At 33.6% G+C, this 57,671-nt stretch carries 51 protein-coding genes and 1 other annotated feature (1 of these 52 running past the window's edge); of the genes, 13 read left to right on the forward strand and 38 right to left on the reverse strand.

From position 1 onward, the window contains the following. Together ACZ267_RS11225 and nagB are read right to left on the reverse strand one after the other, a co-directional pair. A partial coding sequence (locus tag ACZ267_RS11225) for an orotidine 5'-phosphate decarboxylase / HUMPS family protein (RefSeq protein WP_463680320.1) occupies positions 1 to 416 on the reverse strand: 416 nt, incomplete at its 3' end. 99 nt (positions 417 to 515) lie between these two features. Continuing rightward, positions 516 to 1,253 (reverse strand): glucosamine-6-phosphate deaminase, encoded by a 738-nt coding sequence (gene nagB, locus ACZ267_RS11230; protein WP_002465879.1) that lies wholly within the window; start codon positions 1,251 to 1,253, stop codon positions 516 to 518. Positions 1,254 to 1,490: 237 nt separating this feature from the next. On the opposite strand from nagB, the gene ACZ267_RS11235 reads away from it, so the two are divergent. Genes ACZ267_RS11235 through folE2 form a run of 3 tightly spaced genes read left to right on the forward strand, consistent with a single transcriptional unit; the run spans position 1,491 to position 3,424 of the window. After that, positions 1,491 to 1,853 (forward strand): YojF family protein, encoded by a 363-nt coding sequence (locus tag ACZ267_RS11235; protein WP_171001930.1) that lies wholly within the window; start codon positions 1,491 to 1,493, stop codon positions 1,851 to 1,853. 14 nt (positions 1,854 to 1,867) lie between these two features. After that, positions 1,868 to 2,533, forward strand: a complete 666-nt coding sequence (gene bshB2, locus ACZ267_RS11240) for a bacillithiol biosynthesis deacetylase BshB2 (RefSeq protein ID WP_002465886.1) — start codon at positions 1,868 to 1,870, stop codon at positions 2,531 to 2,533. Between the two features lie 12 nt (positions 2,534 to 2,545). Beyond that, positions 2,546 to 3,424, forward strand: coding sequence for a GTP cyclohydrolase FolE2 (folE2, locus tag ACZ267_RS11245; protein ID WP_002465869.1), 879 nt, complete (start codon positions 2,546 to 2,548; stop codon positions 3,422 to 3,424). 52 nt (positions 3,425 to 3,476) lie between these two features. Here folE2 and ACZ267_RS11250 read toward each other — a convergent pair whose 3' ends face one another. Next, positions 3,477 to 4,778: an MFS transporter gene (locus tag ACZ267_RS11250; RefSeq protein WP_002465862.1), complete on the reverse strand. Its 1,302-nt coding sequence runs from the start codon at positions 4,776 to 4,778 to the stop codon at positions 3,477 to 3,479. Positions 4,779 to 5,015: 237 nt separating this feature from the next. Here ACZ267_RS11250 and ACZ267_RS11255 point away from each other — a divergent pair, with 237 nt between their 5' ends. Further along, positions 5,016 to 7,076 carry a Mur ligase family protein gene (locus ACZ267_RS11255; RefSeq protein WP_050969348.1) on the forward strand — a complete coding sequence of 687 codons (2,061 nt, stop codon included), beginning with the start codon at positions 5,016 to 5,018 and terminating at the stop codon, positions 7,074 to 7,076. A gap of 1 nt (position 7,077) precedes the next feature. Beyond that, complete coding sequence (locus ACZ267_RS11260) at positions 7,078 to 8,028, forward strand: glycosyltransferase family 2 protein (RefSeq protein WP_002451102.1); 951 nt, start codon at positions 7,078 to 7,080, stop codon at positions 8,026 to 8,028. Between the two features lie 125 nt (positions 8,029 to 8,153). Here the strand turns inward: ACZ267_RS11260 and ACZ267_RS11265 are convergent, their stop codons facing one another. The 5 genes from ACZ267_RS11265 to tadA all read right to left on the reverse strand — a co-directional run bounded on the left by ACZ267_RS11265 (position 8,154) and on the right by tadA (position 15,703). Further along, positions 8,154 to 9,767, reverse strand: coding sequence for a poly(glycerol-phosphate) alpha-glucosyltransferase (locus ACZ267_RS11265; protein WP_079449070.1), 1,614 nt, complete (start codon positions 9,765 to 9,767; stop codon positions 8,154 to 8,156). 132 nt (positions 9,768 to 9,899) lie between these two features. Next, positions 9,900 to 12,983 (reverse strand): SdrD B-like domain-containing protein, encoded by a 3,084-nt coding sequence (locus ACZ267_RS11270; RefSeq protein ID WP_259973208.1) that lies wholly within the window; start codon positions 12,981 to 12,983, stop codon positions 9,900 to 9,902. Between the two features lie 676 nt (positions 12,984 to 13,659). Next, complete coding sequence (locus ACZ267_RS11275) at positions 13,660 to 14,226, reverse strand: NADPH-dependent FMN reductase (protein ID WP_015365345.1); 567 nt, start codon at positions 14,224 to 14,226, stop codon at positions 13,660 to 13,662. Between the two features lie 26 nt (positions 14,227 to 14,252). Continuing rightward, positions 14,253 to 15,119 carry a Cof-type HAD-IIB family hydrolase gene (locus tag ACZ267_RS11280; RefSeq protein WP_463680321.1) on the reverse strand — a complete coding sequence of 289 codons (867 nt, stop codon included), beginning with the start codon at positions 15,117 to 15,119 and terminating at the stop codon, positions 14,253 to 14,255. A gap of 77 nt (positions 15,120 to 15,196) precedes the next feature. Then, positions 15,197 to 15,703 carry a tRNA adenosine(34) deaminase TadA gene (gene tadA / locus ACZ267_RS11285; protein ID WP_002465558.1) on the reverse strand — a complete coding sequence of 169 codons (507 nt, stop codon included), beginning with the start codon at positions 15,701 to 15,703 and terminating at the stop codon, positions 15,197 to 15,199. A 66-nt stretch (positions 15,704 to 15,769) separates the two neighbouring features. Here tadA and ACZ267_RS11290 point away from each other — a divergent pair, with 66 nt between their 5' ends. Both ACZ267_RS11290 and ACZ267_RS11295 read left to right on the forward strand, forming a co-directional pair. Then, positions 15,770 to 16,378 carry a deoxynucleoside kinase gene (locus ACZ267_RS11290; RefSeq protein ID WP_002465565.1) on the forward strand — a complete coding sequence of 203 codons (609 nt, stop codon included), beginning with the start codon at positions 15,770 to 15,772 and terminating at the stop codon, positions 16,376 to 16,378. Between the two features lies 1 nt (position 16,379). After that, entirely contained in the window at positions 16,380 to 17,042 is a 663-nt protein-coding gene (locus ACZ267_RS11295; protein ID WP_002465571.1) for a deoxynucleoside kinase, read from the forward strand. 93 nt (positions 17,043 to 17,135) lie between these two features. Here the strand turns inward: ACZ267_RS11295 and ACZ267_RS11300 are convergent, their stop codons facing one another. The 3 genes from ACZ267_RS11300 to ACZ267_RS11310 all read right to left on the reverse strand — a co-directional run bounded on the left by ACZ267_RS11300 (position 17,136) and on the right by ACZ267_RS11310 (position 20,343). Next, positions 17,136 to 17,825 (reverse strand): HAD family hydrolase, encoded by a 690-nt coding sequence (locus ACZ267_RS11300; RefSeq protein ID WP_079449072.1) that lies wholly within the window; start codon positions 17,823 to 17,825, stop codon positions 17,136 to 17,138. A gap of 228 nt (positions 17,826 to 18,053) precedes the next feature. Further along, positions 18,054 to 19,130: a branched-chain amino acid aminotransferase gene (locus ACZ267_RS11305; RefSeq protein WP_015365347.1), complete on the reverse strand. Its 1,077-nt coding sequence runs from the start codon at positions 19,128 to 19,130 to the stop codon at positions 18,054 to 18,056. A gap of 253 nt (positions 19,131 to 19,383) precedes the next feature. Beyond that, positions 19,384 to 20,343: an NAD-dependent epimerase/dehydratase family protein gene (locus tag ACZ267_RS11310; RefSeq protein WP_002465556.1), complete on the reverse strand. Its 960-nt coding sequence runs from the start codon at positions 20,341 to 20,343 to the stop codon at positions 19,384 to 19,386. Between the two features lie 311 nt (positions 20,344 to 20,654). On the opposite strand from ACZ267_RS11310, the gene ACZ267_RS11315 reads away from it, so the two are divergent. Further along, the gene (locus ACZ267_RS11315; protein ID WP_079449074.1) at positions 20,655 to 23,318 is read left to right on the forward strand and encodes a 5'-nucleotidase C-terminal domain-containing protein; all 2,664 of its coding nucleotides are present in this window, start codon (positions 20,655 to 20,657) and stop codon (positions 23,316 to 23,318) included. 56 nt (positions 23,319 to 23,374) lie between these two features. Here the strand turns inward: ACZ267_RS11315 and ACZ267_RS11320 are convergent, their stop codons facing one another. Together ACZ267_RS11320 and ACZ267_RS11325 are read right to left on the reverse strand one after the other, a co-directional pair. Further along, entirely contained in the window at positions 23,375 to 24,214 is an 840-nt protein-coding gene (locus ACZ267_RS11320; protein WP_002465581.1) for an SDR family oxidoreductase, read from the reverse strand. A 116-nt stretch (positions 24,215 to 24,330) separates the two neighbouring features. Then, positions 24,331 to 25,965 carry a ribulokinase gene (locus ACZ267_RS11325; protein ID WP_047210653.1) on the reverse strand — a complete coding sequence of 545 codons (1,635 nt, stop codon included), beginning with the start codon at positions 25,963 to 25,965 and terminating at the stop codon, positions 24,331 to 24,333. 208 nt (positions 25,966 to 26,173) lie between these two features. On the opposite strand from ACZ267_RS11325, the gene ACZ267_RS11330 reads away from it, so the two are divergent. From ACZ267_RS11330 to ACZ267_RS11345, 4 genes are all read left to right on the forward strand, one after another. Next, positions 26,174 to 27,241 carry an alcohol dehydrogenase catalytic domain-containing protein gene (locus ACZ267_RS11330; RefSeq protein ID WP_015365351.1) on the forward strand — a complete coding sequence of 356 codons (1,068 nt, stop codon included), beginning with the start codon at positions 26,174 to 26,176 and terminating at the stop codon, positions 27,239 to 27,241. 28 nt (positions 27,242 to 27,269) lie between these two features. Beyond that, complete coding sequence (locus ACZ267_RS11335; RefSeq protein WP_124747937.1) at positions 27,270 to 28,505, forward strand: MFS transporter; 1,236 nt, start codon at positions 27,270 to 27,272, stop codon at positions 28,503 to 28,505. Positions 28,506 to 28,668: 163 nt separating this feature from the next. Next, positions 28,669 to 29,439, forward strand: a complete 771-nt coding sequence (locus tag ACZ267_RS11340) for a DeoR/GlpR family DNA-binding transcription regulator (RefSeq protein WP_047210652.1) — start codon at positions 28,669 to 28,671, stop codon at positions 29,437 to 29,439. A gap of 159 nt (positions 29,440 to 29,598) precedes the next feature. Beyond that, positions 29,599 to 29,823 (forward strand): hypothetical protein, encoded by a 225-nt coding sequence (locus tag ACZ267_RS11345; RefSeq protein WP_002452002.1) that lies wholly within the window; start codon positions 29,599 to 29,601, stop codon positions 29,821 to 29,823. A 496-nt stretch (positions 29,824 to 30,319) separates the two neighbouring features. On the opposite strand, the gene ACZ267_RS11350 is transcribed toward ACZ267_RS11345, so the two are convergent. From ACZ267_RS11350 to ACZ267_RS11360, 3 genes are all read right to left on the reverse strand, one after another. Then, on the reverse strand, positions 30,320 to 31,267 hold the full coding sequence (locus tag ACZ267_RS11350; protein WP_002465545.1) for an ornithine cyclodeaminase family protein: 948 nt from the start codon (positions 31,265 to 31,267) through the stop codon (positions 30,320 to 30,322). Between the two features lie 264 nt (positions 31,268 to 31,531). Further along, positions 31,532 to 32,038 (reverse strand): GNAT family N-acetyltransferase, encoded by a 507-nt coding sequence (locus tag ACZ267_RS11355; RefSeq protein WP_002465582.1) that lies wholly within the window; start codon positions 32,036 to 32,038, stop codon positions 31,532 to 31,534. A gap of 68 nt (positions 32,039 to 32,106) precedes the next feature. After that, positions 32,107 to 33,294, reverse strand: coding sequence for a glycine C-acetyltransferase (locus ACZ267_RS11360; RefSeq protein WP_002465576.1), 1,188 nt, complete (start codon positions 33,292 to 33,294; stop codon positions 32,107 to 32,109). 170 nt (positions 33,295 to 33,464) lie between these two features. Here ACZ267_RS11360 and ACZ267_RS11365 point away from each other — a divergent pair, with 170 nt between their 5' ends. After that, complete coding sequence (locus ACZ267_RS11365; RefSeq protein ID WP_002465550.1) at positions 33,465 to 34,631, forward strand: M20 family metallopeptidase; 1,167 nt, start codon at positions 33,465 to 33,467, stop codon at positions 34,629 to 34,631. 171 nt (positions 34,632 to 34,802) lie between these two features. Here the strand turns inward: ACZ267_RS11365 and tuf are convergent, their stop codons facing one another. The 22 genes from tuf to gltX all read right to left on the reverse strand — a co-directional run. Next, positions 34,803 to 35,987 (reverse strand): elongation factor Tu, encoded by a 1,185-nt coding sequence (gene tuf, locus ACZ267_RS11370; protein WP_002451225.1) that lies wholly within the window; start codon positions 35,985 to 35,987, stop codon positions 34,803 to 34,805. 231 nt (positions 35,988 to 36,218) lie between these two features. Then, positions 36,219 to 38,300, reverse strand: coding sequence for an elongation factor G (fusA, locus tag ACZ267_RS11375; protein ID WP_002465568.1), 2,082 nt, complete (start codon positions 38,298 to 38,300; stop codon positions 36,219 to 36,221). A 119-nt stretch (positions 38,301 to 38,419) separates the two neighbouring features. Beyond that, complete coding sequence (rpsG, locus tag ACZ267_RS11380) at positions 38,420 to 38,890, reverse strand: 30S ribosomal protein S7 (RefSeq protein WP_002451223.1); 471 nt, start codon at positions 38,888 to 38,890, stop codon at positions 38,420 to 38,422. A gap of 71 nt (positions 38,891 to 38,961) precedes the next feature. Next, positions 38,962 to 39,375, reverse strand: coding sequence for a 30S ribosomal protein S12 (gene rpsL, locus ACZ267_RS11385; protein ID WP_002451222.1), 414 nt, complete (start codon positions 39,373 to 39,375; stop codon positions 38,962 to 38,964). 89 nt (positions 39,376 to 39,464) lie between these two features. Next, a complete protein-coding gene (locus ACZ267_RS11390; RefSeq protein ID WP_002451221.1) occupies positions 39,465 to 39,725 on the reverse strand; it encodes a ribosomal L7Ae/L30e/S12e/Gadd45 family protein in 261 nt (86 codons plus the stop codon). A 148-nt stretch (positions 39,726 to 39,873) separates the two neighbouring features. Beyond that, positions 39,874 to 43,470, reverse strand: a complete 3,597-nt coding sequence (gene rpoC / locus ACZ267_RS11395; protein ID WP_161767509.1) for a DNA-directed RNA polymerase subunit beta' — start codon at positions 43,468 to 43,470, stop codon at positions 39,874 to 39,876. Positions 43,471 to 43,632: 162 nt separating this feature from the next. Further along, positions 43,633 to 47,184 carry a DNA-directed RNA polymerase subunit beta gene (gene rpoB / locus ACZ267_RS11400; RefSeq protein WP_463680322.1) on the reverse strand — a complete coding sequence of 1,184 codons (3,552 nt, stop codon included), beginning with the start codon at positions 47,182 to 47,184 and terminating at the stop codon, positions 43,633 to 43,635. A gap of 217 nt (positions 47,185 to 47,401) precedes the next feature. Continuing rightward, the gene (locus ACZ267_RS11405) at positions 47,402 to 48,010 is read right to left on the reverse strand and encodes a class I SAM-dependent methyltransferase (protein WP_002465553.1); all 609 of its coding nucleotides are present in this window, start codon (positions 48,008 to 48,010) and stop codon (positions 47,402 to 47,404) included. 159 nt (positions 48,011 to 48,169) lie between these two features. Continuing rightward, entirely contained in the window at positions 48,170 to 48,538 is a 369-nt protein-coding gene (rplL, locus tag ACZ267_RS11410; protein ID WP_002451217.1) for a 50S ribosomal protein L7/L12, read from the reverse strand. 39 nt (positions 48,539 to 48,577) lie between these two features. Further along, positions 48,578 to 49,078 carry a 50S ribosomal protein L10 gene (rplJ, locus tag ACZ267_RS11415; RefSeq protein WP_002451216.1) on the reverse strand — a complete coding sequence of 167 codons (501 nt, stop codon included), beginning with the start codon at positions 49,076 to 49,078 and terminating at the stop codon, positions 48,578 to 48,580. A 39-nt stretch (positions 49,079 to 49,117) separates the two neighbouring features. Beyond that, positions 49,118 to 49,263 (reverse strand) — a sequence feature (ribosomal protein L10 leader region). 280 nt (positions 49,264 to 49,543) lie between these two features. Beyond that, complete coding sequence (gene rplA, locus ACZ267_RS11420) at positions 49,544 to 50,239, reverse strand: 50S ribosomal protein L1 (protein ID WP_002451215.1); 696 nt, start codon at positions 50,237 to 50,239, stop codon at positions 49,544 to 49,546. Positions 50,240 to 50,455: 216 nt separating this feature from the next. Next, the gene (gene rplK / locus ACZ267_RS11425; protein WP_002451214.1) at positions 50,456 to 50,878 is read right to left on the reverse strand and encodes a 50S ribosomal protein L11; all 423 of its coding nucleotides are present in this window, start codon (positions 50,876 to 50,878) and stop codon (positions 50,456 to 50,458) included. Between the two features lie 180 nt (positions 50,879 to 51,058). Continuing rightward, entirely contained in the window at positions 51,059 to 51,607 is a 549-nt protein-coding gene (nusG, locus tag ACZ267_RS11430) for a transcription termination/antitermination protein NusG (RefSeq protein ID WP_002451213.1), read from the reverse strand. 10 nt (positions 51,608 to 51,617) lie between these two features. Then, positions 51,618 to 51,800, reverse strand: a complete 183-nt coding sequence (gene secE / locus ACZ267_RS11435; protein WP_002451212.1) for a preprotein translocase subunit SecE — start codon at positions 51,798 to 51,800, stop codon at positions 51,618 to 51,620. A gap of 51 nt (positions 51,801 to 51,851) precedes the next feature. Then, positions 51,852 to 51,995, reverse strand: coding sequence for a 50S ribosomal protein L33 (gene rpmG, locus ACZ267_RS11440; RefSeq protein WP_079449076.1), 144 nt, complete (start codon positions 51,993 to 51,995; stop codon positions 51,852 to 51,854). A 124-nt stretch (positions 51,996 to 52,119) separates the two neighbouring features. Beyond that, positions 52,120 to 52,701: a sigma-70 family RNA polymerase sigma factor gene (locus ACZ267_RS11445; protein ID WP_079449077.1), complete on the reverse strand. Its 582-nt coding sequence runs from the start codon at positions 52,699 to 52,701 to the stop codon at positions 52,120 to 52,122. Between the two features lie 70 nt (positions 52,702 to 52,771). Further along, a complete protein-coding gene (locus ACZ267_RS11450) occupies positions 52,772 to 53,299 on the reverse strand; it encodes an NYN domain-containing protein (protein ID WP_002465578.1) in 528 nt (175 codons plus the stop codon). Further along, positions 53,299 to 54,045 carry a 23S rRNA (guanosine(2251)-2'-O)-methyltransferase RlmB gene (gene rlmB, locus ACZ267_RS11455; RefSeq protein WP_002465583.1) on the reverse strand — a complete coding sequence of 249 codons (747 nt, stop codon included), beginning with the start codon at positions 54,043 to 54,045 and terminating at the stop codon, positions 53,299 to 53,301. The genes ACZ267_RS11450 and rlmB overlap by 1 nt, the downstream gene beginning before the upstream one ends. 4 nt (positions 54,046 to 54,049) lie before the next feature. After that, entirely contained in the window at positions 54,050 to 54,439 is a 390-nt protein-coding gene (locus ACZ267_RS11460; RefSeq protein WP_031463892.1) for a Mini-ribonuclease 3, read from the reverse strand. Position 54,440: 1 nt separating this feature from the next. Further along, positions 54,441 to 55,841, reverse strand: a complete 1,401-nt coding sequence (gene cysS, locus ACZ267_RS11465; RefSeq protein WP_015365358.1) for a cysteine--tRNA ligase — start codon at positions 55,839 to 55,841, stop codon at positions 54,441 to 54,443. Beyond that, on the reverse strand, positions 55,825 to 56,454 hold the full coding sequence (cysE, locus tag ACZ267_RS11470; protein ID WP_171001928.1) for a serine O-acetyltransferase: 630 nt from the start codon (positions 56,452 to 56,454) through the stop codon (positions 55,825 to 55,827). Before cysE ends, cysS begins: the two co-directional genes overlap by 17 nt. 394 nt (positions 56,455 to 56,848) lie before the next feature. Beyond that, on the reverse strand, positions 56,849 to 57,671 hold the 3' portion of the coding sequence (gltX, locus tag ACZ267_RS11475; RefSeq protein ID WP_015365360.1) for a glutamate--tRNA ligase. 632 nt of this gene lie beyond the right edge of the window; 823 of the gene's 1,455 nt are visible here — the last part of the coding sequence; its start codon lies off the right edge, out of view; it ends in the stop codon at positions 56,849 to 56,851.

A 57,671-nucleotide genomic window follows, 5' to 3' on the forward strand; every position in this document is an offset into this window, starting at 1 on the left:
AAATCATAACCAGTGTGCACTGCAATATAGTCAGCACCCATTTCATCTAATTCTTTCGCACGTTTTTCTAAATCTTGAACAGCAATCATATCTACTAATAATTGTTTGTCATTTTTATGCGCTTCTTCAACTGCTGCTTTAATTGACGCATCTTCAGCTACACCTAAAATTGTTACAACATCAGCGCCGAATTTAACAGCTTGGCTTACTTCATAGTCTGCTGCATCCATGATTTTTAAGTCTGCTAATACTTTAGCATTGCTTATATTTTCATTTAAATGTTGAACGGCAGGTAAACCTTCATTAATCACAATTGGTGTACCAATTTCAACAATATCGACATATTCTTCTACTTTTTTCGCTAATTCTGCTGCTTCTTCTTTATTTAATAAATCAATAGCTAATTGTAATTCCACTATAATTCATCCTTTCAAATTTATCTGTATTTATCTATCTCATTGAATGAATTACCCTGTACACTTTTATTTTAAACGAAATATAATTTTCAAAATAGCTTAGCTATTCTTTAAGTCTGGCGCAGCCGCGTCATCTACATAGATTTCTACATTTGGATGTGTCTTTAATATTGTAGATGGGATATCTTTGCTTACCGGTTGATTCAACAAGTCATTTATCGCTTGTTTCTTTTTCTCTCCAAACGCTAATAAAATGATTCTTTTAGCTTTAATAATTGATTGAAGACCCATTGATATGGCTTGCTTTGGTACTTCTGACTCATCGTTAAAGTATCTACTGTTTGCTTTAATTGTACTTTCTGTTAAATCCACGACATGTGTTTCACTTTCCAAAGATGTTCCTGGCTCATTAAATCCGATATGTCCATTTTCGCCAATGCCTAACAATTGAATATCGATTGGCCCTTCAGATTCAATTAATTGATTATAGCGTCTTGCTTCTTGTTCAAAATCAACCGCGTCTCCATTAGGGATATGAATCCGTTGGCGATTAAAATATGGATATTGATTAAATAATATGTCATCCATATAATAATGATAACTTTGTTCATGCTCAGGTTCTAAACCAACATATTCATCTAAATTGAACGTAGTCACTTGTGAGACATCTATTTGATTTTTCTTTAATAGTGTAACTAGACTTTGATAGACATCTGTCATAGTGCCTCCTGTAGCTAAACCTAATTTACTATCTGGGCTATAGTCCATTTGTTTAAATAACTCACAGGCAACATAAAATGATGCTAATTCTTTAGAACCTAAATTAATAATTTTCATAATTAATCACCTCAAAAATTTGCTATCAACCAACATAAAAACAAACCCCTTAATTACATTTGGATTATAACACGATACAACATTTTTTTAGTACTAAAGTGATATGCCATCTTTAAAATGCTAATATATAGAAATAATTTTAAATTTCATAAAAGAAATTGAGCAGAGATGTACATTTATTGCGTTGTTTTTAGTAAAATAGACTGATAAACACATTGAATGGTGTAAGGAGTGAACGTGTTGGAACCTATCAAATATGAAGAAGTGATGAAATTACTCACATCTTATGAAAATAAACCCGTTTACCTACATGTTGAGACGACAAATGGTGCATATGCTAACCATTTTGATGAACGTGTATTTAATGCAGGTACTTTTTTAAGAAATATACAAGTGGCTTATGAACACGCACAACTAAAAGGCGGAGATAAAGATCCATACCGTATCGGTTTAAAACTTCGCGATGGTGGTTGGGTTTATGTTCAGGGACTAACACATTACGAAGTCAACCAAGATAACGAATGTCTCATAGCAGGATTTAATTATGAAGGGCAATTAGCTGCTACATTAGAAATTAGCGAAAAGCCATTTACTATATAGAGGAGGTCAAAATCATGACAGATGAAAGACATGTACTCGTGATATTCCCTCATCCAGATGATGAAACCTTCTCATCTGCGGGAACCATTGCAAGCTATATTGAAGCAGGCATTCCTGTAACTTACGCTTGTTTAACACTCGGTCAAATGGGCAGAAATTTAGGTAATCCCCCATTTGCCACAAGAGAATCATTACCTGATTTTCGCGAAAAAGAATTAGAAAATGCTGCTAAGGCTATTGGAATTACAGATTTACGTAAAATGGGATTGCGAGATAAAACAGTAGAATTTGAACCACATGATCAAATGGATGACATGATTAAAAATTTAATTGATGAAACTAATCCTTCATTAATTATTTCGTTCTATCCTAAATTCGCTGTTCACCCTGATCACGAAGCAACTGGCGAAGCTGTAGTAAGAACCGTTGGACGCATGCCTGAAAATGAACGTCCAAGATTGACTTTAGTTGCATTCAGTAATGATGCCCCAGATATTTTAGGCGAACCAGACATCCAAAACGATATTTCTAAATATAAAGATATAAAAATCAAAGCTTTTGAAGCACATGCATCACAAACTGGGCCTTTCTTAAAAGAATTAGCGAGTCCACAAGTAGATGGACAAGTTCATAGCTTTTTAGAAATCGAACCATTTTGGACATATCATTTCGAATCTTAATGGAGGTTAACAATGACAGAATTTGATTTATCTACACGAGAAGGCCGATGGAAACATTTTGGTTCTGTTGACCCTATCGAAGGTACGAAACCAACTACCAAAAATGAAATGACTGATCTACAAAGCACACACAAAAACTTCTTATTTGAAATAGAAGAAGTAGGTATTAAAAATTTAACCTATCCTGTATTGATTGATCAATTTCAAACAGCAGGTACATTTAGCTTTTCAACAAGTTTAAATAAAGATGAAAAAGGTATTAATATGAGCCGCATCTTAGAAAGTGTTGAAAAGCACTATCATAATGGTATTGAATTAGAATTTAATACACTCTATCAAGTATTGAGAACATTACAAGAAAAGATGAACCAAAACGCAGCAGGTGTGGATGTTAGTGGCAAATGGTTCTTTGACCGCTTTAGTCCAGTAACCCAAATTAAAGCCATTGGAAATGCTGATGTCACTTATGGTTTAGCAATTGAAGGTACTAACGTAACGCGCAAAGAATTAACGATTCAAGCTGCCGTTACGACGTTATGTCCATGTTCAAAAGAAATCAGTGAATACTCAGCACATAATCAACGTGGTATCGTTACAGTGAAAACTTATTTAAATAAAGATGACATTGTCATTGATGATTATAAAGATAAAATTTTAGATGCGATGGAGGCAAATGCAAGCTCCGTACTTTATCCAATTTTAAAACGACCTGACGAAAAACGTGTCACGGAACGTGCTTATGAAAATCCACGTTTTGTTGAAGACTTAATCCGATTAATAGCAGCTGATTTAGTTGAATTTGATTGGATAGAAGGCTTTGATATCGAATGTCGTAACGAAGAATCCATACATCAACATGATGCTTTTGCGCGTTTAAAATATAGAAAATAATAAAAGAAATGCAGTACTTCCAAAATTGATATATTAGGAAGCACTGCATTTTTTATTTTGTCATATGCATTTTCTTTTCACCTGGTCTAACAAAGCACATTGCAATGATACTAATTAATGATGCAACCACTGCAGATACAAACATTGAAGAGTAGCCATAAGATGCTACTAAATAGCCTGTTAATGTTGGCGCAATGACCGTTGCAGTATTAACAAAGAAATGTGTAATACCACCATATGTACCTGTATTGTTAGGTGTTGTATCAATGATTACAGCCCAATAAACGGCATTAGGTAAGAAAATAAATGCGTTTCCAATCATCATTAAAATCATGACCGCTACAATACTATGTGTAAACGGAATAATTAAAAAGCATGTAGCAGCGCAAATCATACCTACTATTGAAAGTCCAGATCTCGCAATACGTAGACTTCCTGTCTTTTTTCTAAGCCAATCTGATAATTGACCACCGAAGTACGCTGTGAAAACTGCCCCAATCCATGGAATCATACCTAAATACCATAATGAATGGATTTCAAAATGATATTCATCCTGTAAATATTTAGGCGTCCAAGTTAAAATAAGAAAGTTAACATATTGGAAACCAAAGTAACCTAACATATTACAAATTAACGTTGTACTTGTAAAAAAATGATACCATTTTTCTTTAGATTGTTCTGTATCAACTGTCTTTTCGACATTTAAACTATCTTCAGTAGAACGAATAGATTGTAATTCTTCTTCAGAAATTCTTTTATTATCTTCAGGATAATCCGTAAATACCATAGACCAAATAACTACCCAAATTAGGCCTAATATACCTAGCAAGATAAATAGTAAACGCCAGTTAGAAATTGTTAAAAAACCTGAAACAATGGGTGCTGTAATTAATGCACCTAATGGCACCCCAATTAATCCTAATGCCGATAATAAACCTCTTTCTTTAGGTGCAGCCCAATTGGCATTGGTTTTACTAATTGTAGAAAAAATAGGCCCCTCAGCCACGCCAAACATGACACGCAACATGCCGAATCCTGCTAAAGCAGAACCTCCAAATACGGCTATACCTAGTTCACCGGCAAATGCCATAGCAATTTCTACTAATGACCAAGCAGTTCCTGCTACAATCCATACAAATTTCGGTCCTTTTTTATCCGCTGTAATACCCCCTAACAGCGAACCAAACATATAACCATAACCAAAATACCCTAGAATAGAGCCCCAAGCAATCGTATCAAAACCAAATTCTTTGATAATATCCTCTTGAGCGTATGAAATAGCACCCCTATCAATATAATTAATCATTGTCATGATGACAATCATCGTAATAATAAAATAGCGATAACGCTTCATTATGTCCCACCCCTTCATGAACTTTTACACTCGTTAGTAGTGTAGCACAGTTATAATTGGAAGCGCTACCATAAATAGTTAGAATTTTAAAATAATTAGAAAATATATGTACTATAAATCAAAAATTATTTGGAGGCATGGTATAATTAAGTAAGAATGGTTTAAAATATTACCTTGTCTGACAAACAATAAATATTAATAAAAAATAAAGTTCAAGTTACCTGTAGGAGGATATTTATGCTAACGATTAAAGATATATCAAATATTATAGGAGGAACATTATATGATATAGAAAATAATATCGATAGAGAAATCAATGATTTTGAAACAATATATGGCTTTGTAAAGTCAAAACATACTGCTTATTTTTCACCGAAAAAAGATACATGGTGGAGAGAATTAGGTAGAAGTAAAAACGCACCTGAAGGCAATGATTTAATAGATAAATCAAATCCTAATGTCGGATTAATTATTACTGAAACCTATGTTGAGGGCTTGGAATATAAAATACCGCAACTTATTGTACAAGATTCAATTAAAGCTTTTAAAACACTTGCAATATACATAAGAAATCAATATAAAAATCCAGTTATTGCTATTACCGGATCAATGGGAAAAAGTTCAACAAGAATGTTAACTGCATCGCTTTTAAAAGATTACCCTATTCAAGAAAATAGAGGTAATAATAATATCAGAGCTGCAATATATGCAAATATGTTAAAGTTAATCAAAAATCCAGATTTTGCTGTAATTGAAACATCCTTAAATGCGATAAATCATAGAGAGAACACATCTTTATATCTTAAACCTGATATAGCTGTGATAACAGGTATTGGTGCTGCTCATTTTTCAACATTTAACAGTATTAAAGAAATAGCAGAATTAAAGGCTCGAATTTTTGCAGGTTTATCGGAAAATGGCGTCGCAATCATTAACGGAGACACGATGTTTGCAGACTATTTAATAGATCAAGCACATCAATACACTCAAAATGTTCAGACATATTCAATTGGAAATTCTTTAGATTCAACTCTTAAACCTGCTCAAATCACATATTTAAAAGGTGCTATTAAAATTGAAATTGAAGTCAATGGTGAAAGATGCAATTATCAAATTAATACATTTAGTGATGGTATGATTTCTAACACCTTAGCCGCTATACTCATACTCAAAAATTTAAATATACCAGTAAAAGCTGAATACCTTTATAACTTCGAACCATTCTCTAAAATATTAAAAATGAAAGAAATTCAAACACCAACACATAAAACAACATTAATTGATGATACTCATAACGCATCACTACCTGCCATGATAAATGCAATCAAAGCTTTTGATACTCAAACAGAATTTTTTAAAGGAAATAAAATTATTGCATTAGGTAAAATTAATGATCTTGGCCATAAATCAAGAGATACTCATCAAGAGCTTATTCCTTATTTATCTAATTCAAATGCAGATTATATTCTATGCTTAGATGATGATTTAAGACCTGTTGTTAATAAAATTAAAAATAAACATATCACTTATTATCCTAATAAGGAATTAATGATAAATGATTTAAAATATTTGTGTAATGAAGATTCTGTAGTTCTATTAAAATCTTCTAGTGGCGGAACTCAATTCCCAGAAGTTGCTAAAACCTTGCCAAATATTTTAGCTAAAACGAAATTAGAAGCTAATTTTAAAGATTTATTCTCAGCAATCAGTAATAATGGCAAAAGTTATATCATTGTAAATAATGATACCAATGAAATCGAAGAACAATTTAATGTTGAGAATTCCATGACAATAGAGGGTATGGGCCCTTTAGTTTATTATATGAATGCTATTGACGTGCAAGTACCAAATGAAGAATTACAATTAAAAGAATGGGTCACAAATAATTCGAACTTCTTTACTGGTAAAACAATAAATGTATATGAACTATTAACATCAATGTCTAAAGGCCCCCATCCATCCGAATCCTATGAATTAGCTGATTATTTATTCAAAAATTTCGCGAATCGAAAAAAATATACAAATTCCATTATAGCAAATTATAACTTAAGTGATTCTATCGCCACTAATCTAACTGGAAGATTTAGAGTTAAAGAAAGACAAAGTTTTACAGTATCAGATTTACTTAGTATTTATAATGATTATAAATATGATTTATTTAAATTTAATAATGCTTTTATTATTGGGCTAAAATATAAAAGTGGATTTATTCGCGGATTTAATAAAACTATTATTTTTACATCTTTTAACGACATAAATGAAGCTAAAAATCTTCTTAATGATAATGGAGGGAACTAACTTGAATCAAAATATTGAAATCTCAATCATCATTCCTTTATATAATAGAGAAAAATCTATTGAACGTTTACTTAAAAAAATAAGTGAACAAGAATATGATTTACAAAAAATAGAAGTAATTGTATCTGATGATAAATCTACAGATCAATCTTTAGAAATAGCTAAAACTTATAACCAATATATACCTAACTTAGTAATATTAGAAAGTACTAAAAACTCTGGTGGCGCTTCGGTTCCAAGGAATAAGGCTTTAGAAGTAGCTCAGGGAAAATGGATATTATTTATTGATTCTGATGACTATATCACCACTAATGCTCTAAAAAATGCAATGAATATAGCTAAAAATACAAATGACGATATGATATGTATGCCTTACTTTAGAGATGCAAATAGTAACAGACCTATAAGCCGTTCTGCATTTTGTTATAAAGAAACAAAATCAAATTTAAAATTTGAAAATACTAAGTTATATAATACTTTAAATGTCATTGGGAAATTAATTAAACGCTCAATTGTTGAAGATTATAATATTCGTTTTCCAGAAGGTATAAAAGTAAGAGAAGACAATTGGTTTTTAATGCAAGTTTATAGTGTCGTAAATACTATCACTATTTTAGGTTATGAAAATGATTATTATTTTTATGAAACTCAAGACGAGGTCGCATTAACTAATTCGTCCACTCCACCTAGAGATGCTGTTAAAATATATGTAGCAGTATATGATTTTATTTTAAATAAAACCACTATGTCTACAAATAGAAAACAAGATTTACTAACGATTTTTCTAAATAGATATGTTGATATGATTCAAAGAGGACAGTATGCACCAATGCGTTTATTTAAACATTCTAAAACAACTTTAATTAAATTGTTACGCAACCCCTTTATTTCAGAAAAATCAATTACTTTTATTGAAAATCTATTTTTAGGTAAATATGACAAGTATCAATAGATTTTATGTATATTTTAATACTATACAAAAATTAAAAAGGAAATATCTACCGCAATGAGATAGATATTTCCTTTAATTATAATAATCAATCCTATACAGAACTAATAAACAATTTCTCTTTAATATTACTTAAAAGCTTTTTGATATTGAACATAACCAGAAACATAATGTTCTATATCATCAATTCTAACTCTATAACCGTGATGTTTTATGAAGAAACTACCTAATATTCTAGCTGGATTTTTAAAATACATAGCTAATTCTGGATAGAAAAAGCCTGTTCTTTGATAATCTGCTCTTATATGGATAATATCAATTAATTTCTGTTCATCTATTAATGATTCGACTAATTCTTCATGTCCTTCTTGTTTGGCTTTTTGAATCAATCTATATGTGGCCATTAACATTTCTAAAAATGTTGGGAAAATAGTTTCACGATTTTTAATATAATCTAAATGCGTGCTTACATTTTTAATTCCAAACTCAAAATATTTAGCTTCTGGATTAATTTGTACTAGTTCATTTGTACAGTATCCTAACCAGTGGTCATGATATTTCCAATAATCTTTAGCAATAAATTGATCAACTAAACTTTTAACTGTATTCAACCATTGTTCATTATGGTCTTGTTGATATAGTCGCATTAATGCTAACGCTGCTTCACCATCATAATAAACAATTCTAAATTTCTCTTTAACAGATAAATCAGGATAGTTTAATACATGAGTAGTATCCCACGTATTTTCATCTATCATAGTTAATATGCCATTAGCTACCTTTTGTGCTGCTTCAAGGAATCTTTCATTATTGTGTTTTTTCAAATATTCACATACTGCAAATATAAATGATGCATTTTGTCCTAATTTAATCTCATTTACGTTTTTTGTATCATCAAACACATATGCATTGCCATTACTTTCATATATATAATTGTCGATGATATAATTAATAGCTTTTTCAGTTGAATTTAGTGTTTCTCCTAAATAGTTTAATCCTTCAATTAACGCGTAAGTAGATGATGAATGTCGTAAAATGTTATAAAATCCTATTTTTTTATCAAAATGTGGGAAATATCCGTAATTATATCTACCACTATCTTCCATCATATTATCTAAAAAGTGAGTACTACTTTTTATCAATTTATCTATCTCACTACTCAAATCATCTATTTTTCTTAAGCCTTTTTGATAGCCTTTCGAATGCAACTCATAAACTTCTTCGTCATCTAAAAAGTATGATTTAGTATAAAATTTAGTGACATCTTTCCCTTTATATAAATCCTCCGAAAATGGTCTTTTATAATTAGTATATTTACGCATATAGTTATTAATATTGTCTTCAGATAAATAGAACTCTTTAGTCTCTTTAGATGGTCTAACAAATGCATTTACATTAATTTCCTCAGGTAAAAAAGTGATATTCCAATTTGAGTCAAGAGCAATACCATATTCAATATAATTTCGTCTAGTTGTAATCAAGTCATTTTTCAGTTCATTAAATGGTACATTATTAAAATGTGTAACAATATCCACTTTAATCCATGTTGGATATACAGCTGCCTTTTTCTTGTATTTTTGACATAATTTATTAATCTCACGTTCTAAATAAGTAGTTTTCTTTAAAAGCTTCACCTGAGCTTTAACATTAGGTTTCCCTAAACTAACAAACGCATAACCTTCAATATTTTCTTTATCATTAATAAACTCTACTAATTTTCTTATTTTTCTTTCAATATCCATATTAACCTCCATATTACACATATATCATAATTAATTATATCAATTATTAATAATTTAGTGTAATTTTCAAATAAAACCAGGCCAAAATGACCTGGTTTTATCCATAATTATATATTTAACACAGATTATATATTACTTGTTATCTGCATCTTTTTTACGACGTCTACCAAATAAGAATAGAGATCCTAATGCTGCGAATAAAGAACCGAATAAAGTAGCATTGTTTTGATTAGAATCATCACCTGTTTCAGGTAATGCATCATCTCCGTGCTCTTTATCTGCATCGCTATCTGAGTCTGAATCACTGTCTGAATCGGAATCGCTATCTGAGTCGGAGTCGCTATCTGAGTCGGAGTCACTGTCTGAATCTGAGTCGCTATCTGAGTCGGAGTCACTATCTGAGTCGGAGTCGCTATCTGAATCTGAGTCACTGTCTGAATCAGAATCGCTGTCTGAATCTGAGTCGCTATCTGAGTCTGAGTCGGAATCTGAGTCGCTATCTGAATCTGAGTCGCTGTCGGAATCTGAGTCACTGTCTGAGTCTGAATCGCTATCTGAGTCTGAGTCGCTATCTGAATCCGCATCGCTATCTGAGTCTTCTTCGAAGTAACCATTATCTATTGTGAAATCATCATGATCTTTAATAGTTACATGTACATCTTCTCCATCAGCATCTTTATCATCATCAGTAGAATCTACTGTAGTTTGTGTTAAGTTTGCTGGTTTATCAAAATGAACAATGTAATCACCATTATCTAAATTATCAAAACGATATTTACCTGTTGAATCTGTAGTTGTTGTTTGAAGAACGTTACCATCTTTATCTTTTAATGTAACAGTTACGCCAGGTATTCCTTTTTCAGTATCATCTTGTTTACCGTCTTTGTTGGTATCTAACCAAACATAATCACCTAAACTATATTTTGGTGTTTTATAGAAACCACTGTCTAACGTCCAGTTATCTGCGTCTTTAATCACACCAGTAGTAGTTAAGCCATCTGAATCAACACTATCATCTGTACCAGCATTTGCTGTTGTTGGTGTATAACCTTCTGGTGTAGAGAATTCAACTGTGTAGGTTCCATTTGTTAAGTCATTAAATTGATATTTACCTGTTGAATCTGTAGTTGTACGATCTAATTCTTTTCCATTAGCATCTTTAAGGATGACGTATACACCTTGAATACCTTTTTCATCAGCATCTTGTTTACCATCTTTGTTCGTATCTTCCCATACGTAATCACCTAATGAATATTTCTTTAAATCTCCATTAGCAGTGGAAGACCCTGCAGCAGTCGAATAAGAGTTAGACCAAGTGTAGATTTTTTCATTAGTGTCTAAACGGTAATCAATTTTACCATTCGTATCATTTGCTGTATCTAGAGGATAGGCAACTTGTTCAATAATATATTGCTTATTACTACTTTTCGCACCATTTAATAAATCAACTGTAGCAGTTTGATTGTTATTACTGTAATTAATTTTAAAATTACTAGTTACGTCCTTAAGATTAGATGTATCTGGTGTAAAACTATCTACAAATTGGTTTTGATTTGTTACTTCATAGATTTTGAAGTTATTTTTAGTTGGATCGAATTTAAATCCAGTTAGGTTAGTAGTAAATGTTTCTTTCGTAAATGTTGATTTTGGTTGATTGATATAAGCTGTCATATGACGTGCTAATGTACCATTTTCAATATAATTTGTACTTGTAATGATAGGTGCATTCTTTTTATTACCATAATCCACAGTAATGTCTTTCGAATATGATTGATTACCTAAAGTGACTTGCATTGGATAAGCTGTTTTATCAGTTGTTGCATTTTCACGTTTAGCAAATGTAATTTGTTCAAAACTACCTTTAATATTATTATATTGATCAACGTAGTTAGTAAATGTATAAGTAGTTGAGTTAGTATTACTATCGTAGATACCTTTAGCAACTAATCCACCGTTTGCATCATATAAGTTCTGTTGTGTAGAAGGTAAACTTACTGAACCAGGACGGAAGTATTTTCCATATTGGAACGTCATTTGGTCTCCTTCATGCACATCATCATCAATTGTATAATCCGATTTTAATTTTAAAACGTCACTTGATGTAGCCCAGAACTCTTTTTGACCTGTTTGTGGATTTGTGTGTCCTCTATCAATAGCTATATCGATATTAGAAAAATGAACTTTATCATTTACATTTGTACCTTGTCTTACTGCTGCTAATTTTTTAATACCTAAACGATTAACAGGTTTTGGTGTTGATGTAGTTGAACGTGGTGTAGCATACGTTGTTGTTGAATCTTTTTTATTTGAATAATCTTGAGCTAGTGCACTTAATAATATTGTTTCATCAAGATGATTATAATCTAAATCTAAGTTTTCAACTTGAGCTTTTGCATCTTCTTTGCTTGTATTGTTTGTATCAGCAATATAGTTAGTTAAAGCCTCTTGTTTATCTTCAGTTGTTGCTGCATTTTGAACATCATTTACTACTGTATCAAATTCTTGTGTTGTAGTTGCTTGTGGTGATTTTTGAGATTGAGTTGTAGGTTGAGATGATTGTTTTGTAGTTGTTTCTTGAGAATCAGTTTGGTTTGATTCTGGAGCTTGATCTGTAGTTGTTTTAGGTGTTTGTTCTTCCGTTGTTACTGGTGCTTCTTTTGTTGTGTCAGCTTTTGGTTCTTCCTCTGTTGTTGGTGCTTCTTTTGTTGTATCAGCTTTTGGTTCTTCCGCTGTTGCTGGCGCTTCTTTTGTTGTGTCAGCTTTTGGTTCTTCCTCTGTTGCTGGCGCTTCTTTTGTTGTATCAGCTTTTGGCGCTTCCTCTGTTGCTGACTCTTCTTTTGTTGTGTCAGCTTTTGGCGCTCCTTCTGTTGCTGACTCTTCTTTTGTTGTGTCAGCTTTTGGTGCTTCTTCTGTTGTTGACTCTTCTGAAGTATTTGCTTCATTTGTTACATCAACTTGTTCAGGGTTGACATTATTGTTAGTTGCTTGTTCACTTGTTTGAACGTCACTTTTTTGTTTAACACTATCTTGAGAGGCTGTATCTTCGTTAGATTGAGTAGATTCTTCAGTATTTGTCTTCTCAGAAGCATGCGCTTCGTTATTACCAATACCGAATACTAATGTGGCTCCAACTAAAATTGATGCCGTCCCTACTGTAAAACGTCTAATTGAATATTTGTTCATTTTGTTTGGTAAAAAATCCATTCTTTTCTTCATTTACTTCCTCCTAGAAATCATTTTTTAATTATATGTAACAACCATATAAATCCTTTTAGTTGCTACCACAAATATAATACAAGCAATATTATTTTACAACACATAATATTTTAATAATAAAGTGCGTGTGCTTAGTATTTTAAAATAATTAAAAAAATAATGAATAAAAACTAAAAATTACATTTGACAAAGTATGTAGTTTGAAAATTTGTCATAAAAATAATCCTTTTGAAAGATAAATGTCATATAGTTACGCTTAAAATAAAGTTTAATCGATTCGCACTATATTTTTATGACAAATATAACAATCAAAAGGATTATTGTTTAAAATATTCTAAACTTATTATCAAAAGTGTTTTATTTCTCAAAATTTATTCATTGGTTATATATATCACAAGGTATTATTACAATCCACTTAATTACCTTCAATGATTTATGAGAGTTATTGTATAATCTTTTTAAATGAATTACAACAATAAATTCGCTATAGAATTAAATATTTTAAATCTGTAATAAATTGAATTTTTACATAGATTTACTTATCAACAACAAAAAACTCAAACAAGTTTAATATAATGTAGATATTTAGAAATCAGTATATTTTCCACCTAATCTTTAATATCTATTTAATACTTGTTTGAGTTGATTTTAATCATTTTCTATTTTAGTTGTGCTTTTATTTTAAATGGTCATATGGACTATTATTTACGAAAGAAACAATTTGATCTACAAATAATCTGGCACGTAACTGGAATTCATCATCTTCTAAATATAATGTGCCATCATCTAATTTAGCGTAATCACTATCATGCGTAGCAATCTGTGTAGGTACAGCTATGCCTAATAAACTTCTCACGATAATTCTTAAATGTGATAGTGGTTCAGAACTTACAATACCACCACTATTTCCAATCAATCCAACAGGTTTCATTTTAAAGTAATCCATATTCAAGTGGTCTAATGCATTTTTTAAAATACCTGAAAATGAACCGTGGTAATTAGGTGTTCCTAATATGAAGAAATCCGCTTCCATAGCCTTACTTTGTAATAAATCAACATTATTTTTAATCTCTTCAGTCGCTTGTGTTGTCCCTGCAAAATCAAGTTGATGTATAGGATTTTTGGCTAATTCAAAAATCTCCAACTCTACATCATGTTCTTCAAATTGACCTTGTAAATATTGGGACAATGCGTGTGTATGAGATCCTAATTGTGCACTACCGATAATTGCTAGTCCTTTCATTATCTATATCTCCTTTGTCGATTGTATTATTTTTTCTGATCAATCAATTTCATTATAGCTTTACCAACACCGCTATTTTCATTAGTGTCAGTAGTGTATGTTGCAATTGCTTTCACTTCCGGTGCAGCATTTTCCATTGCAACAGGATAGCCAACACGTTCTAACATGGACATATCATTCAAATTGTCACCAAGCGCCATCACGTTTTCCATTTTTACACCTAAACGTTCTGCGATTGTTTCTAACGCAATACCTTTTTGGGCATCTGAGTGGGTAATCTCCAAATTTCCTCTTGAAGAAGACGATATAGCTAAGTTAGGTGACGTTGCAAGTTCTTGCCCAACACGATCCATTTTTCCTAAATCAGGATTAAAGGCTAACACTTTCATTATTAACTCACCAGGGATATCCTCTATCGCATCATAGCTATCAACAACTTTTAAAGTTCCATTATCAATACGTTTTTGAATACCCTTTTTAATTTTTTCAACATCTGCTTTTTGACCTGCTCTCTCAGCAATATCAATATAAATATCCAAATCACGTTGTGGATCTTCAGTATAAATACCTCTATTAGTATAGATTTGGTAATAAATACCTTCTTCTTTTAATTTTGAAGTAACTTTGTGTACTAATTCATGATTCAAATGAGAGGTACTCATTATATTGAATGTTTCATCTCGAACCTCTGCCCCATTCAAGCAAATATAAGGCACTTTCAAATCTGTTTCAGCTACTGGTGTGTTAGCTTCATAAAATGCTCTTCCTGTCGCTATAACTACAGTAATACCTTGTTCTTGGGCATATCGAATTGCTTGCTGATTTTCTTCTGAAATTTCGTGTGCCGCGTTTAATAACGTACCATCCATGTCTGTTGCTATTAACTTAATCATTCGTTAACCTCGTTTCATACTATATAGTATTCATTATATTAAAGATTCGTGGATTGACAATGACTTACCTTACTACTCTATTCTAACAAATCCGATTCATGATTTAGTATAGCCCGTTTGTCGGATTTTTTCTTTTCTCTTAACTTTCTAAAGAAGTTTCTTAGTAAATCACCACATTGTTCTTCTAACAATCCACTTTCCACTTGTGCTCTATGATTAAAATCCGGTTGATTCAATAAATTCATTAAACTTCCCGAACATCCCCCTTTAGGATCTGCTGCGCCATATTTAATATATGGAATTCTACTCATCACAATAGTGCCTGCACACATCACACAAGGTTCTAGTGTGACATATAAAGTACAATCTTCAAGACGCCAACTACCTAATACTTTTGCTGCTCGTTCAATAGCTAAATGTTCAGCGTGGGCTGTAGGTTGTTGCAACGTTTCTCTCATATTATGTGCTCTTGCTATAACATGATTATTCTTAACAATAATTGCACCTATAGGAACTTCTCCTAGTAGTTCGGCCTTTTTAGCTTCTTCGATTGCAATTTTCATATAATATTCATCAGTTTCCATTCGTGTCCAGACACCTCACTTGTGTTACAATACTCACTGTCTATCTTAACATTTGGAGAAGTGAATATGAATAAACCATTTATCGCAATTGAAGGTCCAATCGGTGTTGGAAAATCTTCTCTTGCTCACAAATTAAGTCAATCCTTAGATTTTTATGAAGAAAAAGAAATTGTCGATGAAAATCCATTTTTATCTGACTTTTATGATGACATTTCAAAATGGAGTTTCCAAACAGAAATGTTCTTTTTATGTAATAGATATAAACAGTTTAAAGATATCGAGTCACTTCACAAAGGTATAGTAAGTGATTATCACATTTATAAAAATAAAATCTTTGCTAAAAATACATTAGACCGTCATGAATTCAATAAATTCTCACGTATATATGACATTTTAACCGAAGATTTAACAATGCCAAATACAATAATCTTTTTAGATGCAGAATTAGATGTATTAAAACACAGAATCGCTAAAAGAAATCGTAGTTTCGAACATCAAATCGAAGATGATTATTTACTTGCTTTGAAACGTGACTATCATACTTTTTATAGTTCTTTAAAAGATAGTGATGTTCAAGTATTACACATCAACACGTCAAATATGGATTTTGTCAATAATGACAAAGATTATCAAGAGATACTTACTCAGGTAAAATCAATGATTGGAGATAAATAAAATGAATTCATTTAACATACCACAAGACGCCATAATCACAATTGCAGGTACAGTTGGTGTCGGTAAGTCTACCCTCACTCAAGCTTTAGCAGATAAGTTAAATTTTAAAACCTCATTTGAAAACGTAGATCATAATCCCTATTTGGATAAATTCTATCAAGATTTTGAGCGTTGGAGCTTTCATTTACAAATCTACTTTTTAGCAGAACGTTTTAAAGAGCAAAAACGTATGTTTGAGTATGGCGGCGGGTTTGTACAAGACCGTTCTATATATGAAGATGTAGATATCTTTGCCAAAATGCATGAAGAACAAGGAACTATGAGTAAAGATGATTTCAGAACTTATTCAGAACTATTTAATGCCATGGTCATGACACCTTATTTTCCAAAACCAGATGTTCTTATTTATTTGGAATGTGATTATGATGAAGTCATTGAACGTATCAAACAACGTGGTCGTGAAATAGAAATTGATACCAACCCTGAATATTGGCAAAAATTATTTGACCGTTACGATCATTGGATTAATAACTTTAATGCTTGTCCAGTCGTTCGCGTGAATATCAATGAATATGATATTCATAACGACCCCGACACACTAAATCCTATTATCGATAAAATTGCACATGTTATCGATACGTATCGTCAAGTTGACCCAAGATAATCAAAAACCAAATAGATAAGCTCCCAACATTAGTAACCACATCTATAGTGGCCACAAAGTCGGGAGCTTTTTTTTATTTAATAAATACTAACATTATTGTTTATCAAGCACTTGTTTAACTTCTTTAGCACTTTCAATGATGACATCCGCTTCGTGAAGTTCTTCTCTTTTAGCGATACCCGTTAACACACCAATACTCAATCCTAAATGTGCATTAATTGCGGTCTTCATGTCATTTGCGGTATCCCCTACAATCACTACTTGTTCTGGTTTAACATCATAAGCTTCGAATAATGGGTCTAATACTTTGGGACTCGGTTTTTCTTCAGCATGTGTTTCTGTTGAAATAACTAAATCGAATAAATCTTTTGATTGGGTTGCTTCTAAAAATTGAGTAACTCCTTTGTTGGTATCACTTGTTACAATACCTATTTTATAGCCATCTTGACGTAAGGCTACAATCGTATCATAAACACCATCTATCCAATGATTTTCTGGCTCTCTTGAGTCTACTAACTCTTGGCTCGTATTTCTTGTCCATTCAGAAGTATCTTGACCAGTAACATCATCAAAGGATTTAATCATTTCGCCTTGCGACCCTGAACCCATTACAGAATCTGGAACAATCTTATCATCTAGTATGCCTAATTGTCTGTGCGCTACTTCTTTATCATGAACAGGAAATGTATCTAACAATTTATCAACAAGACGTATACCAATTTTTTCCCAACTCTTATCAAACTCTATTAACGTGCCATCTTTATCAAACAGTATCCATTCCATTGATATCACTACACTCCATATTTTATTTTTGTTTCAATACGTATTATTGTAGTACAACCATAGTTAAAAATGTAGGAAAGTTACTTTTAAGTCGCTTCTTGGATTAAAAATAATTATTTTAACTATACGAATAATATTATAACTTTAACGCATATAATCGCTGTATTATTGTTTATTAAAAAAAAGCTAGAAACCTTTAATAAAGGCTCCTAGCAATAATTTAAAATTTTAGTATCTAGGCACTACAAAACGCCAACCGTGACGATCTTCTAGCGAACCATTTTGAATACCTGTATATTCATTATAAAGTTTTGTCGTAATTTCACCTGGTTCATTGTTGTTAATAACAATTTCTCTATCTTCATAACGTAAAGTACCTACTGGTGAAATTACTGCTGCTGTACCAGTACCAAATACTTCTGTTAACTCACCTTTGTCGTACGCTTCAAATAATTCGTCAATAGAAACTCGACGTTCTTCAACTTCATATCCTAAATCTTGCGCTAACTCGATAATAGATTTACGTGTAATACCTGGTAAAATACTACCATTTAATGCTGGTGTAACAATTTTTCCATTTTCAACAAAGAAGATGTTCATACTACCTACTTCTTCAACATATTTTTGTTCAACACCATCTAACCAAAGCACTTGGTCGTAACCTAATTTGTTAGCGTTCGTTTGTGCTAATAAGCTCGCAGCATAGTTACCTGCTACTTTAGCAAATCCTACACCGCCACGTACGGCACGTACATATTCGTCTTCTACATAAATTTTAGTGGATTTTAATGTGTCACCACCATAATAAGCACCTGATGGGGATAAGATAATTAATAATTTATACGAATGAGATGCTCTTACGCCAAGAATACCTTCAGTCGCAAATACAAAAGGCCGGATATATAATGATTGGCCTTCACCTTCTGGGATCCAATCACGTTCAACATCTACTAATTGTTTCAAACCTTCCAATAAGACATCTTCATCCACTTCTGGCATTTCCAAACGTGCTAAAGAATTATTAATTCGTTTAAAGTTTTCATCTGGGCGGAATAAAACAACTTCATCATTATATTTATATGCTTTCAAACCTTCAAATACAGCTTGACCATAATGTAAACCTTGAGCAGCTGGTGAAATTTCAAATGGTGCATAAGGCACTATTTTTAAATCATGCCAACCCTTATCAGCATCATAATCATAACTCAACATATAATCTGTAAAGTATTGACCAAATCCTAAATTCGAATTATCTGGTTTTTCTTTTAAAGTATCTCGTTTCTCAAATTTAACTTGTTCTGTCATGATAACGGCCTCCTAATATTGCTACCAATATAAATAGTTATACTAGATTATAGCAATCGTATATATACTATTCAATAAATTTTCCGAAAATTCAAACTAAATACTAATATGTATAATATATCTTAAGTAAAACACTATCGCTTTTATCTTACAAGTCAAGTAACTGCTCGAAGATAAAAAATCACTCCTTCTAATGTAAAAATAATTAGAAGGAGTAAAACTAACATTTACTACGTTATATTTAATAAGCAGATTATTTTGTTGCTTTTTCTTTAGCTTCAATAGCATCTAACATTAATTTAGTCATACTTTCTAAATCATATTTAGGATTGAAGCCCCATTCTCCACGTGCACAACTTGTATCGATACTATCTGGCCAACTTTTAGCAATACCTTCTCGTACAGGATCCACATCATAGTCTAACGTAAAGTCTGGATAATGTTCTTGAATAGCTTCTTTAACCATTTCTGGATCAATACTCATAGCACTTAAATTATAACCATTTCTAGTTTCTAATTTAGCACCATCAGCTTCCATTAATTGAATAATAGCTTCAATTGCATCGTCCATGTACATCATATCCATAAATGTACCTTTATCAATATAGCTTGTATAATGATTTTCTCTAACTGCTTTAAAGTATATTTCTACAGCATAGTCTGTAGTACCGCCGCCTGGTTCTTTAACATGTGAAATTAATCCTGGGAATCTTACACTACGTGTGTCTACACCAAATTTAGTAAAGTAGTACTGGCATAATAATTCTCCAGCAACTTTATTGACACCATACATTGTTGTAGGTTGTTGAATCGTTACTTGTGGCGTATTCACTTTAGGTGTTGAATCACCAAATGCGCCGATTGAACTTGGCGTGAAGAAATGTAAATCGTATGTACGTGCTGCTTCTAAAGCATTCATTAATCCACCCATATTTAAATCCCAAGCAAACATAGGGTTCTTCTCTGCAGTAGCTGATAATAAAGCAGCCATATGCATTAACGTATCAGCTTCGAAATTTTTAACTAATTCAAACATTTTGTCACGATCTGTTACATCTAGAATTTCAAATGGTCCATCATTTACTGGCGAATCAGCTTCTGGTTCTCTAATATCCGTAGCTAGTACATTATCTGTACCATAAATTTCTCTACATTTAACTACTAATTCTGTACCTATTTGTCCTAAGGCACCTGTTATCATAATTTTTTTCATTATAAATCTCCCCTTGTGTTTATAGAAAATTCGTTGTCTTTCTCGTGTGAACAAATTCTCGATTTACATCTATATTATAATATAAAAGCGTTTTCTTGTATATATAGTGAGTACAAAGTTAGAATTTCTAATTTTTGATATTAAACCAATATCTAATTATAAATTTAAATTTTTTAGGTACAATGTCATATACGTTAATCAAATATTAATAAACCTTAAAATTACAGTAAATTATGTTTATGCAATATTTTTATTTAAATTTTATATGCTAAAATTGACTTGTTATATTTTTGATTATTAAGGAGGCCAATATGAAGCGTCTATTTTTTTCATTTATTTTAATCATGTTGATTTGTTTAGGATTTATCAATCATCCTGTACAAGCAGCTGAAAATCAAAGTGACAATCAAAAGAGTAATACCACATCAACTCAACAAATAAATACAAGTAGCCAAGAATCAAGGCAAAAAGCCACCACAGAACAGCAACCTTCAAAAGATGATACTACGACATCGTTACCTGAAGATAAAACTAATAAAACGTCTTCTAATAATAACCATGAAAATCAGCAAAATATTTCTGTACATAATGAAGAACTAGCTAAGTATCAAAATAAAGCAATTGATACAAATACTCATAGAGATGACAACAATTCAACAGTTAAGAGTAATAAAAATACTACAAACATAACTTCTTATCATTCAAATACACAACACGAACAACCAAATTCAAATACCAAGGAACAAGTAGTAAATATTAACAAGAATTCAAATGCACCAAAGCAACAGTTAAAAGAACAGCAATCTTCAACTAAAAATCAAAGTAACAATGATAAAAATCATCAACAGCAGACTGATCAGAACAAGCAACTATATGTAACTTCTACACAAACACAAGAAAAAGCTAAGCATAATGATAGCTCGAAAACAGAAAGTACTAACAAAAATGAACATACAATTTTACATACTAACGATATCCATGGCCGCTTTGTTGAAGATGATGGAAAAGTTATTGGCATGCCTAAGGTTAAAGGTCTTAAAAATAAAGAAAAGCCCGATTTGTTATTAGATTCTGGTGATGCTTTCCAAGGCTTACCTGTCTCTAATAACTCTAAAGGCGAAGAAATGGCAAAGGCTATGAATAGTGCCGGCTATGACGCCATGACCTTAGGCAATCATGAATTTGATTTTGGATATGACCAACTACTTAAATTAAAAAAGCAACTTAACTTTCCAATGATTACTTCAAATGTTTATAAAAATGGTAAGAGTGACTTCAAACCATCAACAATTGTTAAAAAAAATGGCGTCCGTTATGGCATTGTTGGAGTTACAACACCAGAGACTAAAACTAAAACTTCACCATCGGCTGTTAAAGGTGTTGAATTTAAAGATCCACTGACAAGTGTAAAACATGCTATGAATGACATTAAAGATCAAGTAGATGTTTTTGTCATTTTATCTCATTTAGGTGTAGATCCTAATACTAAAAAAGAATGGCGTGGCGACTATTTAACAGATCAATTATCGAAAGATAAATCATTTAAACAATCTATCATTGTATTAGATGGACACTCTCATACTGTCATTGAAAACGGTAAATCCTATGGTAAAAATGTATTAGCTCAAACTGGAACTGCCTTAGAAAATGTCGGACGCATCCGATTCAATAGAGAGAATAATCAAACCAAAAATCTTAAAGCGGATTTAATCAACGTCGCTGACACAAAAAATATTAAGCCTGACACTAAAATTGAAAAACAAGTAAACAAAGCGAATGATGACTTCTTAAAAGCGACATCAACAGTCATTATTCCTAATAACAAAGTGAAACTTAATGGTGAACGCAATGTTGCCCGTACACAAGAAACAAATTTAGGTAATTTAATTACTGATGCAATGGAGGATTATGCTTCTAAGAAATTTAGCTATCGCCCTGATTTTGCTATTACAAATGGTGGAGGCATTAGAGCATCTATCGATAAAGGTAAAGTAACACAAAATGATATTATTACTGTTTTACCTTTCGGAAACTTAATATCTCAAATAAAAGTAAAAGGTTCCGATGTTAAAAAAGCTTTTGAACATAGTATAAGTGCACCTACAGAATCAAAAGATGGCAAATCACAATTAACGGCAAATGGCGGCTTCTTACAAGTATCTAAGTCTATTCGAATTGGATTCGATATTACTAAAAAGTCAGGCAATAGAGTTACGGATATTCAAATTCTTAATCATGATACTGGAAAATTCGAAAAGTTAGACCCAAATAAAACATATTATGTAGCAACAAATGATTTCACCGCTAATAAAGGTGATGGCTATGACATGTTTGGCGGTAAACGAGAAGAAGGTGTTTCTTTAGATGAAGTAGTTGCTCAATACATTAAAAATGCTAATTTATCTAAATATGATACCAACAAACCTGAAAGAATCATCAATGGTCAACTGTCTCAAAATAATAAACATAATGACAAAGTCGTTCCACTTCCAAAAACAAAAGACATTAAAACGACTTATTACCCTGGAAATAATGTAGCGACAATCTCATCACATCAAAGAAACCACTCAGATAAGTCGTCACGCAATCCGGTTAGTCGTATCGGTACCTATCAACCTAGCAGTAAAATAACTGCAGCGACTCAAAACAATACGCATCAGAATAATAAGCCATTAAATAAAAAGCAGATTGAAGCATCAAATCAAAGCTATGAACAAAACAAAACTAATATGTTTAATACACAATCAGCTTATCTGAGACACGCAACATCATACACTCAATCAAATTTAGATATCGTAAAATCTAACACTAAAGATATACAAAACATGTATAATGGAGAGCCTTCTCAACAATCGAAACATACAATTTCAACTGTACTTCCTAATACAGGAGATAGTAATCATTCTGATGTTATCGCGCTATTAATAGCGATAACTGGTATCACTTTATTATATTCACGTAAAAAATCTGCATAATATAAAGAAGGTCATGAGACAGTATTGCATGTCTCATGACCTTCTTATTACAATCTTTATTCCATTAAAAAATCTTTAAATGTTTGTGGTTTATCGTTAACTAAGTTTTCAAAATCGTTAGATTGTTGATCCAGTAATCCCCTTGCACCCGCTTCATACATGGATGCTAGAAGTGCTCCAAATCCTTTTGGTTCATCATACATATTTGCAAACGTCTCTAATGAAACAGGTTCATATTTAATTTCTGTTTGAGATACATCTGATAAAATATCTGCAAGCTCATACATATCATAACTATATCCTGATAATAAGTAACGTTCTCCCCATGTATCAGGATTTTCTATGATGGCAATGATACCTCTTGCAATATCATGTCTAGTTATATAATTAATTCGTCCTTCACCTACTGGATATATCAACTTATGCATATCCATTAATTCTGGAAGATACGGTTTCAATGGATCCATATACATTGCCATTCTGACATATGTGTAATCAATACCGCTTGAAGCAAGAAGACGTTCAGCATATCCAAAGTAAGGACTCATATGGAAAGGATTATTATGTTGATCAGCATAATATCCAATATAAATTATATGACTAACACCGCTTTGCTTTGCTGCACTAATTAGATTCTCTACTTCTGGAATTCTTTTAATAGATGGATGTATGATACTTGGTATAAAAATGACCGTATCCATATCTTGAAATGCTGTAATCATACTTTTTTCATCAAAATAATCTAATTGCCTTACAGAAACATTATCTCTCCATCGTTCTGGAACTTTCTCTAAATTTCTTACCCCTATATAAAATCGGTCAATACCATGTTCGATGGCTTGGCTAGTAATATGATGACCTAAATTTCCTGTAGCACCTGTTAACATTATATTCATTTCAGTCAGCTCCTTTATTTAAGACTAATACTTCTAACCACATAAATAAACTTATTGATACAAAAAACACTTAGTGAATTCAACTTCTCCAACTCACTAAGTGCTAAAATCTATTTTTATACTTCCATTAATTTACCCACATTACGCATGATTCTCGCTTTTTTATAACCATGAATATCATGCAATTCTTTATACGCGCTAAATAGTTTCTTATAGCGTTTCACTTTTTCAGGATCTGGCGTTACTTCATATAAAACAGGTTCTTTCATAGACTCAATTGCTTCATTTAACGTTTGATGTGCACCACCACAAACTGAACCAAGAATTGCTGCACCAATAGCAGGCGCATATTCACTATCTATTATTGTTACTTTTTTATTTAGTACATTTGCATAAATGTCCATCATTAGTGGATTTTTCTTAGGAATACCACCACAAGCAAAGACATCTTCAACATCCATATTCCAACTTTGGTATTGTTGCATAATCATTTTAGTACCAAATGCTGTAGCTTCTAAGTATGCACGGTAAAGTTCTTCATGTGTCGTTTGTAACGACATGCCAAATACACACCCTTTTAAGTTACTATCACTTAACACACTTCGGTTACCGTTATGCCAATCTAATACAATCAGACCACTTTCGCCAGGCATTTGATCTTTTACTTTCTCATTTAATAATTCAAAAATTGAAATATCTCTTTCATTCGCTTCATCGACATATGCTTTCGGTGATTGATTTGCAATATATTCAAAAAGATCACCTACTGCTGATTGTCCCGCTTCATAAGCATATAAATCTGGAATAATTGCACCTTTAACAGAACCTGAAATACCAGGCACTTGATGTTGTTGTTCATTTAACATAAGATGACATGTACTTGTTCCAATTACCATTGTCATTTGCTTGTCTTGTTGTGAACCAATACCTAATAAACTAGAATGTGCATCTATGATAAACGGACTTACTTTTGTTTTGGTAGAAAGACCCAATTTCTCTGCCATCTCTTCAGAAATTTGGCCAACTGTTTCGCCTATTTTAACAATTGGTGCGTCCACCTTTTCACGTACAACATCTGATAATTGATCATTTACTTTATCAAACAAATCATAATGGAATCCTTCATTTTCTTCCCAAAATGATTTAAAACCTAAACCACAATTAGAGCGAACATTTTGTCCTGTTAATTTATTAACAATCCAATCTCCAGCTTCCATGATATTAGCTGTTTTTTCTAACACTTCTGGTGCCTTGTTCATTACTTCCATAATTTTAGGAATCATCCATTCACTACTAACATTAAATCCATAGTAGCCTAACCATCTACTCTTATTATCTAATGCCGTTTGGAAAAGTTGATCCGCTTCTGCTTGAGCACCATGATGCTTCCATAGTTTTACATATGCATGTGGATTATTTTCAAATCCTGGTAAATTATGAATAGGTTCTAAATGTTCATCTGTAAACATAACTGTAGAAGAAGTAAAATCAATACCAATACCTACAATTTCTTCTGGGTTTATACCTGAAGATTCAATTAAATATGGCACACCCTCTTCTAAAACTTCCATATAATCATTTCCATTTTGAAGTGAGAAGCTATGTGGTAACTTAACTCCATTTAAATTCTTTTCAATTGTGCCATGTGTATATGGCTTTATATATTTATCTATTATTTTTCCATTTCTTGTATCAACTAAAAAAGCTCTTCCTGAGCCTGTTCCGTAATCTACTCCAATGCTATAACTCATAGTTATACCCCCATACTTTATCTACATCTCTTTAAGTAAGCGTTTTCCTAAATAATACGCATAAATGAACAATAAATCAATCATAAAAGTTCAAAAAGAACCAAAATGAACATTTTCGTACAAAAAATCATTGACACAAGCAACTGTAAGCGTTTACTATTGTTTACATAAATAAAAGTGAACAAGTATTAAAGGGAGATGAACAAAAATGAGCATTGAGTCAAAAGCTTATCGCCTAATTCAACCAGGCGAATTTGAATATACAACAATTAATCATGAGTTTAGAGATGGTGATGTTATTGTTAATCCTTCAAAAGCAAGTGTTTGTCATGCTGACCTAAGATATTACACAGGTAATAGACGTAAAGAAGCATTAGACAAAAAATTACCTATGGCTTTATTCCATGAAGGTATCGGTACTATTGAAGATTCTAAACATCCTGATTATCAAAAAGGAGATAAAGTAGTTATCGTTCCGAATATCCCTTCTCGTTTAAGAGCTGGTGAATTCGAAGAAACAGATTTATTAGATAATTATGATGAAAATGCCGTATTTATGGGTAGCGGCTATGATGGTATTTGCCAAGATAGAATGGTGGTACCTGGAGATAACATCGTGAAAATTCCAGACACATTAGATGAAGACGTCGCTTTATTAGCTGAATTATGTTCAGTGTCATTATTCCCAATCAATCAACTTAAAGAGATCACTACTAAATCTTCTCCACAAGTTGCAGTATTCGGCGATGGTCCAGTTGGTTATTTAGCAGCAACTGCACTTCATTATATATATGGTATTGAAAAAGAAAATTTAATTGTTTTCGGTGCTATCGAAGAAAAACTTCAATCATTCGAAAACTTTGCTACAACACATCTTGTATTTGATTATGATTTCAACAGTCATAAAGGTGTTCATACTGTATTTGAATGTTGTGGTGGTAAATTCTCTGAATCTGCAATTAACCAAGCGATTGATTTAATCGATAGACAAGGTCAAATTGTTTTAATGGGTGTTACTGAAGACCTAGTTGGTATTAATACACGTGACGTATTAGAAAAAGGTTTAACACTTTCAGGTAGTTCAAGAAGTACAAAACATGAATTTGAACAACTCATTGCTTCATTCGAAAACGAAGATTATCAACAAGCACTTAAAAAATTAATCCCTGATGATTACTATGATATCTATAGTACAGAGGATCTTAAAAAGGCGATGGATGATACTGCAGCACATAAAGGTTGGAAAAAAACATATTTAAGATATCACTGGTCATAAACCGTGATATCTAAGGGGAGATAACATAATGATGAACAAGACAACGTTTTTAGGTATGCCCAAACAAATCGTATGGGGTTACATTGGGATATTAATATTTATGATGGGAGACGGCCTAGAAATTGGTTGGCTAAGCCCCTATTTACAACACAATGGATTTAGCTCAAATGAAGTAAGTTGGTTATTTGGGTGCTATGGTATTACAGTTGCAATTGCAAGTTGGTTCAGTGGCGTTTTAGCTGAAGCATTAGGCGGTAAACGTACAATGTTTATCGGTTTAGTATTGTACATTATTGGAACAATATTCTTTGTTGGTGTGGCACTACCTTCTGAGAATTTAGCAATTATGTATCCTGCTTATGCATTAAGAGGTTTAGGTTATCCTTTATTTGCTTATTCATTCTTAGTTTGGATTTCATATCGTTCTGAACAACGTACGTTAGGTGCGGCTGTAGGTTGGTTCTGGCTCGTATTTACTGGTGGATTAAATGTGTTAGGTGCATTTTACTCTATCTTTGCGATTAAATACTTAGGTCATATTGGAACATTGTGGACTTCATTATTCTGGGTAGTTTTAGGTGGATTCTTAGCTATCGTCCTAAATAAAGATAAATTGCCTACTGATAAAAGCAATGCAAAAGCAAAATTAGCTGAAATGTTAAAAGGATTCACAATCGTTGTTGAAGAGCCAAAAGTATTAGTAGGTGGTATTGTACGTGTTATTAATACCACTGCACAATTCGCTTTCCCAATCTTCTTACCACTTTACTTAGAATCTTACGGTATCCCAACTTCTAAATGGTTAGCTGTTTGGTCAGCGATTTTCTTCGGAAATATCTTCTTTAACCTTATTTGGGGTATTATCGGAGATAAAATTGGTTGGCGTAATACTGTTATGATTTTCGGTGGTATCGGTAGTGGTATCTCATGTCTATTAATGGGCTATGTACCAATCTGGTCACACGGAAATATCATTTTACTTACAATTGTTGGTGTTGCTTGGGGTATCTTTATCGCAGCATATGTACCTTTAACTGCTTTAATTCCTTCATTAGTGAAGAAGGATAAAGGTGCTACCCTTTCAATTTTAAACTTAGGTGCTGGTTTACCAGTATTCGTAGGACCAATGATTGTAAGAATTTTCTTAGAACCTTTTGGTGACTTAGGTGTTATTTGGATTTTAGGCGTATTATACTTCATTAGTACAATACTAACTTACTTCATTAAAATGCCGAAAAGTCAACAATACGGTGAAACAGAATAAAACTCAATAATATAGAGGCTGTAGGCTAAGTATAAGATGGTCATTTCATTGTCATACTTTCATCTACAGCCTTTATTATGTATTTGATATACTATAATAAACATACATAAATCATGGATTATTTATATAATTTGAACAAAATTACTAGATGGAGACGGTGAATATGTTACCTGCCGAAAGAGAACAAAAAATTATATCCTATTTAACTAAATACAAAACTGCCTCAGTTCACACATTAGCTAAAGAATTTAATGTACACGATGCCACAATTCGTCGCGATCTTGTTAAACTCGAGCAATATAACCAAATTAGACGTACACATGGTGGTGTGGTGTTAAATAATGAAAATGTATATAGTGAGCTAAATTTCGATGAAAGACAAACAGAATATTATTACGAAAAGCTAGGTATTGGATACAAAGCTGCTGAGTTCGTTGAAGATGGAGATACACTTATTATCGACTCAGGTTCAACCACATTATTATTTGCTAAAGCTTTACTGCATAAGCAACATTTAACCATCATTACAAATGATATTCATATCGCTTCGATACTTCGTTCTTCTAACCATAAAGTCATCGTAACTGGCGGTACTCTATATCATAACAATTATGTACTAAATGGTTTAATTACGACACAAACACTTCAATCATTTAACTCGATGAAAGCTTTTTTAGCTACTCCTGCTATAGATGCGATCAAAGGTGTGACTCACTATAGTGAGGAATTTGTAGATGCTAAACGTCAAATGGTAAATCAATCAAAAGAAGTATATATGCTTACAGACAGTTCTAAATTGAATAAAATTGCTTTTTACCAAGTATGTCCTATTCATAAAATTACTGCTTTAATCACAGATCATCACGAAGACTTACATGAGTATAAGAAGACCATTCCAAATATGATTGCTATCGACCCTAAAGATTATCAATAAATGAGTCTTTCATTATATTGAAAGTACCATTAATCAATGTTATAAAGAAAGTAAGCACTTTCACATTTATACACTTTAAATGGTAAGTCTCCTGTTTGTCTGCGAGGATACTGCGGATAGTCTTACTTAGTCATATTTTTATTGAATGAGGGTGATGCTATGAATAATCAAAAGCCTTTGCAAACATACAAATCAAAACAAACGACTGTAATAATTACTAGTATAATATTTATGTTATTTATCATTTCAGACATACGTACGATATTAAGTAAAGATGAATGGCTGCCTTTGGCATTAGCCGGTGGATCTTTAATTATATTTATTGTCTTTTTAATGATTAATATAAAGTCATTTATCCATAATTATAAACGCAGACCTTATTAAATCGAAAATAATGATAAAGATAATAGGACTGGGACAGAAATAATAAAGAACCACTAATCATTGATTATGTAGTGGTTCTTACGCATTAGCCACAGCTAATGTGTACTTTAAAATAGAAATACATGAGTGAAACTCATGCAGAAGAGATACTAATTTCTAAAGAAAAAGTATTTCTTTATTGTTGTCCATCCCCAACTTGCACTGTTTGTAGATTTTCTTTTCAAAATTATCTATGTTTGGGGCCCGCCCCCCGGCAAGGTTGACTAGAAATAAAAAATCTTGGTACATTAAACCGTCTTTGTAATTTATTACTTAGACGGTTTTATGCATGAACATTAGTTCATGTATACCTCTAAAGCTTAATTTGAACGCATGAGTCAATACTCATGTGTAAGTCATTCTAATTTCTATAAGAAAAAGAATGACTTTACAGTCAACTACGACCTAAATATGAATGTAAATTGAAATATATATTTATATCCTAGCCTGATTTCTTTTATTTCTGTGCTTTTTTATAAAAGTAATTAGCTACGACAATATCTACAATTGCTAGTCCCACTGATTTAAATAGCGTGACTTCTTTCTCATCTGTTCTACCTTGTTTACGACCTGCCACAATATCCCCGAGCTCTGCGTGTAACATATCTTGTGTTAATACGCCTTCTTGTTCGGGAATTTTTAAATCTCCTGTTTCTTCCATTGCTGCTTCTGTTGATTCTACGACAATTTTATTCGCAACCATCATAGATTCTGTTGGTAACTCTTGCATGTCAGGTTTAAAAGAACCTACCGCATTTAAATGAACACCTGGATCTAATGTTCTATCGAAAACCGGAGTTGATGAATTAGTAGCAGTGACAACGATATCTGTCCCTTCAATTGCCTGATTTGCATCTTCAAATACTTCAACATTAACATCATATAAATCTTTTGTTTGTTTTGCTAATCTTTCTGCTTTCTCCGTCGTTCTACTAGCAAAATGAATCGTATTAATTTTTCTAACTGCTAAAACAGCCGCAATTAGTCCTTCAGCTTGTTCGCCGGCACCAATTACACATAAAGCACTTGCATCTTCTCTAGATAAATATTTTGTTGCAACACCAGATATGGCACCCGTTCTTATTTTAGTTAAATATCCACCATCTAAAACAGACAAAGTTTCCCCTGTTTCATAATCACTTAAAATAACTGAGCCACTTATGGTCGATTTACCTTTTTCCGGGTTTTTAGGTGCAAAGGTCACTGTCTTTAATCCGACAATTTTTAGCGCATCAGATAGCGCAGGCATGACTAAATATCTATTATCCTCATTAAACGGAATCGAATAGCGTAATGGCGTTTCAGTTTTACCTTCAGAAAAGGCTTTGAGTGATTCTGCTACTTCATCTATCACTTCACGCATATTGAGTAATTGCTGTTGATCATTTTCAGTTAAATATAACATATTCTGTCCTCCATCTTACATAATTATCGTATCTTCATACATTTATACTCATCTTTACCCGATATTTTAATGAAAAATGTCGGTAATTTAAAGTTTATATTGTTCTGCACGCATATTCATGCTATTCTTAAAAACATAAATAAAGAGATAGTTAGACAAATGTCTTTACCATCTCTGCGATTTTGTTTATTTAAACAAAACTATTTAATTTAACTTTTGACGACACACATTCTCCTATTTTGGGGAATGTTTTTTTGCATATAATTAATTGATTGGAATATGGTACCGTTTTACAGGTGCACCATTCTTTTTGATATAAGGTTCTATTTCATAGCCACCATAATACAAGATCACTTTTTGAGAGCTGAAATTCTTAGGATTACATGTCATTAATACATATTTAACTTGTTTTGTTTTCAATATATCTAAAGCATGACCCAACATTTCTTTTGCATAGCCTTTACCGCGTTGTGATGATGCTACACCATAGCCTACATGTCCGCCTATCCGAGTTAACGATTCATTTAGTTGATAGCGAATATTAACCGCGCCTACAATCGCTTCATCTTTAAAGTAAAACATTGTACTTGTTTCCACCCAATCTTCTCTAGGCTTAGGCTTATTAATATGATCTACCATTTCTTTAAAGCCTGTATATTTTTTAAAATCTATATTACCAGGGACAATTTTTTCTTCATTTTCATACCATTCATTAATATACTTTAGAAATTGTGATTCATCATCATATGTAAGTTGTCGAATTTCACCCATTGTTTCCACTCCAATAAAATTAAAAAGCACCCGCAAAATACGAGTGCTTAATTTGTTGAATAAATCGATTAAATAATGTTAAGTTCTTTACCAACTTTTTCATATGCTTCTATAGCTTTATCTAACATTTCTTTTGTATGTGCTGCAGTAGGCATATTTCTAACTCTACCTGTACCTTTTGGCACTGTAGGGAATACGATAGACTTAACATAAATACCTTCTTCTTTAAGGCGTTTACTGAATACTTGAGTATCTTTTTCATCACCGATAATCACAGGAGTAATTGGTGTTTCAGACTCACCAGTGTTAAATCCTAACTTAGCTAAGCCATCTTTAAGATATTGCGCATTTTCCCATAATTGATCATGTAACTCAGTAGAAGCCATTAATTTTTTAACTGCTTCTGTAATTGCTTTAGTATCTCCAGGTGCTAATGAAGTTGAGAATAAGAATGGACGAGATTGTGCTTTTAACCAATCAATAAGTTCTTTAGTACCCGCTACATAGCCACCTACAACACCAATTGCTTTAGATAATGTACCAATTTGGAAATCGATTTTATCTTGTAAACCAAAGTGTTTAACTGTACCCGCGCCTTTGCCCATTACTCCAGAACCATGTGCATCATCAACATAAGTTAATAAACCAAATTCTTCTGCGATTTTAACAATTTCTGGTAATTTGGCAACATCGCCATCCATACTAAATACGCCATCAGTAATATACATTACTTTGTTATATTGACCTGATTCTACTGCTTCTTTAGCTTTAGCTCTTAAATCATCCATATCTGAGTGGTTAACACGAATGATTTTAGCTTTCGATAAACGACAACCATCTATAATAGAAGCATGATTTAGTTCATCAGATAGAATAGCATCGTTTTTATTCATTACTGCTGAAATCGCAGCCATATTACAATTGAAACCAGATTGATAAGCAATTGCTGCTTCTGTACCTTTAAATTTCGCTAGTGTTTCTTCTAATTCATCATGTAAATCTAATGTACCATTAATTGAACGAACAGCCCCTGCACCAACACCATGTGAATCAATGGCAGCTTTAGCAGCTTCTTTTAAATCTTCATTTGTTGCTAATCCCAAATAGTTATTTGATGACAAGTTAACGTAAGTTTTACCATCAATTTTAATTTCTGGACCATTTGCACCTTCAATTGAATCGATTTCATTGTACAATCCATTCTCTTTCAAGTAGTTAATATTTTCATTTAAAAAATCATGTAATGATTGAACCACAACCATATCCCCCTTGTATCTCTATTTACCTTTATAATACCTTAATTTCGCCATTCATGAAAGCCTTATCACTTATTGTATTTTTAATACTAAATATTCATTTTGAACTATTTTGTCTTATTAGATAATGATATACTAATTATCATAATAATACGGAAGAAGTGATAGTTTTGTTTGATTGGTTTCAATTGGCTAGTAAAAAAGAAAAGAGAATGATTCAATTAAGACGTTATTTACACCAATATCCTGAACTTTCTTTTGAAGAAAAGCAAACACATGACTATATAGTTAACCAACTTAGCCAATTGTCATGTGACATTCAAACGCCAGTAGGTAGAAACGGTATTAAAGCTACTTTTAAAGGAAAAGGTGAAGGGCCAACCATCGCCTTTAGAGCAGACTTTGATGCACTACCTGTTCAAGAATTAAACGATGTACCTTATAAATCTAAAAATGATGGTTGCATGCATGCATGTGGACACGATGGACATACAGCTATATTATTAGGCGTTGCAGAAATCGTAAATGAACATCGTCACTTATTAAAAGGTAATGTTGTTTTCATATTCCAATACGGTGAAGAAATTATGCCCGGTGGTTCACAAGAAATGATTAATGATGGATGCTTACAAGACGTTGATAAGATTTATGGCACACATCTATGGAGCGGTTATCCAACAGGTACTATTTATTCTCGTCCAGGACCCATTATGGCCTCACCTGACGAATTTAGTATCACGATACAAGGCAGAGGCGGTCATGGTGCTAAACCTCAAGAAACCATTGATCCTATTGTCATTATGGCTGAATTTATTTTAAGTGCTCAGAAGATAGTTTCTCGTACCATCGATCCAGTAAAACAAGCGGTATTAACGTTTGGTATGGTTCAAGCAGGCTCTTCAGATAGTGTGATACCTGATAGTGCGTTTTGCAAAGGAACAGTACGTACCTTCGACACTAATTTACAAAACCATATCAAAACTAAGATGGACAAATTATTACAAGGTTTAGCGGTAGCTAACGATATCACTTATGATTTTAATTACATTAAAGGTTATTTACCACTTCATAATCATCAACAAGCATATGAAGTTGTTAAACAAGCAGCTAATGATATGCACTTACGCTTTAATGAATCTGATTTAATGATGATTGGTGAAGACTTCTCTCACTATTTAAAAGTCAGACCAGGCGCATTTTTCTTAACAGGATGTGGTAATCAAGATAAAAATATTACTGCACCTCATCATAATCCTTATTTCGATATCGATGAATCATCATTTAAATATGCTGCCAGTGAATTTTTAAAAATTTTAGAACTTGAAAATGTATTTTAAAATATAACCTTGTAAATATTTAACATTTATCACACAAGTCATCCACTTATTACCTAAATCATAGGTAATAAGTGGATTTTTTAATGGTAAACAAATCGACGGTAAGGTTATGTATTTATAGAAATAAAAAAAGACCCCGTAATGGGGTCTTTGATATATCGAATAATAAAATTATTCGTGGATTTCAGTTACAACGCCTGATCCTACAGTACGTCCACCTTCACGGATTGAGAAACGAGTACCGTCTTCAATCGCGATAGGAGCGATTAATTCTACTGTCATTTCAACGTTATCACCAGGCATAACCATTTCAGTACCTTCTGGTAATTGAACAACGCCAGTTACGTCAGTAGTACGGAAATAGAATTGTGGGCGGTAGTTACTGAAGAATGGAGTGTGACGTCCACCTTCGTCTTTAGATAAAACGTAAACTTCCGCTTTGAATTTTGTATGTGGTGTAATTGAACCAGGAGCAGCTAATACTTGACCACGTTGTACGTCTTCACGAGCAACACCACGTAATAAAGCACCGATGTTGTCACCAGCTTCAGCGTAGTCTAATAACTTACGGAACATTTCTACACCAGTAACAGTTGTTTTAGAAGTGTCATGTAAACCGATGATTTCAACTTCTTCACCAACTTTGATTTGACCACGTTCAACACGGCCTGTAGCAACAGTACCACGACCAGTGATTGAGAATACGTCCTCAACTGGCATCATGAATGGTTTGTCAGAATCACGTTCTGGAGTTGGAATGTAGTCATCAACTGCTTGCATTAATTCTAAGATTTTTTCTTCGTATTTTTCGTCGCCTTCTAAAGCTTTTAATGCTGAACCAGCGATTACAGGTACGTCGTCACCTGGGAAGTCATATTCAGATAATAAGTCACGAACTTCCATTTCTACTAATTCTAATAATTCTTCGTCGTCTACCATATCAACTTTGTTTAAGAATACAACTAAAGCTGGTACACCAACGTTACGTGATAAAAGAATGTGTTCACGAGTTTGTGGCATTGGACCATCAGCTGCAGATACAACTAAGATACCGCCGTCCATTTGCGCAGCACCAGTGATCATGTTTTTAACATAGTCAGCGTGTCCTGGGCAGTCAACGTGAGCATAGTGACGTTTGTCAGTTTGATATTCGATGTGTGCAGTATTGATTGTAATACCACGTTCTTTTTCTTCTGGTGCGTTGTCAATCATGTCGTATGATTGTGCAACAGTGTCACCATTCTTAGCTAATACAGTTGCGATAGCAGCTGTTAAAGTTGTTTTACCATGGTCAACGTGACCGATAGTACCAATATTGGCATGTTCTTTTGAGCGATCAAATTTTTCTTTTGCCATTATTAAATCTCTCCTATTCTTAATAAAAGTTATTTTCAAAATTATCTCTCATGATAGTTTCTCACCATCATGAGAAGATGTTTGATTAAGTTGAGTCTAAAAGAAATACTACTTAATTCATATTTCCTTTATAATGCATTTACCCACAAAAATCAATTCATAAAAACGATTAGCCTATAACTAAGCTCAACCTGTATTTTAACCTAGCATAGCTAGTAATGACAAGTTATATTATTCGCCTTTATTTTTCTTAATGATTTCTTCAGAAATTGATTTTGGAACTTCTGCATAGTGGTCAAAGTACATAGTGTAAGTACCGCGACCTTGAGTGTTTGAACGTAATGATGTAGCATAACCGAACATTTCTGAAAGTGGTACATAAGCATTTACAACTTGTGCATTACCACGAGGTTCCATACCGTCTACACGTCCACGACGAGCAGTTACGTCACCCATGATATCACCCATGTATTCTTCAGGCATTTCGATTGTTACTTTCATCATTGGTTCTAAGATAACTGGATCACATTTTTTAGCAGCTTCTTTAAGTGCTAATGATGCAGCAATTTTGAAGGCCATTTCAGATGAATCGACATCATGGTATGAACCATCAAATAATTTAGCTTTAACATCGATTAAAGGATAACCAGCTAATACACCGTTTTCCATTGCATCTTTAAGACCAGCTTCAACTGATGGAATGTATTCACGAGGAACTACACCACCGACGATAGCGTTTTCGAATTCGAAACCGCCACCTGTTTCGTTAGGTGTGAATTCAATGTGAACATCACCGTATTGACCACGACCACCAGATTGACGAGAGAATTTACCTTGAACTTGTGCTGATTGTTTAAATGTTTCACGATATGAAACCATTGGCGCACCAACATTACATTCAACGTTGAATTCTTTCTTCATACGGTCAACTAAGATGTCTAAGTGTAACTCACCCATACCACCGATGATAACTTGTCCAGTTTCTTCGTCAGTATGTGCATGGAAAGTTGGGTCTTCTTCTTGTAATTTAACTAAAGCTTGAGTCATTTTATCTTGGTCAGCTTTAGATTTTGGTTCAACTGATAAGTGGATAACTGGCTCTGGGAATTCCATTGATTCCAAGATAATGTCATTTTTCTCTCCACATAAAGTATCACCAGTACCTGTTTCTTTAAGACCTACCGCAGCAGCGATATCGCCTGAGTAAACAGTGTCAATCTCTTGACGTGAGTTAGCGTGCATTTGTAATAAACGACCTACACGTTCACGTTTGTCTTTAGATGAGTTCTTCACGTAAGAACCTGAGCTTAAAGTACCTGAGTAAACACGGAAGAAAGTTAATTTACCAACATAAGGGTCAGTCATAACTTTGAATGCTAATGCAGCGAATTCAGCTGAATCGTCTGGTTTAGCAATTACTTCTTCTTCAGGATCATTAGCACGGTGACCAACGATTGGTTTAACATCTAAAGGAGATGGTAGGTAATCAATTACAGCGTTAAGCATTAATTGAACACCTTTGTTTTTGAATGCAGTACCGCAAAGAACTGGGTAGAATTCTACGTCAGTTGTAGCTTGACGGATTGCATTTTTTAATTCTTCTACTGAAATTTCTTCATCACCAAGATATTTTTCCATTAATTCATCATTAGTTTCAGCTACTGCTTCAATTAATGTTGAACGAGCTTCTTCAGCTCTTTCTTTGTGATCTTCAGGAATTTCAATTTCATCAATTTCTGTACCTAAGTCATTAGTGTATTTGAAGCATTTCATTTCAACTAAGTCAATGATAGCTTCGAATTCATCTTCAGCACCGATAGGTAATTGGATAGGTGCAGCATTAGCTTGTAAACGATCATGTAATGTGCTTACAGAGTATTCAAAGTTTGCACCTAATTTATCCATTTTGTTGATGAAAACGATACGAGGTACGCCGTATGTTGTAGCCTGACGCCAAACTGTTTCAGTTTGTGGTTCAACACCTGATTGAGCATCAAGTACTGTAACCGCACCGTCAAGTACACGTAATGAACGTTCAACCTCAACTGTGAAGTCTACGTGTCCTGGTGTATCGATGATATTTACACGGTGGCCGTCCCAAGCTGCAGTTGTTGCTGCAGATGTGATAGTAATACCACGGTCTTGCTCTTGTTCCATCCAGTCCATTTGTGAAGCACCTTCGTGTGTTTCACCAATTTTGTGGATACGACCTGTGTAATAAAGAATACGTTCTGTCGTAGTAGTTTTACCAGCATCAATGTGAGCCATGATACCGATATTACGAGTATTTTTCAAAGAAAATTCTCTTGCCATGTATTTTTTCTCCTTCCAGTTATTACTGAATAAGTACTTTAGATATGGCGATGCCCTAAGCATGAGCCATTATTGGTAAACCAATGTTACGGAACACGCTCAGGGTAAAAGCTTTAATCTTACCAACGGTAGTGAGCAAATGCTTTGTTAGCTTCAGCCATTTTGTGAGTGTCCTCACGTTTCTTAACTGCACCACCTGTATTATTTGCTGCATCTAAGATTTCGTTAGCTAAACGTTCTTCCATAGTTTTTTCACCACGAAGACGCGCATAGTTAACTAACCAACGTAATCCTAAAGTAGAACGACGTTCTGGGCGTACCTCAACAGGTACTTGGTAGTTTGAACCACCCACACGACGAGCTTTAACTTCTAATACTGGCATAATGTTTTCAATTGCTTCTTCGAATACTTCAATAGCTTGACGACCACTACGTTCTTCAACTAGGTCGAATGCTGAATAAAGAATTCTTTGAGCTGTTCCGCGTTTACCATCTAACATAATTTTGTTAATTAATTTTGTAACTAATTTTGAGTTATGAATTGGATCTGGTAATACGTCTCTTTTAGGTACTGATCCTTTACGAGGCATAATGTAAATCCTCCCTTCCTATTATAGTATATTGTGATTAATTATTTTTAAAATTTACGTAATCTTAAAAATTAATTTTTAGGTTTTTTAGTTCCGTATAATGAACGACCTTGTCTACGTCCGTCTACACCTGAAGTATCAAGTGCACCACGCACAATATGGTAACGCACACCAGGTAAGTCTTTTACACGTCCACCACGTACAAGTACAACACTGTGTTCTTGTAAGTTATGGCCGATACCAGGAATGTATGCGTTGATTTCAATATTGTTTGATAAACGCACACGTGCATATTTACGTAACGCTGAGTTAGGTTTTTTAGGTGTCATAGTACCCACACGAGTACATACGCCACGTTTTTGTGGAGAATTCAATTCAGTGAATTGTTTCTTCTTACTGTTAAAACCTCTGTTTAAAGCTGGTGAATCAGATTTTTTTGATTTGCTTTGTCTTGGTTTACGTACTAATTGGTTAATAGTTGGCATTGAATATGTCCTCCTCTCTTCATTTTTTAATCCCACACATCCAGGTGGTTCATTTTAAGGTTAAATAAAATTTAGTAAGCAGACACTTACTAATTCTCATTCAATATAGCAACGATTGTTGCATTTACATTGATACCTACATATTCTCCTAATTCTTTCTTAGATGAGAAAAGTGTATATGGTATATTTTTTTGATTGATTTGGCTTAACACGCGAGTCATTAGATGAACTTCTACGTCTCGAGCAATAATCAATGATGTAACTTGATCTTTATTCAACGCTTTGAGCGTTTCCTTAAGACCAACTACATATTGTTGTTTGTTAAAGCGTGCAACTTTTTCATTAGACATGTTCAATATCCTCCAAAGTTCTGCTTGCATCAACCTATAATATATTAACATTGTTACAGTACAATAGTCAATATTTATTCGTGTTTTTATGAAATAAATAAGAATCAAGAGGTTAGAACTAAGTCTAACCTCTTGATCGTTATATCAATTATTCAGTAACTTCTACTTCTTCTTCAGAACTAGCAACTGGCGCTACATTTTTATCGTATTGAACGTCACTATAACGTCTCATACCTGTACCAGCTGGGATAAGTTTACCAATAATAACATTTTCTTTAAGACCAAGTAAGTCATCGCGTTTACCTTTAATAGCTGCATCAGTAAGAACACGAGTTGTTTCTTGGAATGAAGCTGCAGATAAGAAGCTTTCTGTTTCAAGAGAAGCTTTTGTAATACCAAGCAATACTGGCTTAGCAGTTGCAGGGCGTTTACGTTCTTTAAATGCATCTCTGTTAGCGTCAGTAAAGTTGTGAATATCAACTAATGAACCAGGTAATAACTTAGTATCTCCTGCTTCGATGATACGTACTTTACGTAACATTTGTCTAACCATAACCTCAACGTGTTTATCATCAATTTCAACACCTTGCATACGGTAAACTTTTTGTACTTCTTTTAATAAGTAGCTTTCTGTAGCATTTAAACCAGCAACTGATAAGTAGTTTTTCGGTTCGATTGAACCTTCAGTTAATACTTCACCACGTTCAACTGATTGTCCTACTTCCACTTTAAGTCTAGAAGTACCTGAAGCTAGATAAGATCTAGTTTCATTTTCACCTTTAACAACAATTTCTTGTTGACGGTCTTTCGCTAATTTAATATCTTCTACTACACCTTCGATTTCAGTGATTACCGCTTGACCTTTAGGGTTACGGGCTTCAAAGATCTCTTGGATACGTGGAAGACCTTGAGTGATATCGCTTCCGGCTACCCCACCTGTATGGAAGGTACGCATTGTAAGCTGTGTACCTGGTTCACCGATTGATTGGGCAGCGATTGTACCAACTGCTTCACCAACTTCAACTTTTTCACCTGTTGCAAGGTTTTTACCATAACATTTTTCACATACACCATGACGTGTATTACAAGTGAATGCTGAGCGGATATACATTTGTTCGATACCAGCATCAGTAATTTTCTTAGCGATTTCCGCAGTAATTAATTCGTCTGGGCGAATAATAACTTCATCTGTTTCAGGGTGACGAATTGTTTCTTTTGAATAACGTCCTTCGATACGTTCAATGAATGGTTCAATCATTTCTGTACCTTCTTTGATGTCAGAAACAAGTAAGCCACGGTCAGTACCACAATCTTCTTCACGTACAATAACATCTTGCGCAACGTCAACAAGACGACGAGTAAGGTAACCTGAGTCAGCTGTTTTAAGTGCTGTATCGGCAAGACCTTTACGCGCACCATGAGTAGAGATGAAGTACTCTAACACTGTTAAACCTTCACGGAATGATGAAGTGATTGGTAATTCAATGATTTTTCCTGATGGTGCAGCCATTAATCCACGCATACCAGCTAACTGAGTAAAGTTAGATGCGTTACCACGGGCACCAGAGTCACTCATCATGAAGATTGGGTTTGTTTTTTCAAGTGATTGCATTAATTCACCTTGAATTTGATCTTTAGCATCTGTCCAAATTTCAACGACAGCATTGTATCTTTCTTCTTCAGTGATTAAACCACGATTGAATTGTTTAGTCACACGTTCAACTAATTTTTCATGTTCATCTAGGATATCTTTTTTATCTGGTAATACCACGATATCAGATACACCAACAGTAATACCCGCTTTAGATGAGAACTTGAATCCTAAGTCTTTCATACGGTCAAGCATCATAGATGTATCAGTAATACTGAATCTGTTGAATACTTCAGCGATGATATTACCTAAGAATTTTTTATTGAATGGTTCAATTAATTCTTTAGTTTCAAAGAATTCTTTTAATCCGCCTTCACCTAACTCTGTTGGGTCAACAAAGTATTTATCAGGTGTTGTTCCCTCAAGGTTAGTTTGAGTTGGCTCGTTAATATAAGCAAATGAATCAGGTATGATTTCATTAAAGATAATTTTACCTACTGATGTAGCTAAGATTTTCTTATTTTGCTCCTCAGTGAATGTCGGATTATTGAATGAACTTGCATGAACACCAATTCTAGTGTGTAAGTGAACATATCCATTTGCATAAGCTTTTAATACTTCGTTTGTATCATTATAGATAGTACCAGTATTAACTGCGTCTGTACGTTCAAGTGTTAAGTAGTAGTTACCTAATACCATATCCTGAGATGGTGTAACAACTGGTTTACCATCTTTAGGGTTTAAGATATTTTGAGCAGCTAACATTAACATACGTGCTTCAGCTTGCGCTTCTTTAGATAATGGAACGTGAACCGCCATTTGGTCACCATCAAAGTCAGCGTTATATGCTGTAGTAACAAGTGGGTGTAGACGGATTGCACGACCTTCTACCAATGTTGGTTCGAATGCTTGGATACCTAATCTGTGAAGCGTAGGCGCACGGTTAAGTAGTACTGGGTGTTCTACGATAACTTCTTCTAAAACGTCCCAAACTTCGTCATCCATGCGTTCAATTTTACTTTTAGCATTTTTGATATTTGTTGCAATTTCACGTTGAACTAACTCTTTCATAACGAAAGGTTTAAATAATTCTAGCGCCATTTCTTTAGGTAATCCACATTGATACATTTTCAGACTTGGACCTACTGCGATAACGGAACGACCTGAATAGTCAACACGTTTACCAAGTAAGTTTTGACGGAAACGACCTTGTTTACCTTTTAACATATGTGACAATGATTTTAATGGACGGTTACCTGGTCCAGTTACAGGACGGCCACGACGACCATTATCGATTAAAGCATCAACAGCTTCTTGTAACATACGTTTTTCGTTTTGAACAATGATTCCAGGTGCACCAAGATCTAATAAACGTTTCAAACGGTTATTACGGTTAATAACACGTCTATATAAATCGTTTAAGTCACTTGTAGCAAAACGTCCACCGTCTAATTGAACCATTGGACGGATTTCGGGTGGAATGATAGGAAGTACATCTAAAATCATCCATGCTGGATCATTACCAGAGTTACGGAATGATTCAACAACTTCTAAACGTTTAATAGCACGAGTAAGTCTTTGTCCTGTTGCAGATTCTAATTCATCACGTAAGATTTTTAATTCTTCATCTAAGTCAATTTCAGATAACAAGTCTCTGATACCTTCAGCACCCATTTTAGCTACAAATTGACCTGGATATTTATCATAATAATCTCTGAATTCTGCTTCAGATAATAAAGTTTTCTTTTCTAAACCTGTTGGACCTGGATCAACAACAACATAAGAAGCAAAATAAATAACTTCTTCTAATGCTCTTGGAGACATATCTAATAAAAGGCCCATACGGCTTGGAATACCTTTGAAGTACCAAATGTGTGATACTGGTGCTGCTAATTCGATGTGTCCCATTCTTTCACGACGTACTTTAGACTTCGTTACTTCAACACCACATCTATCACAGACCATACCTTTATAGCGTACACGTTTGTATTTACCGCAACTACATTCCCAATCTTTAGTTGGTCCAAATATTCTTTCACAGAAAAGACCGTCTTTTTCAGGTTTTAACGTACGATAGTTAATTGTTTCAGGCTTCTTAACTTCACCATAAGACCATGAACGAATCTTTTCAGGTGAAGCTAATCCTATTTTCATATAATGGAAATTATTTACATCAATCAAGGAGCCTACCTCCTTCAATTTAGATTAGCTGTGCTATTTGATTGATTTACATTTATAGTATATAGAATTTGAGAAAGGTAGGAGCGACATTTAAAATCGCTCCACCTCTATCATTCTAATTATCTTAAGTGCATATTAATCAGTAGTTTCTTTTTGTGATTCTGGCGCATCTTTTTGTTGTAAATCTACTTTGCGTTCTGTTACATCTTCATCTTCAATGTCGGCCATTTCGATTTCGTTATCTTGCTCATCCATCACTTTGACGTCTAATCCTAAACTTTGTAATTCTTTCATCAATACTCGGAATGATTCAGGAACACTTGGTCTAGAGATATTTTCACCTTTAACAATAGATTCGTATGTTTTAACACGACCTACTGTATCATCTGATTTATAAGTCAAGATTTCTTGTAATGTGTATGCAGCACCATATGCTTCAAGTGCCCATACCTCCATCTCACCGAAACGTTGTCCACCAAATTGTGCTTTACCACCTAGTGGTTGTTGCGTTACTAATGAGTATGGACCAGTTGAACGCGCATGTAATTTATCGTCAACCATGTGTGCAAGTTTAAGCATGTACATAACACCTACTGAAATACGGTTGTCGAATGGTTCACCAGTTCGACCATCGTATAATACAGTTTTACCGTCACGTGCCATGCCAGCTTCTTCAATAGTTGACCATACGTCATCATCATTAGCACCATCGAATACTGGAGATGCAACATGGATGCCTAAGTTTTTAGCAGCCATACCTAAATGTAATTCAAGAACTTGTCCGATGTTCATACGTGATGGTACACCTAGTGGGTTTAACATGATGTCAATTGGACGTCCGTCTGGTAAATATGGCATATCTTCTTCTGGAACGATTTTTGAGATGACACCTTTATTACCATGACGACCACACATTTTATCTCCGACGTGAATTTTACGTTTTTGAACGATGTAAACACGTACTAATTGGTTAACACCTGGTGATAATGTGTCGTCTCCTTCTTCACGATTGAAGACTTTAACATCTAATACGATACCGCCAGCACCGTGTGGTACACGTAATGATGTATCACGTACTTCACGTGCTTTTTCACCAAAGATAGCATGTAATAATCTTTCTTCAGCTGTAAGCTCTGTAACCCCTTTAGGCGTTACTTTACCTACTAAGATATCTCCATCTTTAACTTCAGCACCGACATATACAATACCACGTTCGTCTAAGTTTTTAAGTGCACTTTCAGAAACGTTAGGAATATCACGAGTAATTTCTTCAGGTCCTAGTTTAGTATCACGTGCTTCTGATTCATATTCTTCAATATGGATAGAAGTGTATACGTCATCTTTAACTAGACGCTCACTCATGATAACAGCATCCTCATAGTTGTAACCATCCCATGTCATGAATCCTACAACTACGTTACGACCTAAGGCCATTTCACCTAATTCCATTGAAGGACCATCGGCTAAGATTTCGTTGTATTCAACAATGTCACCTGCAGCAACAATTGGGCGTTGGTTGTAACATGTACCTGAGTTTGAACGTTTGAATTTCGCTAATGGATAGCGATCTAATTCACCTTCATACTCTTGGCCGTCTTGTTCTACTAATCGACGTACTAAGATTTCATTAGACTCAACATGTTCAACACGACCTCTGTGGTTAGCTGTAATTGCCGCACCAGAGTCACGCGCAGCAACATGCTCCATACCTGTACCAACGAATGGTGCTTCAGGATTCATCAATGGTACTGCTTGACGTTGCATGTTCGCACCCATTAATGCACGGTTAGAGTCATCGTTTTCTAAGAATGGAATACAAGCTGTAGCGGCTGAAACAACCTGCTTAGGTGAAACGTCCATGTAATCCATTTTTTCTTTAGCCATTACTGTGTTATTACCACGGAAACGACAAACTACTTCATCATCTATGAAACGTCCGTTTTCATCTAAACGTGAGTTCGCTTGGGCAACAACATAACTATCTTCTTCGTCAGCAGTTAAATAATCGATTTGGTCTGTAATCGCATTAGTGTCTAAATCCACTTTACGATATGGTGTTTCAATGAAACCAAATTCGTTTACACGTGCATAACTAGATAATGAGTTGATTAATCCAATGTTTGGACCCTCTGGCGTTTCAATTGGACACATACGACCATAGTGAGAATAGTGTACGTCACGTACCTCCATTTGTGCACGTTCACGTGTTAAACCACCAGGTCCTAAAGCATATAAACGACGTTTATGTGTCAACTCTGCTAATGGGTTAGCTTGGTCCATGAATTGTGATAATTGAGAACTACCAAAGAATTCTTTTATTGATGCAATAACTGGGCGAATATTGATTAATTGTTGTGGTGTGATTGAATCAGTGTCTTGAATAGACATTCTTTCACGTACCACACGCTCCATTCTTGATAAACCAATACGGAATTGGTTTTGTAATAGTTCGCCTACTGAACGTAAACGACGATTACCTAAATGGTCAATATCGTCTGTATAACCAATACCACTTAATAAGTTAAAGAAGTAACTCATTGAAGCAATGATGTCAGCTGGCGTAATACATTTAACTTCAGAATCCGGTAATGCATTACCGATCACTGTAGTTGTACGACCTTCATCATCATTTGGAACATATACTTTAATTGATTGAATTTCAACTGGTTCATCAATAACTGTTCCTTCTAGTTCGAACACTTCACTATTAGCATTTGCTTCTAATACATCCATGATCTCGTCTAACTTACGACGATCAAGAACTGTACCTTCTTCAACAACAATTTCACCCGTTTCACTATTAACAATTGGTTCTGCTAATTTTTGATTGAATAAACGGTGTTTTAAGTGAAGTTTTTTATTAGCTTTATAACGACCAACGCTTGCTAAGTCATAACGTTTTGGATCGAAGAAACGTGAATATAATAAACTTTTAGCATTTTCAACTGTTGGTGGTTCGCCAGGGCGTAAACGCTCATAAATTTCTAATAATGCTTGTTCAGTATTTTCAGTACCATCTTTTTCAAGCGTATTGCGTAAGTATTCACTGTCGCCAAGTAAATCAACGATTTCTTGGTCACTAGAGAAACCTAATGCTCTTAACAATACAGTTAATGGTAATTTACGAGTTCTATCAATACGTACATAAACTACATCTTTAGCATCAGTTTCATATTCTAACCATGCACCACGGTTAGGAATGATAGTTGCATCGTAGTTTTCACGTCCGTTTTTATCAAGTTTTTCATTGAAATATACGGATGGTGAACGTACTAATTGTGATACGATAACACGTTCTGCACCATTAATTACAAATGTACCTGTATCAGTCATTAATGGGAAATCACCCATAAATACTTCTTGCTCTTTCACTTCGCCAGTTTCTTTAATAATAAGACGTACTTTTACACGAAGAGGTGCAGCATAAGTAGCGTCACGGTTTTTTGATTCTTCTAAGTCGTATTTTGGTTCACCTAATCTATAATCTACAAATTCTAAAGATAGGTTTCCTGTGAAATCTTCAATCGGAGAAATGTCTCTAAACATTTCTAATAAACCTTCTTTAAGGAACCAATCGTAAGATTTTGTTTGAATTTCTATTAAGTTCGGTAATTCTAATACTTCTGAAATTCTCGCGTAGTTTCTACGTTTACGATGTCTTCCATATTGGACAACTTGACCTGCCAAACAGATTCACCCCTCAAAAATTGTGTGGGTTGCTTTTACTAATAAAACAAAGAGTGCCACAAGATTTAAAGACAAAAAGAAAACGGCAACACTTCAGATGACACCATTTTCTATTCTATATTTATCTTGATTTACTTATTTGTTTTTGCGTAAAAGTACACACTTATTGAACATAAATTTTTACATTTTATAACTATATCAGAATAATACTATTAAATCAAGCTTTTACGCTTTTCAATATATAGTATCCTTTACTTTTATTCACAACTTCCACATTGTTAAATAATTCATCCATTTTCTTTTTAGCTGAAGGCATACCTTGTTTTTTTTGAATAACAACAAATAATTCGCCATTACTTTTCAATTTTTGATACGCTTCTTCAAAAATACGATGAACGACAGTTTTGCCCGCCCTGATTGGCGGATTTGTTAACACAAAATCAAATTGGTTATTATCAACCTGAGTCATACCATCACTTTCGAAAATATCCGCATTTTCAATATGATTTTTCTTTTTATTCTTTTTAGCTAATTCTAATGCTCTACGATTGACGTCTAACATTGTAATATGGTGATGTGGTGATACTTTAGCAATCATTAGTCCAATTGGACCATATCCACAACCTACATCAGCAATTGTTTTACTCGGTCCAGGAGGATTTGCTTTCAAGAATGTTTGGATTAGTAAATCAGATCCAAAATCCACTTTATCTCTAGAAAACACACCATTATCTGTTATTAAATTAATAGAATGTTGATAACATTCATAAGTAATTTGTTTTTCATCACTTTTTACTTCCGGATTTTCGTCGTAGTAATGACTCATGTCTTCACCTCTATCAGTCTTTTGCATTCCTATTATTCTAAATTTAGCTATAAATGAATTAAAAACCCCGTTATCGCGATAACGGGGTTTTTAACTTCTCAAAGAATGTGATTACGATTTAAAAATCAATAACCATATTATTTAGTTAGGAAACTAGAACTATTTTAATTCTACTGTAGCTCCAACTTCTTCTAATTGTTCTTTAAGTTTTTCAGCGTCTTCTTTAGGCATAGCTTCTTTGATTACTTTAGGAGCTCCGTCTACTAATTCTTTAGCATCTTTTAATCCTAAGCCAGTTGCTTCTTTAACAGCTTTAACAACTTTGATTTTTGAAGATCCAGCTGAAGTTAATTCAACATCAAATTCAGTTTTTTCAGCTGCTGCTTCTCCGCCGCCAGCTGCACCTGCTGCTGCTACTGGAGCTGCTGCAGTTACACCAAATTCTTCTTCAATTGCTTTTACTAAATCGTTTAATTCTAAAACTGACATTTCTTTAATTGCTTCAATGATTTGTTCTTGATTAGCCATTTTATAATTCCTCCGTTATTTTTAATTTTTTATGCGCAATTATTCAGCGCTTTCTTCTTTTTGTTCTCCAACAGCTTTAACCGCATAAGCGAAGTTGCGTACTGGAGCTTGTAATACAGATAAAAGCATAGATACAAGACCGTCGTGTGAAGGTAATGAACCAACAGTTTTAACTTCTTCTGCTGAAATAACATTTCCTTCCATAACGCCTGATTTAACTTCTAAAGCTTCATGTTCTTTAGCAAATCCTGCAATAACTTTTGCTGGAGCTACAACATCTTCTGTTGAAGTTGCAATAGCAGTTGGACCTGTTAAGAATTCATCTAAGCCTTCGATTCCAGCTTTTTCAGCTGCGCGACGTACCATTGTGTTTTTGTATACTTTATACTCAACACCAGCTTCACGTAATTGTTTACGTAATTCAGTAACTTCAGCTACTGTTAATCCACGGTAGTCAACGATCACTGTTGAAACTGAGTTTTTAAGTTGATCAGCAATAGTATCAACTAATTGTTTTTTAGCTTCAATGATAGCAGACATTCAGACACCTCCATTTAGTATTTTTCGGTGCTTTTTTTAAGATTAATAAAAAAAGCACTTTCTACCCACGGCAAAAAGTGCTTGAAAGTTTAATAGTCACGTTCAAGTCAATTTTAGCCTCGGCAGGATCGGTTTTTAAGTTATCAAATAACTCCTACTGTCTTAGGTAAAATAATCACAATAATTAATATAACCGTTTAATTGTAATATGTCAATATATTTTTAGAAACTCTTTGCATTTTAATGCTTAGAGTTTCTTATGCATGAACCTTGCTCAGGCGCTCCTTAATTCAATGCATTTTAATGCTTGTCGATTTTAGGAATAATTCTAGCATCTCCTGCATAGCATTAACTCGAATACAATCATTTTACACTGCTTATAAAAATTATCAATTATCTTTTTTTCAAAAATCAAGCCTAGAACATAAACTGTTCTAGGCTTAATGTAATTTAAATATATTTAAATTATAGTTTGAATGAAGCAGTATCAACTTTTACTCCAGGACCCATTGTTGTTGTAACAGCAACAGATTTGAAGTAAGTACCTTTAGATGAAGATGGTTTAGCTTTTGCTAATACATCTTGTAAGGCTTTGAAGTTTTCAACTAATTTTTCATCGCTAAATGAAACTTTACCGATAGAAGCATGTACGATACCAGCTTTTTCAGCACGATATTCAACTTTACCAGCTTTGATTTCTTCAACAGCTTTTTTAACATCCATAGTTACAGTACCAGTTTTAGGGTTTGGCATTAAACCTTTAGGTCCTAATACACGACCAAGTTTACCAACTTCGCCCATCATGTCTGGAGTAGCAACTACTACGTCAAAGTCAAACCAACCTTGTTGGATTTTTTGTACGTAATCAGATTCACCTACGTAATCTGCGCCTGCTTCTTCAGCTTCAGTGATTTTGTCACCTTTTGCGAATACTAATACACGTTGTGATTTACCAGTTCCGTTTGGTAGCACGACTGCACCACGGATTTGTTGGTCATTTTTACGTGTATCAATTCCTAAACGGAATGCAACTTCAACTGATGCGTCAAAGTTAGCAATGCTTGTTTCTTTAGCTAATTTGATTGCTTCTTCAACACTATAGTATTGAGTACGGTCAACTTTATTAGCTGCTTCTTGATACTTTTTACCTTTTTTAGCCATTTATTGTTCCTCCTTTAGTGGTTTTAGCGGAATTTCCTCCCACATTTACTTGTGTTAGCCACAAGTTAAGAGCAGATAACAGATAGTTTCTTCTTCAAATCAGTCATAGAGACCAAAGTGCAATAAGATGTCATAGACAATATGGATTGTTTACCTATTCTGTTACCTGCTTTTATCGTCTAAATCAGTTCATTTCAAATTAAATTTGATTGCTTATTATTCTACAGTGATTCCCATACTACGAGCAGTACCTTCGATAATACGCATAGCTGCTTCTTCGTCAGCAGCATTTAAGTCTTGCATTTTGCTGTTAGCAATTTCACGTACTTGATCTTTAGTTACTGAAGCAACTTTGTTTTTGTTAGGTTCGCCTGAACCTTTTTCAACGCCAGCTGCTTTTTTAAGTAGTACTGGAGCCGGTGGAGTTTTTGTAATGAATGTAAATGAACGGTCTTCATATACACTAATTTCTACCGGAATGATTAAACCTGCTTGTTCTTGAGTACGTGCATTGAACTCTTTACAGAATCCCATAATATTCACACCTGCTTGACCTAATGCTGGACCAACTGGTGGTGCTGGATTTGCTTTACCTGCAGGAATTTGTAATTTAACTACTTTTTCTACTTTTTTAGCCACGATGTGCACCTCCTTGATATCGTGATGTGGTCACAGGGCTCAGTTTTGCCCTCCCACTCTTAACATTTCGTGACGAAATGAACGCTCTAAAAGCGCGACCACATTATTTTAACACTTTTTTATTTCAAAAAGCAATAGTAAAATTTCAACTTTTACATTTAAAAACGTTAATTTATCTCACTATAATTTTTCGATTTGATCGAATTCTACTTCTACTGGTGTTTCACGTCCAAACATGTCAACTAATACTGTTAATTTGAATTTTTCCGCTTCAATCTCTTGAACTTCTCCGACTTGGTTTGCGAATGGTCCAGATTTAATACGTACTTGCTCTCCAACATCTAACTCGACATCGATTGTTTTTTCTTTTAATCCCATTTGTTTAAGTATAAAGCGAACTTCTTCTGGAAGTAATGGGTTAGGTTTTGAACCAGCTCCAGCTGAACCGACAAATCCAGTCACACCTGGTGTATTTCTTACTACGTACCATGACTCATCTGTCATTACAAGTTCAACTAGTACATAACCAGGGAATGTTTTCTTCACAAGTTTTTTTGCTTTACCGTCTTTAACTTGTGTTTCTTCTTCTTCAGGTATGACAACTCTAAAGATTTGTTCTGTCATATTCATTGATTCTACTCTTTTTTCAAGATTCTTTTTAACTTTATTTTCATATCCTGAGTATGTATGCACTGCATACCAACGCTTTGCGCCTACTTCTTCAGACATGTCGCCACTCCTAACCTATTAATAAATTTTTCAATGCTGTAATTCCTAAATCTAAGGCATAGAAAAAGACTAAGAAGAATATTACTGTTGATACTACAATAACAGTATATTTAAACAATTCTTCTTTAGTTGGCCAACTCGTCTTTTCCATTTCTGATTTTACACCTTGAAAAAAGCTTTCTTTTTTAGCCACTAATAAAACCTCCAAATCTTTCAACAATAGTCATTAATATTTGAATATCGTTTATTTTGATTCTTTATGTACTGTATGAGCATTGCATCTTGAACAGTATTTCTTAAGGGTCAATCGTACTGCTGAACCTTCTTTTTTGGGTACTTGATAATTTCTATTGCCACACTCTTCACAATTCAAGGGTACTTTTTTCACTTTCATTCACCTTTACTCATTAATATACCAGTCTACTATACATAAATCTAAATATGAATGTCAAACTGATAAATGACTATCACAGTAAGTATTTGTGGGTATAGACTGTTGTCGCACTACACTATTATTTTAATTTATATTCTAAATGATGTCTTATTTTCATTTTACAACGTTGTATCGCATTGTAAACTACTTTGTCTTTTATACCTAGTAAATGTGCGATTTCTTTTGGTTTATAACCTTTACTATAAAATTCAAATACTTCTCGTTCTTGTTTAGTTAATTTCTCACACGCCGTGTTCAATAGTTTGATTGCTTCACATGTTAATATTTCTCTTTCAACTCGATCCCGATTAAGCAGGTTCGTTTGATATTCAACCACAGCATCATTAACTACATTCGTATATCGCTTCTGTTGAGTGTAATGCCGTCGATAGTAATCACATTTAACTGATTTGATGAGCTGCGATATATATTTTATAAACGAATCATCATATTGAAAATGATGGCGCTCAAGCGCTAGATATATTTTGATGAGCACTTCTTGATAAAGGTCGTCTTTTTCAAAATCATTTTGAGAAATATAATTAATTCTTCTCATAATAAAAGAATTGAATTGTTGAAGTATCGCTTTTAATTCTATATCTAATTGTTGTGACTTTGACAATAATAATTGTTGTTTCAAGTTGTTATTCTTATGTGTCATATCTTAGTTGCCTTTCAAAATTTTAAGGCTATTCTATATGAAACACTATCTAAATAACAATATTGCTAAATCAGTCTTTTTTATGGTTTCCTCTTCGTATTTTTTCAAATTCTGCAAGTATATCTTCTGATAGCGGAATTCGAGTTCTTGGTTTAGTTTCTGTAATATCTTCGAGGGATTTACTCACCGTTATTTGATTTTCTCTCAAATCTCTCCACATTTCTCTCGAAGATACGCGATAAGCACCTGAACCAAAAATAGCATGTTGTTCACTCATATCACTCGTCACAACTGTAATATGCGTTGTATGTTTATCGTATAATTCATATACATATCGTTCAATAAAACTATCTGCTGTTTCCTTTTCTTTAGTAAATACAGTTTTCACGCCATGATACATGTATTCTCTTTCTATGCCAGATTGTTCATACGCATCAAAGACACAAACAATTTCATCGGCAATAACAGCATTATAGTTTGCTATTGCATCAATGAGTTGTTCTCTCGCCTCTTCTAAGTTTTCTTTGGCGATTTTACTTAATGTTGGTGATTGGCCAATCATGTTATACCCATCAATTATTAAATAACGTTCTTTCATTATTTATCTCCGTTCGAGTGTCTTTTACGGAATACCTCATACATCATTAAACTAGCAGCAACAGATGCATTTAAACTATTCACATGACCGACCATAGGAATTTTAATATAAAAATCACATTTATCACTTACTAATCTACTCATACCTTGCCCTTCACTACCAATTACAATTGCTAATGACATATCAGCTTCTAAATCTCTATAATCCGTTGCGTTATTCGCTTCGGTACCTGCAACCCAAAAACCATTGTTTTTTAATTCATCAATCGTTTTGGCTAAGTTTGTCACTCTAATCACTGGCACATGTTGAATAGCACCTGTAGATGCTTTAGCAACAGTTTGAGTTAATGAAACAGAACGACGTTTAGGGATAATCACCCCATCCACACCTGATGCGTCAGCCGTTCTTAATATTGATCCAAGATTATGCGGATCTTCTAACCCATCTAGAATGATAACGGTAGATAAACCATCTTTTTCTTGTTGTTGCTTCAAAAACTGATCAAAATCTGCGTATTCATATGGTGCTACTAATGCTGCTACGCCCTGATGAGGTGCAGTTGATAAAAAATCTAATTTGGATTTTGGTACTGTTTGTACAATTAGTTTTTGATCTTTTGCATTTTTTAAAATGTCGTTAATTTGTTGTTTTTTTATACCGTCTTGAATCAAAATTTTATTTATAGAATGACCTGAAATAATAGCTTCCTTTACTGCATGTCTACCAACGATGACTATATCTTCCACGTACTCACGACCTCTCGTTAACTATTTCTATGATTTTATCTAGTAATACCTTTAATCTTTCTTCTCTATGTTCTAGATACAAAAAGCCAATTACCGCTTCTAATGCAGAACTTTTACGATACGTTTGAACGTCTGTATTTTTAGCTTTAGTATAACTTTTAGCATTGCGCCCTCTCTTTAATATATCCATTTCTTCTTCAGTAAACCATGGTTCCTCAATAAGTGTTTCAAGTGTCTGCGCTTGGCTTTTAGCTGAGACATATAACTTAGACATTTGATGTAATCGATTGGGTTTACTTCGCAATTTGAGTACGATATATTTTCGAACATGCTGATCTAAAACGGCATCTCCCATATAAGCTAATGTTAACGGGTTCAGTAATTTAATATTCATATTATCCACGTTTAAATCTAACACCTTGAGGGGTATCTTCTAATATAATATTCTGCTCTTTTAAATGGTCTCTAATTTCATCAGCACGTGCGAAGTCTTTATTTTTGCGAGCTTCATTTCGCTCTTCTATTAATTGCTCTATTTCTTCATCTAATAAATCATCTTGTTGGTTGCCTTTTAGCGGAACACCTAAGACGTCACTGAATATTTGATATACTTCTTTGAATTTAGCAATTACTTTAGATGATGTTACATTTTCTAAAACATATCTATTCGCTAATTTGGCTAAATCATACCATGCAGTCACTGCATTAGCAGTGTTAAAATCATCATCCATTACAGCTTCAAAGTTCTCTAATATTTGATCAATTTGATTGATATATTCTTCTTGATTATCTATATCTGTCGCAATAGCTTCTCTTTCTTCGATAAGTTGATAGCTATTTCTAATACGTTCAAGTCCACTTTTAGCAGCACTCACAAGTTCTAAATTATAGTTGATTGGGCTACGATAATGAACACTAATCATAAAGAATCTTAATACGTCTGGGTCAATTTCTTTGATAATATCATGTACTAAAATAAAGTTGCCTAATGACTTACTCATTTTTTCATTATCAATATTGATAAAGCCATTATGCATCCAATAGTTGGCAAATGGAGCATGGTTATGTGCTTCAGATTGTGCAATTTCATTTTCATGGTGAGGGAATTGTAAATCTGATCCACCTGCATGAATATCAATAGTTGGACCAAGTTCATGAAACGCCATTACTGAACATTCTATATGCCAGCCTGGTCGACCTTCTCCAAATGGACTTTCCCAACTAATTTCACCTGGCTTAGCCTTTTTCCATAAAGTGAAATCAAGTGCATCTTCCTTCTGATCGCCTGCTTCGATACGTGCACCTACTTTTAAATCATCAATTGATTGATGACTTAACTTACCGTAGTCTTTAAATTGACGTGTTCTAAAATAGACATCCCCATTACTTTCATATGCATATCCTTCATCTACTAATTTTTTGATAAAATCAATAATCTCATCCATATGATTCATAACTCTCGGATTTGATGTTGCTTTTTTAACATTCAGTGCACCTACGTCTTCATAGAATGCCTTAATATATTTATCTGCAATTTCAGGAACACTTTCGTTTAATTCTTTTGAACGCTTGATTAATTTATCGTCGACATCTGTAAAGTTAGATACATATATCACTTCATAACCTTTATATTCAAAATATCTACGTACAACGTCATAATTTATCGCCGGTCTTGCATTTCCAATATGGATATAGTTATAAACAGTTGGACCACAAACGTACATTTTCACCTTACCTGGTTCTATTGGTTCAAATGTTTCTTTTTGACGTGTTAACGTATTATATAATGTAATCATCTTGAATCTCTCCGTTTCTTGTTTTTTCAAGTTGTCTTTCTAAGTGTTTAATTTGTTCATATAATGGATCAGGTAAATTACGATGATCGAATGTTTTACCAATACGTTTACCATCTTGTTTTACAATATGGCCTGGTATACCTACAACTGTAGAATAACTTGGTACTGATTGTAGCACTACTGAATTCGCGCCTATATTTACGTTAGAACTAATTTGAATATTACCTAAAACCTTTGATCCAGCTGCGATAAGGACATTATCACCGATATCTGGATGCCTTTTACCTTTTTCTTTACCAGTCCCACCTAAAGTTACACCTTGATATATCGTTACGTTATCTCCAATCGTGCACGTTTCACCAATAACTACGCCCATACCATGGTCGATAAATAAGCGTTTCCCAATTTTAGCCCCAGGATGAATTTCAATACCTGTAAAAAATCTAGATATTTGTGAAATAGCTCTAGCAGCTACATAACGTTGATTATTATATAATTTATGTGCGATCAAATGACTCCATACAGCATGTAATCCTGCATATGTTGTAACAACTTCAATAGTTGAGCGCGCCGCTGGATCCTGTTCAAACACCATTTTTATATCGTCTCTCATTCTTCTTAACAAAACATTCTCCCCCTTAGCTTTACAACTAATATTAGTTCTTTAGTTTGTATATTTGAATAAAATTAAAAAAATGCGCCTCTAACATCTTTTGTTAGAGGCGCATAAGCACGGTTCCACTCTTCGTTCAGTAAATTATTGTATATAAATCATTTCACAGGTTTATATCACATAGATTTACTCTCATTTAATCCATATATAATTTAACAATCAAAGGTGCATTCATTAATTTCCATGTTGTGCTCGCAGCGACCGCACACTCTCTGCATCATGTACCATTTAATTACTAATCCTTTGTTTTAATTCACTTATTACATTCAATATTATGTGTTAAATTGTAATTTTTCAAGTGTGAATTTTAATTTTTTTGATTTTCTCTATATGCTTAAATATATTCTTTCAATCGTGATAATACTTTGTCTTTACCAAGCACTTCAATTGTATTTGGTAATTCAGGGCCATGCATTTGTCCTGTAACTGCAACACGAATTGGCATAAATAATTGTTTACCTTTAATGCCAGTTTCTTTTTGTACTTCTTTAATCGCTTTTTTAATTTCCGCTGCTTCGAATGGTTCAAGTGCTTCTAATTTGCCATATAAATGTGTCATTAGTTCTGGCACTTGTTCACCATTGATAACTTCTTTTTCTTCTTCTCCAAATTCAGGCATATCATTAAAGAACATTTCTGAAAGTGGTACGATTTCTCCAGCATAACTCATTTCTTTTTGGTATAAAGCTACAAGTTTACATCCCCAATCTAAATCTTCTTCAGAAGGGTTTTCTGGGATTAAGTTAGCTTTAATTAAATGTGGTAGTGCTAATTCAAATACTGTTTCAGTATCTTTTTGTTTCATATATTGGTTATTGACCCATGCTAATTTTTGTTTATCAAAGAATGCAGGTGATTTAGATAATCGTTTTTCATCAAAGATTTTAATAAATTCTTCTTTAGAATAAATTTCTTCTTCACCTTCAGGTGACCAACCTAATAATGTAATAAAGTTAAATAACGCTTCTGGTAAATAACCTAAATCACGATATTGCTCGATAAATTGTAAAATTTGCCCATCACGTTTACTTAGTTTCTTGCGTTCTTCATTAACAATAAGTGACATATGAGCAAATCTTGGTGCTTCCCATCCAAATGCTTCATAAATCATTAATTGTTTTGGCGTATTTGAAACATGGTCATCACCGCGAATAACA

This window comes from Staphylococcus sp. AC872, from assembly GCF_979255425.1.

Bases quoted from the DNA above. Each gene is read 5' to 3' on its own strand.
- nagB (WP_002465879.1), bottom strand. From the start codon at position 1,253: ATGAAAATTATTAATTTAGGTTCTAAAGAATTAGCATCATTTTATGTT.
- bshB2 (WP_002465886.1), top strand. From the start codon at position 1,868: ATGACAGATGAAAGACATGTACTCGTGATATTCCCTCATCCAGATGAT.
- folE2 (WP_002465869.1), top strand. From the start codon at position 2,546: ATGACAGAATTTGATTTATCTACACGAGAAGGCCGATGGAAACATTTT.
- ACZ267_RS11250 (WP_002465862.1), bottom strand. From the start codon at position 4,778: ATGAAGCGTTATCGCTATTTTATTATTACGATGATTGTCATCATGACA.
- ACZ267_RS11255 (WP_050969348.1), top strand. From the start codon at position 5,016: ATGCTAACGATTAAAGATATATCAAATATTATAGGAGGAACATTATAT.
- ACZ267_RS11265 (WP_079449070.1), bottom strand. From the start codon at position 9,767: ATGGATATTGAAAGAAAAATAAGAAAATTAGTAGAGTTTATTAATGAT.
- ACZ267_RS11270 (WP_259973208.1), bottom strand. From the start codon at position 12,983: ATGAAGAAAAGAATGGATTTTTTACCAAACAAAATGAACAAATATTCA.
- ACZ267_RS11275 (WP_015365345.1), bottom strand. From the start codon at position 14,226: ATGAAAGGACTAGCAATTATCGGTAGTGCACAATTAGGATCTCATACA.
- ACZ267_RS11280 (WP_463680321.1), bottom strand. From the start codon at position 15,119: ATGATTAAGTTAATAGCAACAGACATGGATGGTACGTTATTAAACGCG.
- tadA (WP_002465558.1), bottom strand. From the start codon at position 15,703: ATGGAAACTGATGAATATTATATGAAAATTGCAATCGAAGAAGCTAAA.
- ACZ267_RS11290 (WP_002465565.1), top strand. From the start codon at position 15,770: ATGAATAAACCATTTATCGCAATTGAAGGTCCAATCGGTGTTGGAAAA.
- ACZ267_RS11295 (WP_002465571.1), top strand. From the start codon at position 16,380: ATGAATTCATTTAACATACCACAAGACGCCATAATCACAATTGCAGGT.
- ACZ267_RS11300 (WP_079449072.1), bottom strand. From the start codon at position 17,825: ATGGAATGGATACTGTTTGATAAAGATGGCACGTTAATAGAGTTTGAT.
- ACZ267_RS11305 (WP_015365347.1), bottom strand. From the start codon at position 19,130: ATGACAGAACAAGTTAAATTTGAGAAACGAGATACTTTAAAAGAAAAA.
- ACZ267_RS11310 (WP_002465556.1), bottom strand. From the start codon at position 20,343: ATGAAAAAAATTATGATAACAGGTGCCTTAGGACAAATAGGTACAGAA.
- ACZ267_RS11315 (WP_079449074.1), top strand. From the start codon at position 20,655: ATGAAGCGTCTATTTTTTTCATTTATTTTAATCATGTTGATTTGTTTA.
- ACZ267_RS11320 (WP_002465581.1), bottom strand. From the start codon at position 24,214: ATGAATATAATGTTAACAGGTGCTACAGGAAATTTAGGTCATCATATT.
- ACZ267_RS11325 (WP_047210653.1), bottom strand. From the start codon at position 25,965: ATGAGTTATAGCATTGGAGTAGATTACGGAACAGGCTCAGGAAGAGCT.
- ACZ267_RS11330 (WP_015365351.1), top strand. From the start codon at position 26,174: ATGAGCATTGAGTCAAAAGCTTATCGCCTAATTCAACCAGGCGAATTT.
- ACZ267_RS11335 (WP_124747937.1), top strand. From the start codon at position 27,270: ATGATGAACAAGACAACGTTTTTAGGTATGCCCAAACAAATCGTATGG.
- ACZ267_RS11340 (WP_047210652.1), top strand. From the start codon at position 28,669: ATGTTACCTGCCGAAAGAGAACAAAAAATTATATCCTATTTAACTAAA.
- ACZ267_RS11345 (WP_002452002.1), top strand. From the start codon at position 29,599: ATGAATAATCAAAAGCCTTTGCAAACATACAAATCAAAACAAACGACT.
- ACZ267_RS11350 (WP_002465545.1), bottom strand. From the start codon at position 31,267: ATGTTATATTTAACTGAAAATGATCAACAGCAATTACTCAATATGCGT.
- ACZ267_RS11355 (WP_002465582.1), bottom strand. From the start codon at position 32,038: ATGGGTGAAATTCGACAACTTACATATGATGATGAATCACAATTTCTA.
- tuf (WP_002451225.1), bottom strand. From the start codon at position 35,987: ATGGCAAAAGAAAAATTTGATCGCTCAAAAGAACATGCCAATATTGGT.
- fusA (WP_002465568.1), bottom strand. From the start codon at position 38,300: ATGGCAAGAGAATTTTCTTTGAAAAATACTCGTAATATCGGTATCATG.
- rpsG (WP_002451223.1), bottom strand. From the start codon at position 38,890: ATGCCTCGTAAAGGATCAGTACCTAAAAGAGACGTATTACCAGATCCA.
- rpsL (WP_002451222.1), bottom strand. From the start codon at position 39,375: ATGCCAACTATTAACCAATTAGTACGTAAACCAAGACAAAGCAAATCA.
- ACZ267_RS11390 (WP_002451221.1), bottom strand. From the start codon at position 39,725: ATGTCTAATGAAAAAGTTGCACGCTTTAACAAACAACAATATGTAGTT.
- rpoC (WP_161767509.1), bottom strand. From the start codon at position 43,470: ATGAAAATAGGATTAGCTTCACCTGAAAAGATTCGTTCATGGTCTTAT.
- ACZ267_RS11405 (WP_002465553.1), bottom strand. From the start codon at position 48,010: ATGAGTCATTACTACGACGAAAATCCGGAAGTAAAAAGTGATGAAAAA.
- rplL (WP_002451217.1), bottom strand. From the start codon at position 48,538: ATGGCTAATCAAGAACAAATCATTGAAGCAATTAAAGAAATGTCAGTT.
- rplJ (WP_002451216.1), bottom strand. From the start codon at position 49,078: ATGTCTGCTATCATTGAAGCTAAAAAACAATTAGTTGATACTATTGCT.
- rplA (WP_002451215.1), bottom strand. From the start codon at position 50,239: ATGGCTAAAAAAGGTAAAAAGTATCAAGAAGCAGCTAATAAAGTTGAC.
- nusG (WP_002451213.1), bottom strand. From the start codon at position 51,607: ATGTCTGAAGAAGTAGGCGCAAAGCGTTGGTATGCAGTGCATACATAC.
- ACZ267_RS11445 (WP_079449077.1), bottom strand. From the start codon at position 52,701: ATGACACATAAGAATAACAACTTGAAACAACAATTATTATTGTCAAAG.
- ACZ267_RS11450 (WP_002465578.1), bottom strand. From the start codon at position 53,299: ATGAAAGAACGTTATTTAATAATTGATGGGTATAACATGATTGGCCAA.
- ACZ267_RS11460 (WP_031463892.1), bottom strand. From the start codon at position 54,439: ATGAATATTAAATTACTGAACCCGTTAACATTAGCTTATATGGGAGAT.
- cysS (WP_015365358.1), bottom strand. From the start codon at position 55,841: ATGATTACATTATATAATACGTTAACACGTCAAAAAGAAACATTTGAA.
- cysE (WP_171001928.1), bottom strand. From the start codon at position 56,454: ATGAGAGACGATATAAAAATGGTGTTTGAACAGGATCCAGCGGCGCGC.